Here is a 56896-nt window from a genome sequence, read left to right on the forward strand (position 1 = left end):
CTTGGGGTTATCGGTGCGCTGATCGCGACGAGCCTGCGCGGTCTGTCCAACGACGTGTTCTTCCAGGTAGGTCTCTTGGTGACGGTGGGTCTGGCGGCGAAAAACGCCATTCTGATCGTCGAGTTCGCCAAGGAGCTGCATGAGCAGGGCAAGGACATCGTCGACGCGACCATCGAAGCCTGCCGGATGCGTCTGCGGCCCATCGTGATGACGTCCATGGCGTTCATTCTCGGTGTGGTCCCGCTGGCGATTTCCTCGGGCGCCGGTGCCGGTAGCCAGCATTCGATCGGTACAGGCGTAATCGGCGGTATGATCACCGCGGTTATTCTGGCGATCTTCTGGGTACCGTTGTTCTTCGTTTCGATATCCTCGATGTTCAAAGGCAAACAGAAACACACTCCACACGATGAGGCTGGCCAATGAGCAAGTCCCTGATCTCGCTGGCGGTCACCGCGTTCATTCTCGGCGGCTGCTCGTTGATCCCCGATTACAAGCAGCCCGCCGCACCGGTGCCGGCTCAGTTCCCGCAAGGTCCGGCTTATTCGCCGGCCCAGGCGGCGAATCAGGCCGCGGCCGAACAGGGCTGGCGTCAGTTTTTCCATGACCCGGCGCTGCAGCAACTGATTCAGACGTCGCTGCAGAACAACCGTGACCTGCGCGTCGCCGCGCTGAACATTGATGCCTACCGCGCGCAGTACCGCATTCAACGTGCGGACCTGTTCCCGGCCGTGGCGGCATCGGGCACCGGCACGCGTCAGCGCGTGCCGGGCGACCTGTCGCAAACGGGCGAGTCCGGTATCACCAGTCAGTATTCGGTGGGTCTGGGCATCAGTTCCTATGAACTGGATCTATTCGGCCGGGTGCGCAGCCTGAGTGAGCAGGCGCTGCAAACCTACTTCGCTGGTGAAGAAGGCCGTCGCAGCACGCAGATCAGTCTGGTCGCCAACGTGGCCAACGCCTATCTGACGTGGGAAGCGGACAAAGAGCTGTTGAAGCTGACCCAGGACACGTTGGGCGCCTTCGAAGAAAGCCTGCGTCTGACCTCTCGCAGCAGCGAGGTGGGTGTGGCCTCGGCGCTGGATCTGGCGCAGTCGCGCACCTCCGTCGAGAGCGCCCGCGTCAAGCTGGCCCAGTATCAGCGGCTGGTCGCCCAGGACGAGAACAATCTGGTGCTGCTGTTGGGCACCAGTCTGCCGGCCAACCTGCCCGCCTCGAAACCGTTGAGCGCTGACATGCTCAACGAAATGCCAGCGGGTCTGCCGTCGGAATTGCTGCAGCGTCGTCCGGACATTCTTCAGGCTGAATACAGCCTGAAAGCGGCCAACGCCAACATCGGCGCGGCACGTGCCGCATTCTTCCCGAGCATCAGCCTCACGGCCAGTGCCGGTACGGCGAGCGGTGACCTGAGCGGCCTGTTCAAAGGCGGTTCGGGGACGTGGTTGTTCCAGCCGTCGATCAATCTGCCGATCTTCAACGCGGGCAGTCTGCGCGCGAGCCTCGACTACTCGAAGATCCAGAAAGACATTGGCGTCGCCAACTACGAGAAGGCGATTCAGACGGCGTTCCAAGAAGTCTCCGACGGCCTGGCCGCACGCAAGACCTACACCGATCAGCTCAAGGCGCAGACCGACTTCGTCAACGCCAACCAGGACTACTACCGTCTGGCCGAGCGACGCTATCGCATCGGGATCGACAGCAACCTGACCTTCCTCGACGCCCAGCGTCAGTTGTTCAGCGCGCAGCAGTCGTTGATCACCGATCGCCTGTCCCAGCTCAACAGCGAGGTCAATCTGTACCGCGCGCTGGGTGGCGGCTGGTACGAACAAACCCCGACCGGCGAGCGTCAGCCCACCGCGGGCGATGTGCCGTCTACCCGCTTGTTCTGATACAACGTGCATGAAAAAACCCACCGATTGGTGGGTTTTTTTTGACCGTTTTCCAGGCTGTTTCAAGCAAAGACCACGGCGGTTACGCCAACAAAAACTCCGTAACGCGCAGGGCAAAGACTTCACCCAGCTCGACGCTGGACAAATGCGCGGCGTAATAGTCGGAGAGTTCGCTGCCGTGGATGTGGTTCTGCAGATAATGCCCGTCCGCCACCGTGGTGACGGCGTCATGGCTGCCGCAGATGATCAGCGTGGGTACAGTGATCGAACTGACTTCCTTGCGCAGATCGGCGTCCCGGACAGCAGCGCAGCAGGCGGCGTAACCCAGCGGAGAAGTTGCCGCCAGCACGTCGGTGATCGGCGTGACCTTGTCGGCGTGCTGACTGGCAAAGTCAGGCGTGAACCAACGCCCAACTGCCCCGGCGCCCATTTCCTTCATGGCCCGCTCACCGCCCTTCTCCACCTGGGCGATGCGCGGCGCCCACGTTTCCGTGTCGCCGATCTTCGCGGCGGTGTTGCACAGAATCAGCTTGTGCAGCCGGTCGTTGGCATGGATGCCCAGCCACTGACCGATCAGGCCACCCATGGACAATCCGCAGAAATGCGCGCGTTCTATCTTCAACGCATCAAGCAGCGCCAGCACGTCTCGTCCCAGCTGCGAGAGGGTGTAAGGCCCTTGGGTGACGAGGGACTGACCGTGGCCGCGGGTGTCGTAACGCACGACGCGGAATGACTTGCTCAGCGCCGGGATTTGCGCATCCCACATGTGCAGGTCGGTGCCCAGGGAGTTGGACAGCACCAGCACCGGCGCATCCGCCGGGCCATCAATTTGATAATGCAGCTCACCGTCTTCGAGTTGTACGAACGCCATGGCAGTCGCTCCGTGAAACACGTGGAATAAGTGTGATGAAGATGGACAGCACGCGCCCGGCAAGGACGCGCGCTCCAAGATCCGGGATCAGTGGTCTTCGTGCAGGTAAGCCGGCTTCTTCGGCAGCCGCAGGCTGAACAGGAAAGCAACCGCCATCATCACGGTGACGTACCAGTAAAAGGTGTTTTCCATGCCCATGTTCTTAAGGCCCAGGGCCACGTACTCAGCCGAGCCGCCGAAAATCGCGTTGGCCACGGCATAGGCCAGACCGACGCCCAGCGCACGCACCTGCACCGGAAACATCTCTGCTTTCACCAGCCCGCTGATCGAGGTGTAGAAACTGACGATGGCCAATGCCAGGGTGATCAGCACGAACGCGATGACCGGGCTGGTAGTGGTTTTCAACGTCAGCAGCAGCGGCACCGTGCACAGGGTGCCCAGGCCGCCGAACCACAGCATCGAGGCGCGGCGGCCGATCTTGTCGGCCAGCATGCCGAACACCGGCTGCATGCACATGTACAGGAACAGCGCGCCGGTCATGATGTAGCTCGCAACCTTGGCATCCATGTGCACAGTGTTAACCAGGTATTTCTGCATGTACGTGGTGAAGGTGTAGAAAATCAGCGAGCCGCCGGCGGTGTAGCCCAGCACGGTGATGAACGCCGCTTTGTGATCGCGGAACAGCGCAGACATGCTGCCCGCGTCCTTGTTCTGGCGCACTTCGGCCGTGGTGGTCTCTTTCAGCGACCGGCGCAGCACCAGCGAGATCACCGCGGCGACCGCACCGACCACGAACGGAATCCGCCAGCCGTAGGCTTTCAGCTCATCGGCACTGAGAAACTGCTGCAGGATGACCACAGTCAGCACGGCCAACAGCTGGCCGCCAATCAGCGTCACGTACTGAAACGAAGCGAAAAACCCGCGCTGCCCCCGCAACGCGACTTCGCTCATGTACGTGGCGGTGGTGCCGTACTCACCACCCACCGACAGGCCTTGAAACAGGCGCGCCATCAACAACAGAAACGGCGCCCAGGCACCGATCGACGCGTAAGTGGGCAGGCAGGCAATGACCAGCGAGCCCGCGCACATCATCAGCACGGAAATCATCATCGAGTTCTTGCGGCCGTGCTTGTCGGCCACGCGACCGAACAGCCAGCCACCGATCGGCCGCATCAAAAAGCCTGCGGCGAAGACGCCCGCGGTGTTGAGCAACTGAACGGTCGGATCGTCAGAAGGAAAAAATGCCGGCGCGAAATAGATGGCGCAGAATGCGTAGACGTAGAAGTCGAACCATTCAACGAGGTTGCCCGATGAAGCGCCGACGATGGCGAAGATCCGCTTGCGCCGCTCTTCTCCGGTGTAGTGAGTCGTTGTCATTATTATCTCCCCAGGTGTTAGTAAGGTCAGCCAGTCTAAGACATAACCTGCAACAGTTAGACTTAAGCAGTAACGTTTCGACATCACAAGGACAACCACCCAAGTCAGCGAGCTGCCCCTTTCGTGGAGGCAACCGATGACTCGGGTGGGTGATTCGCAGAATGTCGTTTAGCGCTCTATTGCGAGGGCCAGCCCCTGCCCCACGCCGACGCACATTGTGGCGAGCGCTTTGCTGCCGCCGGTTTTTTCCAGTTGATGCAACGCCGTCAACACCAGCCGCGCGCCGCTCATGCCCAGGGGATGCCCCAGCGAAATCGAGCCGCCGTTCGGGTTCACCTTGGGTGAATCGTCAGCAATGCCCAGTTCACGCAAGACCGCGAGGCCTTGGCTGGCGAATGCCTCGTTAAGCTCGATGACGTCGAAGTCACTGACCGCCAAACCCAGCCGTGCCACCAGCTTGCGCACCGCCGGGACCGGGCCGATGCCCATGACGCGAGGCTCAACGCCGGCACTGGCCATACCCAGTACGCGAGCGCGCGGCGTGAGGCCGTGTTTCTTGACGGCTTCGGCGGACGCCAGAATCATCGCCGCCGCGCCGTCGTTCAGGCCTGCCGCGTTGCCGGCCGTGACGGTTTTGCCAGGCCCGTTGACGGGCTTGAGCTTGACGAGCGCTTCAAGGCTGGTGTCGGCACGGGGGTGTTCGTCGGTATCGACGACCGTCTCGCCCTTTTTGTGGGCGACGCGCACGGGCACGATTTCCTCGGCGAAGAAGCCCGAGGCCTGAGCCGCCGCCGTGCGCTGCTGGCTGCGCAGGGCAAACGCGTCCTGATCCTCCCGGGAGATGCCGAAATCCTCAGCGACGTTGTCGCCGGTCTGCGGCATGGTCTCAACGCCGTACTGGTCTTTCATGTGCGGATTGACGAAGCGCCAGCCCAGGGTGGTGTCTTCCAGCTTCTGGCCGCGGCCGAATGCCGTGTCGGCCTTGCCCATCACGAACGGCGCGCGGGACATGGACTCGACGCCGCCGGCAATGGCCAGCTCCATCTCACCGCAGGCAATGGCGCGGAACGCAGAACCCACCGCGTCCAGGCCGGAAGCACACAAACGATTGAGGGTCACGCCCGGCACGCTGGCCGGCAGACCCGCCAACAGCGCGGCCATGCGCGCGACGTTGCGGTTGTCCTCCCCGGCCTGATTGGCGCAGCCAAGGAACACTTCGTCCAGCTCATTCCAGTTGACCGACGGGTTGCGCGCCATCAGGGCCTTGATCGGCAGCGCTGCCAGATCATCCGCCCGAACGGTCGCCAGGGCGCCGCCAAAGCGGCCAATGGGGGTGCGAATCGCGTCGCAGATAAAGACGTCACGCATCATGCTTCTCCCGGCGCCTGGCCATGGGCCGCAGCGGTCCGCGCTTCCAGATCACGCAGCGCGATCAGTTCGTACTCGCTCGGTGCGTCGGATTGCACGACCGTGTCGGCAAAACGCACGTCCCAACCGGTGGCGGCGATCACCTGCTCGCGGGTTACGCCGGGGTGCAGGGTCGTTACGACGAATTCGTGGGTGCCCGCTTCCGGCTCCATGATGCACAGGTCAGTGATGATGCCGACCGGCCCGGCGCCTGGCAGGCCGAGGCGCTTGCGGGAGTCGCCGCCTTCGCCGTGGCCAACCGAGGTCAGGAAGTCCAGCTTGTTGACGAAGGTCCGAGGCGACTGCTTGAGGATGATCAGCACTTCTTTGGCCGACCCGGCAATTTCCGGCGCGCCTCCGGCACCCGGCAGGCGTACTTTCGGCTGGTGATAATCGCCGACCACCGTGGTGTTGATGTTGCCGAACCGGTCGACCTGAGCCGCGCCGAGAAACCCGACATCGACACGCCCGCCCTGCAGCCAGTAACGGAAGATCTCACTGGTGGACACCACGGTGTCAGCGGTTTCCGCCAGTTCGCCGTCACCGATGGACAGCGGCAGCACGTCAGGCTTGGCGCCGATGGGCCCTGATTCGTAAATCAGCACCACGTCGGGCGAGGAAGTGAGGCGCGCCAGATTGGCCGCTTTCGAGGGCAAACCGATGCCGACAAAGCACACGGCGCCGTTTTTCAACCGGCGCGCGGCGGCGACGGTCATCATTTCGCTGGTGGAATAAGTCATTGGTGAGCCTCCGCCGCGTGGGCCAGCTTGTGCTTGAATTCACTGAAGTCACGGGTGCCATGGATGTATTCGTCAATCCAGGCGGTAAACGCCTCACGGTCGCGGGCGATGGCGTCCCACGCCTGATAGAAACGGTTGTCGCGCTCGTAATAGCCGTGGGCATAGGAAGGATGAGCGCCGCCCGGCACAACGCAAACTGCACTGAGCGCCCAGGTTGGCAGCACGCAGGCGTTCATCGGCGCCTTGAGGTCATCGACAATTTCCTCGACCGTGACGATGCAGCGCTTGGCCGCCAACGCCGCCTCTTTCTGAACCCCGAGAATGCCCCACAGCAGCACGTTGCCTTTGCGGTCAGCCTTCTGCGCATGAATGACCGTAACGTCGGGGCGTACCGCCGGCACCGCCGCCAGCACTTCTCCGGTGAACGGGCAAGTGACCGACTTGATCAGCGGGTTGACCTTGGGCAGGTCCGAACCGGCATACGCCCTCAGCACCGCGAACGGCAGCCCGGATGCGCCCGCCACATAAGCATTGGCGAGGTCGGCGTGGCTGTGTTCTTCAATCTCCATGGACTGCGGCCATTGCCGTTCGACGGCATCGCGAAGCCTGTGCAGAGAGCCGACGCCGGGATTACCGCCCCACGAGAAAATCAGCCGCTTTGCACAGCCTGCGCCGATCAATTGGTCATAGATCAAGTCAGGGGTCATGCGCACCAGGGTCAGGTCTTTCTTCTTCTGACGAATGAGCTCATGTCCCGCCGCGGTAGGAATCAGGTGAGTAAAGCCTTCCAGTGCAACGATGTCGCCGTCGTTGACCAACTGCTTCACGGCCTCGTGAAGGGAAAGAATTGCAGCCATGGGGTGCTCCAGGTTCACACTCGGTTGACTTGCCATCTAAGGCGTGGCGTTGAGAATGAGGTTAGGCCTGGGCACGGGCTGGAACAATCCGATAACCGACTAAGTGTTCGGTCACCGAACGGAGAGTGACGGGCAGCTCATGGGTTCAACAGGGTGAGTCAGGTAAACAGCTGCGTGCTCAGGTCACGGCTGGCATTCAGCATGATTGGCAGAAACTTCTGCTCCAGGTCATTGCGCGCCACCCTACCCGCACTGGTGCTGACATTCAGCGCCGCGAGCACCTGACCCGATGCGTCGTAGACCGGCACGGCGATTGAACGCAAACCCTGCTCCAGTTCCTGATCGACAATGCACCAGCCCTGTTGCCGCACTTGCTGCAGGCATTCGAGCAAGGCTTCCGGGGTGCGCAAGGTGCGGCTGGTTTTGGGTTGCAGATCGACGTGGTCGAGGTATTCCCGCAACGACACATCGTCCAGCGCTGCCAGCAGGATTCTGCCCATGGACGTGCAATACGCCGGCAAACGCCCGCCCACCGCCAGATCCACGGAGATCAATCGCTGAGTCGTGGCGGAGCGGGCTATGTAAAGAATGTCGTCGCCTTCCAGTGTGGCCATGTTGCAGGCCTCGTGCAGCTGGTCGCTCATGCGGTCGAGATAGGGCTGTGACGAAACCGCCAGGGGTGTCGAGGACAAATAAGCGTGGCCAAGCGTCAGCACTTTAGGCAGCAGCGAGTATGTGCGCCCGTCAGTAGTGGCGTAACCCAACTTGATCAATGTATGCAGGCAACGACGAACCGCCGCCCTTGGGATTTCGGTGCGATGGCTGATCTGCGCGATGGTCAGGTGCCGCTTGCGCTCCTGGAACGCGTGAATGACGGCCAACCCTCGCGCCAGAGAGGTCATGAAGTCAGGATCACCGGTGAGCGCCTGAATCCTTTTAGCAGGGGACGCAACAATCGGCGGCGCAAGTGACGTGAAAGAATTACGCAATTGGTCGTTCATGCTGGCACCGTTCGTCGTGGCCGCGAAAGCCTTGTAGAACGCCACTCTCGCCTGTTTTCAAACCCACGGCAAGCCAGCTTTGGGCGATTATCGAACGAGTGGGCGATAATCGCAATTGACCGGCCGTACGGTTGCTTATACCTTTCACATGCCATATGAGGCTTCTTTGGATTACTGGTCAGGTACCCACTGAGAAGTCCCGGGCACGGTCTTGCTAACCCAAGGCCGTTTTTGTCTCTGCCCTCCGCATTTATGTGCAACCTTTTAAATACACATCATTGTCCACACGGTCATAAGCCGAAAATTTTACGTCGCCAGAAAACTGCCTGTGGCGTTAAACATTTGACTCGCCAAGTTGCGTCATAAATCAGACTGTCCAACTTAGGAACCTTCGTACATAAAAAAGGTATAAATCCTCAGTTGTCCGGCTGCGACAGTCTCGGCAGTTGACTCGCCTGCGCATCTTCGCGATAGTGGCCGTCATTGAAGCCCAATAACGCTATCGCGTGTTTAAATCCTCGCCCCATCTGGCATGGATCCAAACACACGCAGACATTGTTCGACTCGATCGCAATGTTCAGCGACGGCAGGCCAATACCTTGGTCATCTGCCATCCTGCAGGCAATCAATAAAGAATGTTGCTACGACAGTTTTGTCATTCCGGTGCACGTAGCCGCCCTTGGTTGAAGTGTGAATCGTCCTGGCGCAGCGTCCCTGCCCGATGGTTATTCCTGATCCGATACATTGCGATCGTCAGGTCCGACACTTTCAGACTCGGCGTCATCACCGGGATTAAACTCGACCCGATCAGGTATTAACGTGACCAAAGATGAACTGCGCGCAGAATTAGAGCGCCAGGAACAACGTTACAAGGAAGTTTACGGCGGCGAAGTGACAACATACGCCGCCCAGCCCGAACCAGAGCGCAAGCCATGGCGCAAACGGGCCAGCCTGCTCGACCAGGCGTTCAAGCAAGAGCTGCAAAAGATGGAAGAAGAACTCAAGGAAGAGCCATGAGCCGCCGCTTGCCTGTCGCTGACTCAAACAGCTGACGGCAAGCGTAATCATCGCGTTGAAGGCCAGGTTTTACAGACTCCTCCAGGGTTCAGGGGTGCTTCGCACTTTCTTTTCCGGCAGGCAGTCGACAGGCAGGCGGGACAGAAATTTCGTTGCAGGCTGCTACCAATGAGCGGCGCGCCTATCGCGCAGTTTTTTTTCTGTCATAATCCCGCCCCCTTAAGACCGGGTCAGAAAACCTTCCATGATCGATCTATTCAGCGGACTGGATGCTTGGGTAATTGTGAGCTTGTTGCTCGCCCTTGCGTTTGTCCTCACCTTCGAGTTCATCAACGGCTTTCATGACACCGCCAACGCGGTGGCGACAGTCATTTACACCAAGGCCATGCCGCCCCATCTGGCAGTATTTTTCTCGGGCGTGTTCAATTTCCTCGGGGTGCTCCTGGGTGGAGTCGGCGTGGCGTATGCCATCGTCCATCTGCTGCCGGTCGAGTTGTTGATCAACGTCAACACCGGTCATGGTCTGGCGATGGTGTTCTCGCTGTTGGCTGCGGCCATCACCTGGAACCTCGGCACCTGGTATTTCGGCATCCCGGCGTCCAGCTCCCATACATTGATCGGTTCGATTCTGGGCGTAGGTCTGGCCAACGCGCTGATCAATAACATTCCGTTGGCCGAAGGCGTGAACTGGCAAAAAGCGATCGATATCGGCGCCTCGCTGGTGTTCTCGCCACTGGCCGGTTTCATCGTGGCAGGCCTGGTCCTGTTGGCGCTGAAAGCCTGGCGCCCCCTCTCCAAAATGCACAAGACCCCGGAACAACGCCGCAAGCTCGATGACAAAAAACACCCTCCTTTCTGGAATCGCCTGGTTCTGGTGATTTCGGCGATGGCAGTGAGTTTTGTACACGGCTCCAACGATGGTCAGAAAGGCATCGGCCTGATCATGCTGGTGCTCATCGGTATCGTCCCGGCGCAGTTCGTGCTGGACCTGAGCACCACGACTTACCAGATCGAACGCACCCGCGACGCGACCCAGCACCTGAGCCAGTTTTACCAGCGCAACAACGCGACGCTGGGCGAGTACCTGGCACTGGGCAAATCGGCGGCGGGCGACTTGCCCGAGCGTTTCAGCTGCAACCCCGAGCAGACCGAGCCGACCATTGATGCTCTGCTGAACAACCTCAAAGGCGTCAACGACTACCACACTCTCGCACCGGAGCGTCGCATCGAAGTGCGTCGCTACCTGCTGTGCCTGGACGACACGGCACGCAAAGTCGGCAAGCTGCCAGCCCTTGATGCCCGTGAAAAATCGGATCTGGAGAAGCTGCGCAAGGACCTGACCGCGACCACTGAGTACGCGCCGTTCTGGGTCATCTTCGCCGTTGCACTGGCGCTGGGTATTGGCACCATGGTCGGCTGGAAACGCGTCGTGCTGACCATCGGTGAGAAGATCGGGAAGCAAGGCATGACCTACGCTCAGGGCATGTCCGCGCAGATCACCACCGCGAGCGCCATTGCGCTGGCCAACGTGTTCAGCCTGCCGGTTTCGACCACTCACATCCTGTCGTCCGGCGTGGCCGGGACCATGGTGGCGAACAAGAGCGGCCTGCAGGGCGGCACGGTTCGCAACATTCTGCTGGCATGGGTGTTGACCCTGCCCGCCACGGTCGCGCTGTCGGCAGGGTTGTTCTGGTTGGCGTCCAAAGCGCTGGCCTGACCTGACTGCACCGGCTGACCTGAAAAGCCCATTCATTGAATGGGCTTTTTTGTGGGTGCTCTAGCGGCGTTTCTTGCTGCCGCCCAGCAACGATCCCATCAACCCGCGCACCAGTTCGCGACCGATCTGGGTGGCGGCCTGGCGCATCGCACTTTTGACCGCCTGCCCTGCCAGTCCGCCCAAAAACCCACCGGCCATGTCGGCAAAGCCGCCTTCTGACTTCTCCTCAGCGGCGGGCTTCTGCGCAGGATCCGCCGGTGCGCCCTTGCGCGCCAGCAGCATTTCGTAAGCCGATTCGCGATCCACGGGTTTGTCGTAGCGACCGGCCAGTGGCGACCGTGCAATCAGCGCGGCGCGCTCAGCCTGGGTCAACGGCCCGATGCGCGATTGCGGCGGCGCGACCAAAACACGCTGGACGATTTCAGGCGTGCCCTTGTCCTGCAGCGTGCCCACCAGCGCCTCGCCGATGCCCAACTCGGTCAGCACCGAGAGCGCGTCGAACTCGGGATTGGGGCGAAACCCGTCCGCAACGGCCTTCAGCGATCGTTGCTCCTTGCTGGTGAACGCGCGCAGGCCATGTTGAATGCGCAAACCGAGCTGCGCCAAAACGGAATCCGGCAGATCCCCCGGCGACTGGGTGACGAAATACACGCCGACGCCTTTCGAGCGAATCAGCCGCACCACTTGCTCCAGCCGCTCCTGCAGCGCTTTCGGCGTATCCGCGAACAGCAAATGCGCTTCGTCGAAGAACAGCGCCAGCAACGGTTTATCGGCATCGCCGCGCTCAGGCAATTGCTCGAACAGCTCGGCCAGCAGCCACAGCAGGAAGGTGGCGTAGACCTTCGGCGACTCGTGCACCAACCGGCTGGCGTCCAGCAGATGAATCTGCCCGCGGCCATCGCTCGCGGGCTGCAAGATGTCTTCCAGTTGCAGCGCTGGCTCGCCGAACAAGGCCTCGGCGCCTTGCTGTTCAAGGACCGCCAGCCGACGCAGCAGCGCCTGACTCGACCCTTTGGTCATCAACGCGCTGTCGTCGCCGAGGACTTCGGGGTTGTCGCGCAAATGATTGAGCAGCGCCTTGAGGTCCTTGATGTCCAGCAACAACAGCCCTTCCCGATCCGCCACCTTGAACGCGGCGTACAGCGCCGATTGTTGGCTGTCCGTCAATTCCAGCAAACTTCCCAGCAGCAGCGGGCCCATTTCCGAAAGGGTTGTGCGCAACGGATGGCCCGTTTCACCGTGCACATCCCACAGTGTCACCGGATAGCCCTGAGGTTTATGGTGCAACCAGGGCATGCCGGCGATGCGCTCGGCGATCTTGCCTTGCGGGTTGCCCGGGGCGCCGAGCCCGCAAAGATCACCCTTGATGTCCGCCGCGAACACGGCCACGCCGGCGTCGCTGAACACTTCCGCCAGGCGCTGCAAGGTGACGGTTTTCCCGGTGCCCGTCGCGCCGGCCACCAGCCCGTGACGGTTGGCCAGACGCATCGCCTGCCCGATCGGCTGGCCCTTCAGGTCAGCGCCAATAAGAATCTGTTGTGAGTCAGGCATCCGTTCACCCAAGCGTTGCATTTGATATTCCCGAGGGGACTGCGGCGACAGCCCGGTTGGACCGGCACCGCTGAGCGCCCTCAGGCCACCTCGCTACTCTAGCGCAAGACGCTAGCGCAAGCGGCGTAACGCTAGTTCATGGGCGTGGGTGCGACGATCTGCAACCGAACATCTGTATCTGTGGATGGTCAACCCCAGAAGGACCGAATCAATGGACGAAGGCATCCCATGCACATTGCTGACATGACCATGTTCTACGCCCCTGCCAGCGGTGGCGTGCGTACGTATCTGGATGCCAAACACCGTCGCCTCGCGCTTTATCCGGGCGTGCGACACAGCCTGCTGATCCCGGGCCCGCAAAGCAGTCATGAAGATGGCGTGTACCGGGTTCCGGCGCCGCCCGTACCGTTTGGCAACGGCTATCGTTTTCCACTGCGCGTCGGTCCCTGGCGAGAGGCCCTGCGAAGTCTGCGGCCAGACCTCATTGAAGTCGGCGATCCTTATCTGACCGCCTGGGCTGCACTGGATGCCCGACGCCAACTGGACGTGCCAGTGATTGGCTTTTACCACTCCGACCTGCCGCTGCTGGTGAGCAACCGGATTGGCACCTGGCTGGGGGCCAACGTCGAGAATTACGTCAGCAAGCTCTACGGCAACTTTGACCGAGTGCTGGCGCCGAGCGCGGCGATGGCGGACAAGCTGATCCGCCTGGGTGTGAAGAATGTTCATGTGCAGCCGTTGGGGGTTGATCTGCAGACGTTCCATCCCTCTCGGCGAGATCCTGGTCTCAAGGCCGAACTGGGCCTGCCAGCTGAAACCCATCTGCTCATCTTTGCGGGCCGCGGCTCGAAAGAGAAAAACCTGACCGTTCTGCTCGACTGCATGAAGGCGCTGGGCGCGGGTTATCACCTGTTGCTGGTGGGCTCCCATATGCCGACCGGCGTGCCGGCCAACGTCACGGTTGTGGATAAATTTCGTCCTGCCGCCGAAGTCGCGCGCCTATTGGCGGGTGCGGATGCGCTGGTGCATGCAGGGGATCAGGAAACCTTCGGCCTGGTGGTGATTGAAGCCATGGCCAGCGGGATTCCGGTGGTCGCGGTGGATGCCGGGGCTTTCCGCGAAATCGTCCCCGAGCACTGCGGCCTGTTGTGCGAACCCAATCAACCACTGGCCATGGCGGCAGCGGTGCGTCAGCTGTTTGCCGAGAACGCGCCATCCCGAGGCGCAGAGGCGCGGCGTCATGTCGAGGCACATTATGCGTGGGACGCCGTGGTCGCCGGCTTGCTCGGCCATTACCAGGCAGTACTCGGCGCCCGTCAGCCGGTCTATGCCCATGGCTAAGATTCCCGCAATCACGCAACGCAGCCTGATGCTGGTGCTCCACGACGTGGCCCCGCAAACCTGGCCGGATTATCGACCCTTCGTTGAGGCGGTCGACAAGCTAGGGAACATTCCCATTACCTGGCTGGTGGTGCCGGACTTCCACAAGCATGACCCGATCGACGCCAACCCGGAGTTCCAGCGGTTGATGCACGACCGCCTCGCACGGGGCGACGAACTGGCGCTGCACGGCTATTACCATTGCGACGACAGCCCTGCCCCGCGCACGCCGCAGGATTTTTTCATGCGGCGCATTTACACCTGGGAGGGCGAGTTCTACACACTTGACGAGCATCAGGCGTTGCAACGGCTGGAAGCGGGCATGGAGGTGTTCCGCCGCAACGAATGGCCGCTTCATGGATTCGTCGCTCCGGCCTGGCTGATGAGCGAAGGCACACACAATGCCCTGCGAAAATTGCCGTTGGACTACACAAGTGATGCCCAACACTTGTATCGTCTGCCGGACTTTTCCGAGATCGATGCGCCCGGCATCGTCTGGAGCGCTCGCAGCGCCTGGCGCCGGGGCGTATCGAAAATCGTCAGCAACCACCGTGAGGCTCAATTGCATAACGCCGCAACCATCCGTCTGGGTCTGCACCCCGTAGACATGCGCCACGACTTTTCCCGCCGTTACTGGCTGCAAGCCCTTGAGCGCTTGTTGAACGACGGCCGTACGCCGATGAGCAAATTTGCCTGGTTACAGGGCCTGAATGCCGCCAGGTCTGCGGCGTGAGGCGACTTGGCTGGCTCGCAGCAGCGCTGATACTCGCCCTGCTGATTCCGTTCTTCATGGGCGGCGCGGACATGTTTCATCGCCTGCGCAACTTCCCGGTGATGCTCCTGATCGGCATGTTCGTCATGGTGCTGGTGGGCTGGTGCATGAACACGATGCGCCTGCGCCTGTTGCTCGGCGACGCCGCCAGCGGGATCGGCATGCGCAAAAGTCTCGCTGTGGTGATGGCTACGGAGTTTGCCTACTGCGCGACGCCCGGGGGCAGCGGCGCGCCCTTGACGCTTGTCGCACTGCTCTCGCGCAGCGGTATTGGTCCGGCGAAAAGCACAGCCGCCTTCGCCACTGACCAACTGATGGATCTGGTGTTTTTTCTCCTCGCACTGATCGGCATCCTGATTTACGCAGTGTTCCACCGGCTCAGCGAAAACCTTGAATGGATGCTCATTGCCAGCGCCCTGCTGATCGGCGCCGGACTTTGTGCCTGTGCCGGTTTCGCGCGGTACCACCGACGCATCATTCTGTTCAACGGTCGGGTGCTCAAGCGCCTGAAACGCAAGAACACCACGCGTATTCGCTGGGCGCGCAAACTGCTGCATTTCCGCGACGCGCTGGCTGAAACCTGGAAAATGCCCCATCGCATTCTGTTGCAGGTGTTTGCGCTGACCTGCGTGCACTGGAGTCTGCGTTACAGCGTGCTGTACCTGGCGCTGCAAGGGTTGGGCGTGAACATCGACTGGGCGTGGACGTTTCTGGTGCAGATGCTGTCGCTGAGCGCTGGGCAGTTCAGCCTGTCGCCGGGCGGCGCGGGAGCTGCGGAGTTGACGTCGGCGGCCTTGTTGGCGCCCATGGTGGGCAAGTCGACGGCAGCGGCGGCGATCCTCATCTGGCGGATCGTCACCTATTACTTCTATCTGGTCGCGGGGGGGCCGGTGTTTCTTTTGATGGTCGGGCGCCCCCTTTTGAACAAGCTACTGCGGATCAAGACGGTCTGATTCGTCTTCCTGTCTGGCAGACGTCAGTTCTTTCCATAACGCTTCGGCCCCCTCGAAGTCCGTGCCGTCTTCCGGCGACAGTGCGTCGACGTCGTAACGGCTCAGGCATCCCTCGCCAAGGGTCGGCGGGGCTTTGGATGTGGCTTTGTCGAGGGGGTCGGTCATGGTGATTCCGCCTGTCGTGCCGGAGAAGCTTCACTGTTCGCAAACAATCGAGTTGCAGTAAGCCGCCGAACTTAAGCGGCTCACCCAAACCGCTTAATCACTGCTTAATCAAAGACGACTGTTTTGTTGTCATGCACCAGCACGCGGTCTTCCAGATGTGCGCGCAAGCCGCGAGCAAGCACCATCTTTTCCACGTCGCGACCGAAACGCACCATGTTTTCGATGCTGTCGCGATGGCTGACGCGCACCACGTCCTGCTCAATGATCGGACCGGCGTCCAGTTCTTCGGTGACGTAGTGGCAAGTAGCGCCGATCAGTTTCACGCCACGCAGCGACGCCTGGTGGTACGGCTTGGCGCCGACAAACGAAGGCAGGAAGCTGTGGTGAATGTTGATGACCTGATGCGCGTATTCCCGGCACAGTTGCGGCGGCAGGATCTGCATGTAACGCGCCAGCACAACAACGTCGGCTTCGTGGTGTTTGACCAGACGCGAGACTTCGGCGAACGCCGGCTCTTTGTCTTTCGGATCAACCGGCACGTGGTAATAAGGAATGTTGTGCCACTCGACCATACTGCGCAGGTCCTGGTGGTTGGAAATCACGCAGGCAATTTCGCAGTCCAGTTCGTCGCTGTGCCAACGGTGCAACAGGTCGGCCAGACAATGGGACTCCCGGCTTGCCATGAGCACGACGCGCTTTTTCTGCGCGGAGTCGGTAATGCGCCAGTCCATCGAAAACTCTTCGGCGATGGGCGCAAAAGCTTCACGGAAACCTTCGAGGTCGAAAGGCAGGGTATCGGCACGCATTTCATGACGCATGAAAAACCAGCCGCTGAGGTTGTCAGAGTGATGGCTCGCTTCGGTAATCCAGCCGTTGTACGAGGCCAGAAAGTTACTGACCTTGGCAACGATACCGACACGGTCCGGGCAAGCAATCACCAGACGAAAAGTGCGCATGTGAAAAACTCCAGAACTTCGCAAAGGCCGCCATTCTAGCGATTACCTGACGACTGTGCAGTACCCGGATGCCGCTGATTTCAGGCGGCAAAAAAGCGCACCCTTCGGGGATAAATGCATTAGTGCCGTACCGGTTCATCGGCGACGGAAATTCGACGCCAGACACTTCGCAGAAAACAGCAAGGTGATGGGCGTTCTATAACGCTACATGTGTATCTAAATCGGAGGTATGTCTGCGGCTATTTCAAAATGCTACGGATAAAACTTTTCTTAAATGTTTACTTGCGCAAACACTCTGATTATTATGCGCCCATCGCATCATGCCCATCACAACATAGGTATCCCCCATGTCACTGATCAACGAATACCGCGCAACAGAAGAAGCCATCAAAGAACTGCAAGCCCGCCTGCAAAATCTGCAACAAGACGACAAACTGCAGAAAGAACTTGAGTTCGAAGGCAAACTGCGCACGTTGATGGGCGAATATCAGAAATCCCTGCGCGACATCATCGCGCTGCTGGATCCAGACTCCAAAATGAAGGCTCCACGTGGCGCTGTTGTGAAGCCGGTCGGCACCAAACGCGCTCGCAAGGTCAAGCAATACAAAAACCCGCACAACGGTGAAATCATCGAAACCAAAGGCGGTAACCACAAGACGCTGAAAGAGTGGAAAGCCAAATGGGGCGGCGACGAGGTTGAAGGCTGGGCAACTCTGCTGGGCTAATTGCCGGTTTTAGAGTCAGCCGTCGCGCAGAGATGTTCGACTCAAAAAGACGCCAGCCATGCTGGCGTTTTTTATTGCCTGCCATTTACCCCTGTGGGCTTAAAGTCCCAGACGCTGTTTCAACATCAGCGAGTATTCCTGCCACTGAGCGAGCACTTTGAGTTGCTCGGGCGTGGCGTTCAGCGAGAGTTCGACCAGCGCACGGCTGAATGCCTTGAGCGTATTGGGGGCGCCGGCCTGAGGATCGCTCAGGCGCAACTGACAAAACGCCAACCAGCGCTGTTGCTCTACAACGCTCAGGGTTTCGGCAAAGTTGCGGGCGCGGTAGCGGAATAACAATTCAGGCAATCGGGGATCATCGAACGGCCAGCCATCGGTAGCCAGTTGCTGGGGCTCGGCAATGCGCACCTGCTCGCAGAGACGACGATCCCGATCATTGATAAAGCCGTCGTACAACTGCTGTTCCGGATCCTCACTGACCGCGAAGTTGTCGTTGGCATAGACGCTTTTCAACTTGTCCTGCCAGATCGTCTGCCCTTCATTCAAGGCGGCCACGCGCGTTTTATAAACACTCATGTCCAGTTGCAGACGCTGACGGTCCTCCTCGCGAAGCACGCTCAGCGGGGCAATGACCGGGCATTTATTAACATGCAGCAATTTCAGCGGAACCGGTAACTGGCCTTCGAGCAGATCTTCGCGGCGGGTATATAGCCGCTGACGCAAGGTCTCGCCGTCTTCGTCCAGCAACGGGCTGTGGTCATGGAACAGGTCACAGACAATCAACGCATTTCGGTTCACCGGATGCCAGGCCAGCGGAAGTACGACGCTGACATAACTTCGAGCTGCGGAAAAACGACCCGATATATGCACAAGTGGCTGCATCAATCGAATCTGATCCTGCACCTTGTGCTTGAAGCGCAAGCCAAAAAGATAATCGTAAAGTTTGGGTTGCTTATCGCGGACCAGGCGCGCCAGCGCGATGGTCGCGCGGACATCGGAGAGCGCGTCATGGGCATGACCATGATCGATCCCGTTGGCCGCCGTCAGCCGCTCAAGTTTCAGCGTAACCCGGCCCTCTTCTTCCGGCCAGACAATGCCCTCCGGACGCAGCGCGTAAGCCGTGCGCACCACATCGATCAAATCCCAGCGGCTGTTGCCGCCCTGCCATTCGCGTGCGTAGGGATCGAAGAAGTTGCGATAAAGACTGTAGCGGGTCATCTCATCGTCAAAACGGAGCGTGTTGTAACCCGCGCTGCAGGTGCCGGGCAGAGACATCTCCGCGTGCAGTCGGGTCATGAAGTCTGCTTCACACAAGCCTTTTTCCGCGAGCCGGTCAGGCGTGATGCCTGTCACCAGGCACGCCGCCGGATGGGGCAGGATGTCATCGCTGGGCTGGCAATACAGGTTGATCGGCTCGCTGATCTCGTTGAGCTGATCGTCCGTACGAATACCCGCCACTTGCAGCGGCCGGTCGTTGCGTGGATTGATCCCGGTGGTTTCGTAGTCGTACCAGAAGATGCTGGAAGTCACGGGCTGATCCTGAACAAAAGACCGGGCGAGTTTAACAGATGCCCCTCCTCGCCTGACGCCAGCAATTGCACCCTGCGGCCCGGGATACTGCGACACAGTTTGTACGAAAGTGGCGGCTGTCGAAGGCCAATAAGTTGTAACAGGCTCTTTCCCACACATTGTCCAGAATCATCCTGTTGCTTAGCCACTCCGGCGTGGCTAGCATCAAACCTCTTTCACCGGCGTACCTTTCTCTATGTCCCTTTCCCATGCAGAGCCAGGATTTACTGTACCGCTTGCCCTGCTGGACACCCGTGTTCGCATGGAAACGCCCGAGGGCATAGACCTCATCCTGCGCCCTGCCGGGTTGCTGTCCCGGTCAATTGCTTTCGCCATCGATCTGATGATTCGCGGCGTTCTGCTGGGTGCGCTGTTTTTCGTGCTGGGAACACTGGGCGACTTCGGCACCGGGCTGTTCATGCTCGCGCTGTTTATCGGGACCTGGGGCTATATGGTGCTCTTCGAAGTGCTGCATCAAGGGCGCACGCCGGGCAAGCAGATCATGGGGCTGCGGGTCATTCACGATGACGGCACCCCGATTGGATGGTCGGCCTCAGTGCTGCGCAATCTGCTGCGCTTCGTCGACATGCTGCCCTTCGGCTACTGCGTTGGCGCGTTCACCTGTTTGCAGCACCCACTGTTCAAACGCCTTGGGGATCTGGCGGCCGGCACACTGGTCATCTATCGGGACTTGCCCCCGAAACGGCCGCCACTGGCTGAAGCCACCGCGCTGATTCCGCCGCTGCCCCTCTTGCTGGAGGAACAGCGCGCCATACAAGCCTTTGCCGAGCGGCAGAGCACACTTTCTTCGGCGAGGGCTCAAGAGCTTGCTGCCATCGTCACGCAACCCTTGCAGTTGTCTAGCTCGCGAGATCCTCACTACCCGGTCCAGCAATTGAATGGCATTGCCCGCAGCCTGGCCGGCTTGTCATGAAGCAGAGCCTGTTCGAACAACGCCATGCAGAAGACTGGCAGCGTTTTGCAACACGCCTTGAGGCGCTGGAAGGGAGTCGCCGCAAAAGCGGGTCCGGTGCTGGCTTCAGCCGCGAATACCGTCAGATCTGCCAACAGCTTGCGCTGGCGATTGACCGTGGCTACGCCAGTCATCTGGTCGAGCAACTCCAGCAGCTTGCGATGCGCGGCCACCAGCAGTTGTACCGCCACCGAAGCCAGTTCAGTGCGCAGTTGCTGAGCTTTGTGCTGGCGAACTTTCCACGTCTGGTGCGTGCCGAATGGCGATGGGTCGCCCTCGCCGGCCTGCTGTTTTTTGGCAGCCTGACGCTCATGGCGCTGCTGGTCTACGGCTATCCGGATCTGGTCTACAGCGTCGTCAGCCCCGCCGATGTCGCCGGAATGCACGCCATGTACGAGCCCGCCGCACGGCGTATCGGGCAAACGGCCGAGCGCGCGTCGAGCACTGACTGGCTGATGTTCGGTTACTACGTGATGCACAACGTCGGCATTGCTTTCCAGACCTTTGCCAGTGGCCTGCTGTTAGGCGTCGGCAGTCTGTTTTTTCTGTTTTTCAACGGGCTGATGATTGGCGCGGTGGCGGGCCATCTCACCGACGCAGGCATGGGCACAACCTTCTGGCCGTTCGTGGTCGGACACAGCGCCTTCGAACTGACCGGCATCATGCTGGCGGGTGCTGCGGGGCTGAAACTCGGATGGGCCCTGGTCGCTCCCGGCCGACTGCGCCGAGGCGAGGCACTGCGCCGCGCTGCCCGGATCAGCGTGCGACTGATTGGCGGGGTGATGATATTCCTGCTCATCGCTGCATTCATTGAAGCGTACTGGTCGTCGATGAGCTGGCCGTCAGCGACAGCCAAATATGGGGTGGGCGCTTCCTTGTGGGTGCTGGTCGGCGCCTACCTGACCCTTGCCGGACGCACGCCCCATGCGCCTGACTGACGCCAGCGTTGTCATACGCCCACGCACGCCGTGGGAGGCCCTCGATCTTGGCGTTCTCCTGGCGCAACGGCACCGCGCCTTGCTGATGACCAGTTGGGCCATCGTCACCGTGCCGATCTTCGCGCTGCTGACCCTGCTGTTGTGGGATTACCCGTCGGTGGCAGTGCTCGTGTTCTGGTGGCTGAAGCCAGCCTACGAACGGCTGCCGCTGCTGATTCTGTCCCAGGCGCTGTTCGGCCCGCCACCGTCACTCAGGCAGGCGCTGAAAAGCTTTCCGTCGGCACTCAAACCGCAGTTGATCGCGAGCCTGACCTGGCGGCGTCTGAGCCTCAGCCGCAGTTTCTATCAGCCGGTGCAGCAACTGGAGGGACTCGACGGGTTGTCCCGGGCGCAGCGCATTACCGCGCTTGGCCAGAAGGATTCCCGGGCGGCGCGTCTGCTGACCGCCCTGGGCAGTACCCTTGAAATGACCTTCTGGATCGGCCTGATGGTGCTCTTCTACGCCATGATTCCGCCGCAGATCGAAGCCGACTGGTCGTGGCGCAGCCTGCTCGACATAGAGGGTGAATGGAACTGGCTTGAGCATCTGACCAACGGGTTTTATGCCTTGGTCCTGATTGTCTGGGGGCCGGTGTATGTGTCCTGCGGATTTGCGCTGTACCTCAATCGCCGAACCGCATTGGAGGCGTGGGACATCGAACTGGACTTCCGCAAACTGCGTCAGCGTGTTTTGGGGAACGCACTGGCGTTGCTACTGGGCGGGTTCCTCGCGCTGACATTGCTGCCGACCCCGGTCATGGCAGAGTCTGCGTCAAATCAATCGATGGCAGATCAGTCAATGGCGGACGAAATCCCCAGCGAGTCGGGCAATAGCTGCCCACTGCCGCCACTGGACAACCCGCAGACTGACGAAGACGTTGCACCACCCGATTCACCTCGCCTGCTCAATCAGCCGCTGACCAGCCAGGCGTCACAGAACGCCATCCATGCCGTGCTTGAACAACCGCCGTTCAAGAATCCCAAACCGGTGTCCGGATGGCGCATCGCCCAGCCCGCTTACGATGCCAAGCATGATGCCAAGTCAGCCGAGACACCCAACTGGCTGGCGCGACTGGTCGTCGGCACGCTCAACGTAGGCAAGACCCTGTCGGCGGTATTCGGCGCGCTGCTGTGGACGCTGCTTGGCCTCACGGTCGCGTGGGTGATCTGGCGCTATCGGACCTGGTTCGCCACCTTCGTGGGTAAAAGCCCACGCAAGGCAACGGCTCCACGAGACATCCCTCACCAACTCTTTGGCCTGCAGGTTCGCGCTGAAAGCCTGCCGACGGACGTTGCCGATGCAGCGGAAAGACTCTGGCAACAGTCACCGCGCGAGGCATTGAGCCTTCTTTATCGCGCACTGCTGAGCCGCCTGTTGACCGATTACCAACTGCCGCTGAAAAGTGCCGACACCGAGGGCCAGATACTGGCACGCATTGCCGAGCTCAAGCAGCCATCCCTTGATCACTTCAGCCATGAACTGACGCGCCACTGGCAGAATCTCGCCTACGGACATCAGGTGCCGCCGGATCAAGCCCGACAGACGCTGTGTTCAGGCTGGCGGAAGTTGTTCGCACAGGGAGCAGGCGCATGAGCCGGCGCTGGATCATCGGGCTGGTCGCCGCGCTGATGCTGGTGAGCCTCGTCATCGCCGGCGTCCCCGCGCTGAAGCGGCTCGAGCGTTATGAGGAAACCGTCGACCAGGGACCCTCGCCTGAGGCGCTGGCCAACCCTTACCTCGCCGCGCAGACGTTCCTGCGTCAGCGAAACATTCAGGTGAAAACGGTTGAAACGCTCACCGCTCTCCCTGACATCCGCGACCAGCCACAAACGCTCATGCTGCTGGACTTCCGCGAAAGGATGACGCCGTCGGAGGTCAAGCGCTTGCTGGCCTGGACCCGATCAGGCGGCCGTCTTCTGTTTGTTGCCGAACAGCTGTGGGACCCGACCAAGGGAAGCAGCGGCGACCTGTTGCTGGATCAACTGCAGATTCACCAATTCCTCACCCAGGACCTGCAAGAGCAGGACCGCGAACGGCAGCGCGAACAGCTCAAGCCGGTCATCCCGCTGAGCACGCTGGACATTCAAGGCCCGGAAACGCCGTGGCCCGAGCTGACCCGGCTGTTCGTGCAAAACGAAAACGACCCGGCCTACATGAGCTTCGACCCGGCCTTCCATCTGGATGACCCCGAGGACCATGCACAGTCATGGGCCAACAGCGCTGACGCCACGCACCTGCTGCAAATGGTGTACGGCTCTGGATTAATCACGGTTGTCACCGACACCGATCTGTGGAAAACGCAGGCCATCGGCGAATACGATAACGCCTGGCTGCTCTGGTACCTGAGCCAGGACAGCACCGTCACGATGGTGCTGCGTACTGAACACGACAACCTGTTCGGGCTGCTCTGGAAATACTTCCCCCAGGCGCTGCTCGCCCTGACGCTGTGCCTCGTTGCCACGCTGTGGCATGCGGGCATGCGCCATGGCCCGATGTTGCCGATCCTTGCGCGCGGCCGTCGTCAGCTCAGCGAACACCTGCGTGCAAGCGCCGACTTCATGCTCCGCCGCGAAGGCCAGCACGCCGCATTGCGCGCCTTGCAGCAAGACATCCTGCGTCGCGCCCGGCAACGGCATCCTGGCTTTGAGACCCTGGCCGTCACCGAACAATGGCAAACGCTGGCACGCATGACGCGTCAGTCCACCAGCCACATCGGCCAGGCGTTGCGTCCGCGGCCGGAGCAGCGCTTGTCCAGCAGCGAATTCACCCGCCAGGTTGCGTACCTGCAAACCCTCAGGAATGCATTGAATGCGTAAGCGGACAATCCGCAGCGTCATATCGCTGCGCTGGCGAGTGGTAATGCCGAATCAGTCTTCGGCTGCGCCCAGAACTTTGTCGACATAGTTCTCGACGAACCAATCGGGCAGACCGATCAACTTCGCCTGTACCTGCCTGTTGAATCTGACGAGCAGCGAATGCTGGTCGATAATGAATGCAATATTTGGGGCGTGGTGTGAATTTTGTAGAGGGAGAGGTCCAGAAAGCCGGTCGCTTTGACATCGTGTTCGATGTCATCGGCGTTCACGTAGATTCCAATGAGGTTCGCCGGAACAAAGTCTTTCATCGTGGATTTGCCGCTGCCATTAGGCCCCGCCCAGCAGCGCGCCCTAGGCACCGGCTTTCAGCCGGCGAACCTTGTGCACCTTGCCCAACAGGTGTCACAGGATCCGACCGGGTCCTCTCAGGGTTCTCGACATACACTCAAGATCGGACACACATGGATTCGGCTTTTTCCTATCAAACCTCGACGCAGCACCGCCTCTGACCTTTGAGGCTCGATACATTCGCATGATGCGGCGAGCCAGGCAGTTCGTTAAGCGGTGCATTGGCAAAATCCCCAAAGTCAAATCAGGTAAGCACTCGATTTATGGACGATAAAACGGACTTGAACATTAGCAAAACGCCCGAGCATGTGAGCGATCAACCGACCGAGCCAAGCCACGCGTCTAATCACCTCCCCATCCCTGAAACCGCAGCCGTGGACCACAAGCACCCCGAGCCGGCCACCTCTTCAGGCAGCCATCTGGCGCAGCAGCGCCAGCGCGCGATCCATCTGGCGCAGGCGGTGCGGCATGAGTTGCAAAAAGCAGTCATCGGCCAGGACGCCGTTATCGATGATGTGCTGACCGCGCTGATTGGCGGCGGTCATGTGTTGCTCGAAGGCGTGCCGGGTCTGGGCAAGACGCTGCTGGTGCGGGCGCTGGCCCGGTGTTTCGGCGGCGAGTTCGCGCGCATTCAGTTCACCCCTGACCTGATGCCCAGCGACGTGACCGGCCATGCCGTGTACGACATGCAGAGCGAGCAGTTCAAGCTGCGCAAGGGGCCGCTGTTCACCCATCTGCTCCTTGCGGACGAGATCAACCGCGCACCGGCAAAGACTCAGGCCGCGCTGCTTGAGGCGATGCAGGAACGGCAGGTCACACTGGAAGGCCGCGCCCTGCCGGTGCCCCAACCCTTCATGGTGCTGGCGACGCAGAACCCGATCGAGCAGGAAGGCACTTACCCGCTGCCCGAAGCCGAGCTCGACCGCTTCATGCTCAAGGTGCGCATGGATTATCCCCAGGCCGATCAGGAGCTGGAGATGGTCCGCCAGGTCACCCGTTCGACGCGCTCCGACATGCTCGATGTCCAGCCCCTGCGCACCTTGATGCAGGCAAAGGATGTGCTGGCGCTGCAACGCATCGCCGGCGATCTGCCGGTGGATGAACAGGTCCTCGATTACGCCGTGCGGCTTGCTCGCGCCACTCGCACGTGGCCGGGCCTGACACTCGGCGCAGGGCCGCGGGCGTCCATCGCACTGATTCGGGGAGCGCGCGCGCGGGCGCTGTTGCGCGGCGGCGAGTTCGTCATACCTGACGACGTCAAAGGCTGCGCGCTGGCGGTGCTGCGTCATCGAGTGAGGCTAGCGCCGGAGCTGGACATCGAAGGCTTGTCAGTGGATCACGTGCTCAAGCAATTGCTGGATCAGGTGGCGGCGCCGCGCCGATGAAGCAACTGCTCAAGCCGTCGAAACGCATGCTTTGGTGGCTGGTCGTGCTCCTCGGCGTCTCGGTGCTGCTCGGCATTCTGCAGGCATTGGGGCGCGGCCCGGTTGCCCGGCTGGACGGCTTTTTCTGGACCCTGCTGTGGGTGATGACTGCCGTCGCTGCGTTGGATGCCGCGTGGCTGTGGCGTCTGCCCTCCCCTCGGGCCAAGCGGCACTTGGCCGGCAGCCTGGGGATGGGACGCTGGAGCGAGGTGCGGGTCGAGCTGGAACACGATTCAACCCGCGCGCTGCACATGACCTTCTTTGATCATGGCCCCTCCGAGCCGGACGCCCGCTACGAAACCGAAAATCTGCCCCAGGACGTCGTGCTGCGTCCACAGCGCACGGCGCAGCTCACGTATCGGCTGCGCCCGGCCAGTCGCGGGGATTTCACCTTCGAAAGGACCGAGATCCTTATCCGCAGCCCGCTGCGCCTGTGGTCATCCCGGCGTTTTGTGTTCAACCATGACGCTGTCCGGGTGTACCCGGATTTCGCCCGGTTGCACAACGGGCAACTGCTGGGCGTCGAGAACTGGCTCAGGCAGATCGGCATCCGCCAACAGCCGCGCCGGGGGCTGGGCCGGGAATTTCATCAACTGCGCGAATTTCGTGAAGGCGACAGCCTGCGTCAGATCGACTGGAAGGCCACGGCCCGGCATCGCGCGCCCATTGCGCGGGAATATCAGGATGAGCGCGATCAGCAAATCCTGTTCATGCTCGACTGCGGCCGACGCATGCGCAGCCAGGACGGGGAGCTGACGCATTTCGACCATGGGCTGAACGCCTGCCTGCTGCTGAGCTACGTGGCGTTGCGTCAGGGCGACGCGGTCGGTCTTTCAACCTTTGCGGGCGAACAGGACCGGTACCTGCCCCCCGTCAAAGGCGCCAGCCAGCTGAACGTGCTGTTGAATCACCTCTACAACGTCAACGCGACCCAGCGCCCCGCCGATTACGCGGTAGCAATGCGAAATATCCTCGCGCGGCAGAAACGCCGGGCGTTGGTGGTGTTGATCACCAACGTGCGGGACGAGGATGACGAGCAGCTACTGGAATCGGTCAAACAGCTGAGTCGACATCATCGCGTGCTGATCGCCAGTTTGCGCGAGGCCGTGCTCGACGATCTGCGTCAAGCGCCGGTGCAGACCTGGCAAGAAGCCGTGGACTATTGCGGGACGGTCGATCTGCTCAACGCACGCAGCGGGCTGCATGAGCGTTTGGTCGCCCATGGCATCCCGCTGCTGGATGTGCGCCCCAGTGAGCTGGGGCCGGAGCTGGTCAGCCGATACATGAGCTGGAAAAAGGCAGGGGCTTTGTAGGGCGCCTGCCCTCAGGCGGACGCCTCCAGCGGGTAGAAACTGAAGTAGTGCTGCAAGGCCTGAATGAGGACAAAGTATTCCGCCGGCGCCGCTTGCAGGCGGAAGCCGGAATCGAACACGCGCGGGGTTTCGTCTTCATGACACCACAGGCAGCTGGCGTCGATATCGATGTTGTACAGGCCGCTCTTGCCGTCGGGCACCTTCAGGCGCAGCTGAAAATCAGCCCCCACCAGAATGGGCAGATCGCTGATCAGCATCAAGCCCTGCTCAGACACGTTACCCAGGCAACCCAACGGTTTATCGGTATACCGGTTGAACACTTGCAGGTAGTAAGGCAGTTGGTGACGTTCGATTCGTCTTTCATTAAGCATTCGGACACTCGCCCTGAGATGACCATTGAGCATGGCCGCGCTAGTGCTTTGGGATTCGGCTGCACGAAACTGCCAGACCCGTGACGCCAGAATCCATCAGTTGAAAAACCGATCACGACATCTGACTCATTCGGCACTGGCAAAAGTCACTGACCCGAATGGCCGATGAGCGATAACCCCGCTTATCACCCTGCTTTCAGATCAGTGGCGCTGCCGCCTTCGTCAAAACACTTAGGTCCCTACTCATCGCAGCCTAGCTCAGGTTTTCCCGATATCCACCCGAAAACGCGACCGTATATCCACTCGGGTGTAACTAGCGTGAAGCAGCACGTGGTGTGGCAGGCGGCGCAAGGTTGTCATGCCCCAACTGGTGCAGGGTGTCCAGGCGGGCCTTGGCGCGGAACGCGTACTCGCTTTCCGGGAACTGGGTGATGATGTACTGGTACGTCTGCACGGCATCCATGTAGAACTTCTGGCGTTCCAGGCACTGGCCCCGCAACATCGACACTTCGGGCTGGACATAGCGACGCGAACGGCTCTCGCGATCGACTTTCGACAGGTTGTACATCACCGCGTCACAGTCGCCCTGGGCGTAGGCACGGTTGGCGTTGTTCAAATGGCTGTTCATTGCCCAGCGGGTGCAGCCACCCAAGGCAAGCAGCGCCACTAATATCATCACGATTCGCATGAGAGTCTCCTGTGCTCAGCCCTTGTATCGGCGTATTCCGGGATTTCTTCAAGGTCGATTTGACGGCCGCCGACCTGCCGATTGCCCAGCGATCCGGGGGGCAGGTAGTGCAAAGGAACAATGACTACAGAGCAATACAGTAGTAGCCTCTCGCTGCGCTTCATTTAAGGAGTTTGTGCATGACCGTTCGCCGCACCAAAATCGTAGCCACACTGGGCCCTGCCAGTAATTCGCCAGAAGTCATCGAGAAGCTGATTCTTGCTGGCCTGGACGTCGCCCGCCTGAACTTCTCCCACGGCACGCCCGACGAGCATAAGGCTCGCGCGAAGCTGATCCGCGACATCGCCGCCAAGAACGGCCGGTTCGTCGCGCTGCTGGGTGACCTTCAAGGCCCGAAAATCCGCATCGCCAAATTCGTCAACAAGAAGATCGAGCTGAAGGTAGGTGACAAGTTCATCTTCTCCACCAGCCATCCTCTGACCGACGGCAACCAGGACATCGTCGGTATCGATTACCCCGATCTGGTCAAGGACTGCGGCGTCGGCGACGAGCTGCTGCTGGACGATGGGCGCGTGGTCATGCGCGTTGACACCCAAACCGCCGACGCACTGCATTGCACCGTGACCATCGGCGGCCCGCTGTCGGATCACAAAGGCATCAACCGTCGCGGCGGCGGTCTCACGGCTCCGGCGCTGACCGAGAAAGACAAGCAGGACATCAAGCTCGCTGCCGAAATGGACCTGGATTACCTGGCCGTTTCGTTCCCGCGTGATGCAGCCGACATGGAATACGCGCGCAAGCTGCGTGACGAATCCGGCGGCACGGCCTGGCTGGTGGCGAAGATCGAACGCGCCGAAGCCGTTGCCGACGACGAAACCCTCGATGCGCTGATCCGCGCCAGTGACGCGGTCATGGTTGCCCGTGGCGACCTGGGCGTGGAAATCGGCGACGCGGAGCTTGTGGGCGTCCAGAAGAAAATCATCCTGCACGCACGTCGCCACAACAAGGCGGTGATCGTTGCCACGCAGATGATGGAATCGATGATTTCCAGCCCGATGCCAACCCGCGCCGAAGTGTCCGACGTGGCCAACGCCGTGCTCGACTACACCGACGCCGTGATGCTGTCCGCTGAAAGTGCCGCCGGCTCGTATCCGGTCGAAGCCGTGGAAGCGATGGCGCGTATTTGCGTCGGCGCCGAGCGTCATCCGACCGGCAAGACCTCCAGCCACCGCGTCGGTCACTCGTTCACCCGTTGTGACGAAAGCATCGCGTTGGCGGCTATGTACACCGCCAACCACTTCCCTGGCGTGAAAGCGATCATCGCGTTGACCGAAAGCGGCTACACCCCGCTGATCATGTCGCGCATTCGCTCCTCGGTGCCGATCTACGCGTTCTCACCGCACCGCGGCACCCAGGCGCGCGCGGCGATGTTCCGTGGCGTTTACACCATTCCGTTCGACCCGGCGGCACTGCCGGCCGGTCAGGTCAGCCAGTCGGCTGTGGACGAACTGGTCAAGCGTGGTCTGGTTGAGCAAGGCGACTGGGTCATCCTGACCAAGGGCGACAGCTACCACACCATCGGCGGCACCAACGGCATGAAGATCCTGCACGTCGGCGACCCAATGGTTTAAGCGACACCGCCACACGAAAAAGCCCCGCCTCGTGAGAGTGCGGGGCTTTTTTATGTCTTTGAACGCATGGACTGTCAGCCCTTCTCCACAAACACGTCCGCCAGTAACTGACCACGGGGCAATCCGGCAATGAACAACCGCTTCGAGAACGACTCGACGCGGGTGGGCGCCCCGCAGACCAGCGCGATGGTCTGACGAGACGTCACGCGCAACGCACTTAGCACGGCCGAGAAGTCCGCCAGCTCGATCAACTCCACGTGCAGGTTCGGATGCTGGATCGCCAGCTCGCCGAGAGCCTCCGCCAGATAATGTTCTTGAGGCTCGCGCGCCAGATGTATCAGGCGAATTTGACCCTGATGGGCCTGCAACGCCTCGCGCAGCACAGCCCAGAGCGGGGCCAGTCCGGTGCCTGCCGCCAGCAGCCATAACGGCCGGTCCTGCCAGTCGGGGTCGTAGCGCAGCGCACCGCCCTGGAGTTCGCCGAGGCGGATCGGATCGCCCGGTTGCAGCGTGCGGGCGACATCAGCGAAAGCGCCCGGACGCTGGCAGTCGATGTGAAATTCCAGAAAGGGATCGTGCCCCGGCACGCTCGCCAACGAATAAGGACGCGCCACGCCGGTTGCCGTCCACAGCACCAGGTGCTGGCCGACGCGATAGCGCAACGGGCGTTCGGGATTCAGTCGCAGGCGCAACACCGACGGGCTCAGCCAGTCAGCACCCACGACGGTCGACGGCAAGCCATCGCGCAAGGGGTCGAAGATTTCAACGGTCAGGTCGCTCGTCACCCGGCACTGGCAGGACAGCCGCCAGCCCTGGGCGCGCTTGTCGGCATCCAGCGCATCGGGCGCGGCATCCGCCGGGTCGCCACTGACGCAACGGACCATGCACGCGTGGCAACTGCCGGCGCGGCAGCTGTAGGGGACGGACAATCCGGCGTCGTTCAAGGCGTCCAGCAAATTGGCCGCAGGCGCCACCGACCAGTGCCGGTCGCCCACTCGCAATTCAGGCATCGGCGTAATCCCAGGCGCCGTGGCAACGGTTGCGGCCCTGATGCTTGGCCCGATACAGCGACTGGTCGGCCCGTTGCAGTGCACGGTCCATGTGATCGCCGCGCTCGATAACCGTCATGCCGATCGACAGGCTCAGGTCCAGCTCCGGGAACTCGGGCAGCGTGACATGGGTGAAAGCGAGCCGGATGCGCTCACAGCAGTCGACCAGTTGCGCACGGGTACAGCGCGGGATCAGCAAGACGAATTCCTCACCGCCATAGCGCGCAAGAATGTCATCGGAGCGAAGGCACTGGGCCGCGGTTTTGCCGAACATCTGCAGCACCCGGTCACCCGCCGCGTGGCCATGGATATCGTTGACGCGCTTGAAGTGATCAAGATCGATGAGCGCCAGTCCGGCGGTGTAATTGCCGTCCATGTGTTCGAGTTCGCGGGTGGCAATACGCAGGAAGTGACGGCGGTTACAGAGGTTGGTCAGTTCGTCGGTGGACGCCAGCTCTTCGAGCTGGAGCATCATGCCGCGCAGGGTTTCCTGATGCGCCTGCAAGGTGATGCGGCGCTGATGCATGCGGTTGCGCGAGTTCTGCACGAAGCGCGCGAACAGGCACAGCCAGGAGAAAACGATGAACAACGCGCAGGTCTGAATCGCCGCCAGCCCCGGATCCGCGAGCCGTCCACGACTGGCGTCCCACAGGTTGATCCCGGCGAATCCCAGCAAGGCAAACAGGGCGCAGCGGGCGAAAATACTGGGCCGCAGGTGAAACAATCCGAACATCAGCACCAGCACGTAAATGATCAGAAAGGTGCCGCGGGAGGCTTCCATATGGCTGATGAGAAACGTCTGCCAGGCCAAGCCAAGGAGCACCTGAAACTCGGTCAGGCTGGGGTCTTTGAAGCGTCGGTTGTAGCCACCGAAAAACACCAGGCTCAAGGCTGCCTGACAGAAAAGCACCAGCACGCTGGTGCACCAGATCCCGAAGAAGGTGGCTTGATAGTAGCCGGTAAAATACGCCATCCATACGAGCATCAGCCCCAGCACATAGGTGCCGGTAGCGAGCGCGAAACGTTTCAGCAGCAAACGCTGGATAGTTTGGGCAGTCACTCGTTGACTCATCATGGGTATTAAGGGTCCGTCCCGTACCGGCAAGATGACCTGTGACACTTTTCAGGCACCAGATCAAAACCTTCCTGCGCCATGCGCGGTAATGCAGGCAGCTTGCCACTGTAGTGCTTGCGTAAAAAAATGACTATTCAAATCCCTGTCTTTCCAGACAGCCGTAGCAATCTGTTTCATGCATGATTCAGTGCGGGCGCTGTACGGCGTTTTCGACGACGGTTTGGCCTTTGACAGATGTACCTTAATCGACCTCGGGTTATACTGCCGCGCCTTTTTTACCCTGACCACGCCGAGGTGTTGCCCGGCTGTCTGACGCCTGATCAAGATGCTTTCGTCCGGCCCAAGCGGTCCCGTCGCCACCCGCAATTCGAATGTTCCCGCCAAATCAGAGGAGCGCGCCCAATGACCGTGATCAAGCAAGATGACCTGATCCAGAGTGTCGCTGACGCCTTGCAGTTCATTTCTTATTACCACCCCGTTGACTTCATCCAGGCCATGCACGAGGCCTACCTGCGTGAAGAGTCCCCTGCCGCACGGGATTCCATGGCCCAGATTCTGATCAATTCGCGCATGTGCGCCACCGGTCATCGGCCGATCTGCCAGGACACCGGCATCGTCACCGTGTTCGTCCGTGTCGGCATGGACGTGCGCTGGGATGGCGCCACCATGGGCCTGGACGACATGATCAACGAAGGTGTGCGTCGCGCCTACAACCTGCCGGAAAACGTCCTGCGCGCCTCGATCCTCGCCGATCCGGCCGGCGCCCGCAAGAACACCAAGGACAACACACCTGCCGTCATTCATTACTCCATCGTCCCGGGTAACACCGTGGAAGTGGACGTGGCGGCCAAGGGCGGCGGTTCTGAGAACAAATCGAAGATGGCGATGCTCAACCCGTCCGATTCGATCGTCGACTGGGTGCTGAAAACCGTGCCGACCATGGGCGCTGGCTGGTGCCCGCCGGGCATGCTCGGCATCGGCATCGGCGGTACGGCCGAGAAAGCTGCGGTGATGGCCAAGGAAGTCCTGATGGAATCCATCGACATCCACGAGCTCAAGGCACGCGGCCCGTCGAACCGTCTGGAAGAAATGCGTCTGGAGCTGTTCGAGAAGGTCAACCAGCTGGGCATCGGCGCCCAGGGCCTCGGCGGTCTGACCACCGTGCTGGACGTCAAGATCATGGATTACCCGACCCACGCCGCGTCCCTGCCGGTGTGCATGATCCCCAACTGCGCCGCCACCCGTCATGCCCACTTTGTGCTCGACGGCTCCGGTCCGGCTTCGCTGGAAGCGCCGCCGCTGGACGCCTACCCGGAGATCGTCTGGGAAGCCGGCCCGTCGGCTCGCCGCGTCAACCTCGACACGCTGACGCCGGAAGACGTGCAGAGCTGGAAACCGGGCGAAACCGTCCTGCTCAACGGCAAGATGCTCACCGGTCGCGACGCAGCGCACAAGCGCATGGTCGAGATGCTGAACAAGGGCGAGACCCTGCCGGTGGACCTGAAAGGTCGCTTCATCTATTACGTCGGCCCGGTTGATCCAGTGGGTGACGAAGTGGTGGGCCCTGCCGGTCCGACCACGGCGACGCGGATGGACAAGTTCACCCGCCAGATCCTTGAGCAGACCGGCCTGTTGGGCATGATCGGCAAATCCGAGCGCGGCCCGACCGCCATCGAAGCGATCAAGGACAATAAAGCGGTTTACCTGATGGCCGTTGGCGGCGCCGCTTACCTCGTCGCTCAGGCGATCAAGAAGTCGCAAGTGCTGGCATTCCCGGAACTGGGCATGGAAGCGATCTACGAGTTCGAGGTCAAGGACATGCCGGTCACTGTGGCGGTCGACAGCAAGGGCGAGTCGGTCCACATCACAGGTCCCGCCATCTGGCAGAAGAAGATCAGTGAAAGCCTGGCGGTCGAAGTGCAATAAGCGTTTCGATCGCTAAAACAAAGAAGCCCGACCTGCGTGTCGGGCTTTTTTGTGGGCGACATCGGCGCGTTACCGGGCGCTTAGCCGCGCCGATCCAGCACATTCACCACCAATCGATCCAGCCATCCCCAGACCCGCTCCTGAACCCGTCGCCACAGCGGTCTGGATTTCCAGCCGTCCAGGGTGATTTCGCTGCTCACGGCGAAATCCTTGGTGAAGCTGGCGGCCACAGCGTGGGTCAGCCCAGGGTCGATCGCTTCGAGGTTGGCTTCCAGGTTGAAGCGCAGGTTCCAGTGATCGAAGTTGCAGGAGCCCACGCTGACCCAGTCGTCGATCAGCACCATTTTCAGGTGCAGGAAGCACGGCTGGTATTCGAAGATTTTCACCCCGGCCTTGAGCAGACGCGGGTAATAACGATGGCCGGCGTAGCGAACCGACGGATGATCGGTGCGCGGTCCGGTCAGCAACAAGCGCACGTCGACGCCCCGAGAAGCCGCACGACGCAACGCGCGGCGGACCTTCCAGGTCGGCAGAAAATACGGCGTCGCCAGCCAGATGCGCGTCTTGCTGGTGTTCAGCGCGCGCACCAGAGACTGCACGATATCCCGATGCTGACGGGAATCGGCATACGCCACGCGCCCCAGTCCATGCCCACCGACGGGCGCTTTGGGCAAGCGCGGCAGGCCGAAGTTTTCCGCCGGCCGCCACGCTCGCCGCCGAGGGTTGGCGTGGAACTGGCGGTCGAACAGCGCTTGCCAGTCGATCACCAGCGGGCCGCGAATCTCGACCATCACCTCATGCCATTCGCTGCTGTTCAGGTCCGGGCGCCAGAATTCATCGGTGACCCCCGTCCCGCCCACGACCGCCAGCTCTTTGTCGACCAGTAGCAATTTGCGGTGGTCACGGTAGAGGTTGCGCAAGCCACGCCGCCAATGCACAGGATTGTAGAAACGCAGGATCACGCCGGCGTCGGTCAATCGCTTGCGCAAGCCGATCGTGAAAGCCGCAGAGCCGAAACCATCGAACAGACAGCGCACGATGACCCCGCGACTCGCCGCACCCACCAGCGCCTGCACGATCGCTTCGGCACAGGCGCCCGCTTCGACCAAGTACAGTTCGAGCTCGATCTGCTGCTGCGCGCCTTCGATCGCGGCGATCATGCGCGGAAAAAACGCCGGGCCGTCGATCAGCAGGTTGAACTGGTTTTCTTCGCGCCACGGGAAAATCGCGCCCCTCATGGGCGGCTCGGCGTGGCGGTCAGCAGGCAGGCTTTGGCAGCGCTTGCCGTGCGGGCAAGCGAGGACGGAATGCGAATGGACATGCAGACTCCAGAGGGTGCGATACGCAACCCTATCCGCCTGTCTGACCGCAGGCAAACTTCAACGTTCTACGGCACCGGCGATGACAGCCGACAGCCGACAGCCCTGGCGCTGGCCTTCCCAGCGCGCTTCGCTTTCGCGGCCCAGCCCTGTCGCGGTGATGCGTTTGTTCAGAGCGTCTTCGTTGATGGTGCTCGGCAGCCACTGCTTCACGTAGCTCTGGCAATAGTACGCCGGGTTGTTCATGACAAAGCGGCACGAACAATATTCCTTGGCGGTGTAGGCGCTAATGATGCTGGGGAATACCTGCAGTTGAACGCGCCAGTTCCAGATCAGGCCGGCGATGATCAGCAGCACCAGTAGGCCAAGACTGCTGAACGGGCGGCGTCGGATGAATGCGCTGCGAGCGATCATTTGCCACCCTCCCCGGCCACCGCGTTCAGCGCCAGTTTGAGCAACTGGTTGTGGTCGTAGCTGCCGTCGCGATCGTCGGCGTACCGCACGATCACCAGCTTCGCGCTGGGGATCACGTACAGCGCCTGCCCCCAATGCCCGAGGGCGGCAAAGGTGTCGGGAGGTGCGTCGGGCCACGGGCCGGGCTTGCCATCGGCGGTTTTATTCAACCACCAGTGACCGCCGGGGGCTTCGTCGGTCGGGGTAGGCGTCAGGGATTTGAACGGCGTCAGGTTGAAATCAACCCACGCCCTGGGCAGCACCTGGCGGTCTTGCCAGCGCCCGCCGCGTGCCATCAGCAGGCCGATTCGCGCCAGGTCGCGTGCCGTCATGTACGCGTAGGACGATCCGACGAAAGTGCCAGTGGCATCGCGCTCCCACACGGCACTGTTGATGCCCAGCGGCTCGAACAAGGCGGTCCAGGGGTAATCGGCGTAGGCGCTCTCACCGACCATGCTTTTCAGCGCGGCAGCGAGAACGGTGCTGTCGCCGCTGGAATACCGGTATGAAGTGCCCGGCGCACTGGCGACGGCATGTTCGGCGGTGTACCGCCCCATGTCGCCGCGCCCTCGGGTGTAGAGCATCGCCACGACAGACGAGTTGAGCGGCGCGTATTCGTAATCCTCCTGCCAGTCCAGCCCCGAAGCCCAGTGCAGCAGGTCCTGAACCTTGATGTCGGGATGCGCGCCGAACGGCGGATAGAACCTGGCGACGGGGTCTTCAAGCTTGAAACGGCCTTCAGCAAAAGCGACGCCCAACACGCTCGCCAGAATGCTTTTGCTGATGGACCAGGTCAGGTGCGGGGTGTCTGCCAGGGTCACGCCGCCATAGCGTTCATACACCACTTCGCCGTCGTGAATGATCAGCAGCGCATCTGTGCGCACGCCTTTGCGTTCGACCTCGTCCCGGGGCGGGAAAGCGTAGGCGTCGAGGGCCGCTAAGGCAGCGTTTTCAAGGAGCGGCCGCTCGGACCAGTCCGGCGCCGGCCAGGTTTCGGCAACGGCCGAACAGCTGATAAGGAACAGCGCGAGGGTGAACAGCAGACGGGTCATGAAGGGGACTCGGGCTCGGATGCAGGCAACCCTAGCAGGCAAAAATGACAGCACAGGGAATCCAAACCCCTGTCACGCAACCATCACCAAAGCTTAATGGTCGTGACACGGCCTCTCCCTAGCCTGAATTCGTACAGCAATGCTCGAACAATCAGTCGACCCGCCTGGACGAAGGCGGGATTACGGAGACGCCGCATGACTCAGATCGCCAGCATTCGAGACACCCGAACCGAACGTCGCCTGCAGGCTGAACGCCTGATCGGTGAGAAGGCCCTGCAGGAAGCACAGGCTTTGCGCTTCAGTGTGTTCAGCGGCGAGTTCAACGCCAGGCTCAAGGGCGCCGAGCTGGGCCTGGACATTGATGATTACGACGTTCACTGCGTGCACATCGGCGTGCGGGACCTGAGCAGTGGTCGCCTGGTCGCCACCACCCGTTTGCTGGATCACAAGGCCGCCAACACCCTGGGGCGGTTCTACAGCGAAGAAGAATTCAGCCTCCATGGCCTGCGCCATTTGCAGGGCCCGATCCTGGAACTGGGTCGGACCTGTGTCGATCCTTCCTACCGCAACGGCGGCACCATCGCTGTGCTGTGGAGCGAATTGGCCGAGATCCTCAACGAAGGCGGCTACAGCTACCTGATGGGCTGCGCCAGCATTCCGATGCAGGACGGCGGCATTCAGGCCCACGCGATCATGCAGCGCCTGCGCGAACGTTATCTGTGCACCGAGCACCTGCGCGCCGAACCGAAGAATCCACTGCCGACGCTGGACCTGCCCAACAACGTGATCTGCGAGATGCCGCCGCTGCTCAAGGCCTACATGCGTCTGGGTGCGAAGATCTGCGGCGAACCGTGCTGGGACGAAGATTTCCAGGTCGCCGACGTTTTCATCCTGCTCAAACGTGACGACTTGTGCCCCCGCTACGCCCGCCACTTCAAGGCAGCGGTGTGATGAGCACCTGGCGCAGTCATGCGCGCGTGGTGCGGGTGCTCTGGGTCATCGCGCTGGGCCTGAGCATCGCCGGCACCTTTGCCCTGATGGAACGCCTGCATATCGGTAATTCCATGGCCCGTCGCCAGCGCTGGACCGCCTGGTTCATGGCGCGCCTGAGTGCGGCGCTGCCGTTTCGCGTGAACGTCAGCGGCAAGCTGCCGAGCGAGCCGATGTTGTGGGTGAGCAATCACGTGTCGTGGACCGACATCCCGCTGCTGGGGATGCTGGCGCCGCTGTCGTTCCTGTCCAAAGCCGAAGTGCGCACCTGGCCGGTGGCGGGCTGGCTGGCGTTGAAAGCCGGGACACTGTTCATCCGCCGGGGCTCGGGCGACAGCAAGCTGATTCAGAAGCAGATGGGCCAGCACTTGCTCGGCGAGCATTCGCTGGTGATCTTCCCGGAAGGCACCACCACCGACGGCCGCAGCTTGCGCACCTTCCACGGCCGCCTGCTGTCCAGCGCGATCGAAACCGGCGTGCCGGTGCAGCCTGTGGCCATTCAATATGTGCGTGACGGCCAGCCGGATCAGATCGCGCCGTTCATTGGCGACGACGACCTGCTCTCGCACCTGCGTCGACTGTTTGCCAATGAGGTGAGTGAGGTGCACATCCAGCTGCTCTCGCCGATCGCTTCCCAGGGGAAAGAACGCGCAGCGCTGGCGTTCGAAGCGCAGCAGGCGGTGCAGATCGCGTTGTTCGGCGAAGCGGTTCAACCGGCAATGGTACGTTCCGCCGCCAAAGCCGCTTGAGCAAACGCCTGAAGCTCAGGGTAAAACGCGCTGAAATCGTCACTCAGCGGTCGATACAGCGCGTGCAGTTCCTGATAGACGCCGGCCAGCCCTTCCGGCCGTGACAGGCGTCGCGAGATGCCGGCCAGCGCATCGCCCACCACCGAAAATTCCCGGTACGAACCCAACCAGTCCTGTGCTGCCATGCGCGGGGCAATCAGCGCCAGCCGCTCCGGCAACGCGGGCTCATCGGCCAGCACGCGGTAGACCTTGCGGGTGAAGGCGTCCAGCGGCTCGTCTGAATACTCATGCCAATCCCGCGCCAGGCAGTGGTCGAAAAACACATCCAGCGCGATGCCGGCATAGCGCCGACGCCCATCGGGAAAACGCCCCAGCGCTTGTTTGATCAGCGGGTGCGAATCGGTGAACGCATCGATGCGCCGATGCAGACGAATCGCGCTTTCGATGTCCGCCGGGAAACGTCCGGACAGCAGCCCTTTGACGAAGTCGCCGTACAGGCTGCCCAGCAATTGCGCCGGGGCCTGCCCGCCGAGGTGCAGGTGTGCGAGGTAATTCATGGATGCTGCCTATTGCTGCGAGCCTTTTTTCTGCGCCTGATTCCGCCAAATGTACGGGGACTCATTCGCAATGCCGGTCTTACAGTCGTCACATTCCCTGCGCCTGTAAAGCGGGATCGCCCTCGAACGCTCTACCAAACGATCGGGCCAGCACCATATCGTTATAACCCGATATAACGATTGAGCCTGTGCTAAGCACCGATTCATATTTGTATATCGCGATTTATAGATATAAGGTTCGCCCCATCGCGATACAGCGCACCCGCACTGAGAACGACATGCCCACTGACATCGACATCGACGAAATCATCAAAGCCCTGGCTCATCCGGTTCGCCGGCAGATTCTGGACTGGCTAAAAGACCCGGTTGCGACCTTTCCCGATCAGCGTCACACGATTGATGGCGGTGTCTGTGCCGGCCAGATCGATCAGCGCGCCGGGCTGTCGCAATCGACCGTTTCGGCCCATCTGGCAACGCTGCAGCGGGCCGGACTGATCACCAATCAGAAGCACGGCCAATGGCATTTTTTCAAGCGCAACGAAGACGTCATTCAGGCGTTCTTGCAGCAACTGACGCAGCGGCTCTGAGCCCTTCGCCACACACCCGCCTTTCAGGAGACGCAACGTGCCCCTTTCATTACTCATTCTGGCCCTGAGCGCCTTCGCCATCGGGACGACCGAGTTCGTCATCATGGGCCTGCTCCCCGACGTCGCCAGCGACCTGGGCGTCAGCATTCCCGGCGCCGGCTGGCTGGTCACCGGTTACGCCCTGGGCGTCGCGATCGGCGCGCCGTTCATGGCGATGGCCACCGCCAGGCTGCCGCGCAAGGGTGCGCTGGTCACGCTGATGGGCATCTTCATTATCGGCAACCTGCTCTGCGCACTGGCGGCGGACTACAACATCCTGATGTTCGCCCGCGTGGTCACCGCGCTCTGCCACGGCGCGTTCTTCGGCATCGGATCGGTGGTGGCGGCCGGACTGGTTCCGGCCAATCGCCGCGCTTCGGCCGTCGCGCTGATGTTCACCGGCTTGACCCTGGCCAACGTCCTCGGCGTGCCGCTGGGCACCGCGTTGGGACAACAGGCCGGCTGGCGCTCGACCTTCTTCGCGGTGACGGTGATTGGGGTCATCGCGTTCATTGGCCTGATTCGCTTCCTGCCGAGCAAACGCGACGAAGAGAAACTCGACATGCGCGCCGAGCTGGCTGCGCTCAAGGGCGTAGGCATCTGGCTGTCGCTGAGCATGACAGCGCTGTTCGCTGCGTCCGTATTCGCGCTGTTCACCTACGTCGCGCCGCTGTTGGGCGAAGTCACTGGCGTCTCGCCTTTGGGCGTGACCTGGACGCTGATGCTCATCGGCCTCGGTCTGACGCTGGGCAACATCATTGGCGGCAAACTCGCCGACCGCCGACTGGCCGCCACGCTCATCGGCGTGTTCATCGCCATGGCAGTGATCTCCACGGTGCTGAGCTGGACCAGCACGGCGCTGATCCCGGCCGAGATCACCCTGTTCCTCTGGGCCACTGCCGCGTTCGCTGCCGTGCCTGCCCTGCAGATCAATGTGGTGACCTTCGGCAAGGCCGCGCCCAATCTGGTGTCCACCCTGAACATCGGCGCTTTCAACGTCGGCAATGCGCTGGGCGCCTGGGTTGGCGGCAGCGTCATCGCCCATGGTTTCGGCCTGACCACCGTGCCGCTGGCAGCCGGCGCCCTGGCGGTCCTTGCCCTGGTGGTCACGTTGATCAATTTCCGTGAGCCCAACGATGCTGAACTGGCTGCCGTGACGAGCTGATTGACCGAATTTTGAAAGCTGCGGATCCACCCTTTACCGACTGCACAAAGGATTTCACGATGACCACGATTTTTGACCCGATCAAGATGGGCGACCTGGAATTGGCCAACCGCATCGTCATGGCGCCGCTGACCCGCTGCCGCGCCGACGAAGGCCGCGTGCCCAACGCGATGATGGCCGAGTATTACGTACAGCGCGCCTCGGCCGGCCTGATCATCAGCGAAGCCACGTCGGTGATGCCGATGGGCGTGGGCTACCCTGACACCCCGGGCATCTGGTCCAACGATCACGTGCGCGGCTGGGCCAACATCACCAAAGCTGTGCACGCGGCGGGCGGCAAGATCGTGCTGCAACTGTGGCACGTGGGTCGCGTTTCGCACCCGACCTACCTCAATGGCGAAACCCCGGTCGCACCGAGCGCGATCCAGCCAAAAGGCCACGTGAGCCTGGTGCGTCCGCTGTCTGACTTCGTCACCCCGCGCGCGCTGGAACTGGCGGAAATCGAAGACATCGTCGACGCCTACCGCGTCGGTGCCGAAAACGCCAAGGCGGCCGGCTTCGACGGCGTCGAGATCCATGGCGCCAACGGTTACCTGCTCGACCAGTTCCTGCAAACCAGCACCAACACCCGCACCGATGCCTACGGTGGCTCGCTGGAAAACCGCGCCCGCCTGCTGCTGGAAGTGACCGACGCCGCCGTTGAAGTCTGGGGCGCTGGCCGGGTCGGCGTGCACCTTGCACCCCGCGCTGATGCGCATGACATGGGCGACGCCAACCTGGCCGAGACCTTCACTTACGTCGCCAGCGAACTGGGCAAACGCGGCATCGCCTTCATCTGCGCCCGCGAACGCGAACTCGACGACAGCCTGGGCCCACGCCTGAAAGAAGCCTTCGGTGGGGTGTTCATTGCCAACGAGAAATTCACCAAGGACAGCGCCAACGAGTGGCTGGCGACGGGCAAGGCGGATGCCGTGGCGTTTGGTGTGCCGTTCATTGCCAACCCTGACCTGCCGGCACGCTTGGCCAAGGATGCTCCGCTGAACGAGCCGCATCCTGAAACCTTCTACGGCAAAGGCGCCGAAGGCTATCTGGACTACCCTACGCTGTAAGCAGAAAGGACGCGGAGCGCCCCGGGCTGCATTCCCACGCAGAGCGTGGGAACGATCAAAATCTGCTTTTGATCTGCTTTTGATCTTCCTGCGCAAAAAGCCCAGTCACCTCAAATCGCAAGTTGGGTGCAGGCTGAACGCAGGTTTCGCGGAATGGGCCGAGCCGCATGGATGCGGCGAGCGCGCGCCGCCATCCAGAACTACCCGGACTATTGCCCCCGCGCATTAATCTGCTGCGACAACGTCTGAATCTGACTCTGCAACGTATTGATCGTCCGCGTCATCTGCCCACGGAACGCATCGAACTCCTGCAGACTCGCCCCCGACGAAGCAGCCGCCGCCGGGCGATTCTCCAACTCACTCTTCACCACCACCATATCCTGCTCAAGCTGCTCGATCGCCTGATTGCCGTTCGCCTTTTTCAGGTTCGCCACATCCGCAGTCAAACCCTTCAACTGCGATTCCAGCCGCTCCTGCTCAGCCTGAATCGACTTGCCATCCGGCACCGCCGCCTTCAGCGCCGCCAACTCCGTCGCCACCGCCTTCAACTGATCCTGGAACTGCTGATTCACCGCCTGCTGCTGAGCACTCTGCGTGCCGATCTGCTCCAGCCGCTTGTCCAGCCCGCCCTGCAGACCCGCCACACCCTGCTGCTGCTTGCTCTGATCGGCCAACTGATCCTGCAACTGCTTGATCTGCGCTTTCAACGCCTCACTGCTGCTCGCCATCGACTCAGTGGCGACCACCTTGCCGGAAATATCCTGCAAGCGCCCCGCCGCCTCCTCACTGATGCGCGCGAAACTTTCCTGCGTCGCCACCAGCTGCTGCTCCATCAACGACACCTGCTGAAAACTCCACCAGCCCAGGCCACAAAACGCGATAAACAGCACACAGATCAGCGCCCACAACGCACCGGTACCGGGGGCCTTCACCTTCACCACCGGCGTGTCGCGGGAATACACCGTGGTGCGTTCGCGGGCACCCGGCGGCGGCAGAAAATCATCGTCATCGTCTTTGGCGCTGAGGCTCGGGACGTCATCGACGTCGTCATAGGGATCTTTGCGCATGGGTTTACCTTTGAAAAACCGCTGAATCTGAATGGCTCGCAGTATAACCGCGGATGTTGACGCCTTTTACAACGGGCCGCCGTGCTGGGCTTTCCACCAGCCGCAGAACTCGTCGAGGGCGGTCCACACGCTCACGTCAGGCTGGTAATCCAGATAATGCCTGGCGCGACTGATATCAAGCGTGAAATCCCGGCTCATCACCTGCATCCCGATGCGCGACAGCGTCGGTTCAGGTTGCCCCGGCCAGATCAGGCACGCCGCCTCGTTCACGGCTGCGGCGGTGTAGGCCAGGCCGTAGGACCGATAACGCCTTACCGGCGGCAATTCCATCTGGCGCATGACGTAATTGACCACGTCCCAGAGCGGAACTGGCGCGCCATTGCTGATGTTATAGGCCTTGCCCAGCGCAGAGCCGGCCGCCAGCAAACTGCTGAGCAGCGCCTCATTGAGGTTCTGAATGCTGGTGAAATCAACCTTGTTCAAGCCGTTGCCAATGATCGACAGGCGATTCTTGCGCTGCATCTGCAGCAGTCGCGGGAAAATGCTGGTGTCACCCGCCCCGGTGACGAAGCGCGGGCGCAAGGCGATGACTTCCAGACCAAACTCTTCGGCACCAAACACCTTTTGTTCGGCCATGTATTTGGTCGCGGCATAGTGATTGCCGAAGCGCTTGGGCACTTGCTCCTCGCGGATATCGAAGTGCGATCGGCCATCAAAATAGATCGACGGCGACGACAGGTGCACCAGCCGCCGGACCCGTTGTTTCAGGCACGCTTCGACGACATTCTCAGTGACCTGAACATTGCCCTGATGGAAGTCCTGACGCCGTCCCCATGTGCCGACCGCGCCCGCACAATGGACCACGGCTTCGACGTCGTCACACAGCGCGTGAACAAGCTCTGGATCAGAAAGATCGCCCTGAATGAACTCGGCGCCGCGCCGCACCAGATGCTCGACACCCTCAGCGCGGCGGCCGCTGACCCGGACGCTCAAGCCTTGCTCCAACGCGAAACGCGCGAAGCGTCCGCCGATGAAGCCGCCTGCGCCGGTGACCAGAATTTTCATTACCTGCTCCATTTAATCTTTTTTTGCCTGTGATCGCCGCGGCTGTTCCGCGAACGATCTCACACTCTGCTGCGTCGCCTGTTGACGTTCACTGCGCGTCCAACGGCACCAGCCACTGCCCTGCTTTTTTTGCCAGATGGTCCGTCAGCTCCGTCAGCAACCGACCGCCGTTGCGCCAATGATGCCAGTACAAGGGCACATCAATGCAGTGATCGGCCAGTAACTCGACCAATTGGCCGCTCGCCAATTGCCCACGGACCTGCAACTCCGGCACCAGTCCCCAGCCCATTCCGGCTTCGACCATGCGCGTAAAACCTTCGGACGACGGACATAAATGATGCTCGAAACCGCCTTCGACACCCAGTGAAGCGAGGTAGCGATGCTGCAGGAAATCATCCGGGCCGAACACCAGCGCGGGCGACCGGGCCACTGCCTGCGGCGTCACGCCCTGTGGGAAATGCCGGCCAATGAAGTCAGGACTGGCCAACGCCCGATATCGCATGGCGCCGAGCAATAAACTCCGCGCCCCCGCCACCGGCCGTTCACTGCCGCATAGACATGCGGCCACTTCACCGGCGCGCATGCGTTTGAGGCCGACGTCCTGGTCCTCGACCACCAGGTCGGTGAGCAGTCGATGCTCGGCACAGAAGTCCCCGACCGCAAGCGCCCACCAGGTCGCCAGGCTGTCGGCGTTCAGTGCGATGCGCAAACGTTCGGGCATGCCGCCCTCGTCCAGAGCAGGCACCACGCTTTGCAGGTCACGCTCCAGCAAACGCACCTGCTGGACATGGTTGAGCAGACGCCGACCGATTTCTGTCGGTGTGGGCGGCGTCGCCCGGACCAGCACCGGCTGGCCGACCCGCGCTTCCAGCAGCTTGATGCGCTGGGACACCGCCGACTGCGAAAGGCCGAGCACCTGAGCGGCGCGCTCGAAGCCGGCCTGCTCGATCACCGCTGCCAGCGCTGATAGCAGCTTGTAGTCAAACATCAGTTTTCCTAATGAGTGATGAGGTTTATTGGTTTTTCTTATACCCGCTACCCACTGACAATCGCCACCACTGATTTAATTGAACTCTCTCTTTGACGAGCGAATGCAAATGACCGGCGAAACCTCTCTCAGCGCATTGCTGCGCAGCATGAACCCTGACCTGAACGACGGCGACTACGTGTTCTGCACCGTGGCGGACAGCAAATGCTTGGAGGGGATCGATGTGGTCGGCAGCTTCCGCGAGCGTGAGGGCCTGACTGTCATCCTCGAGCGCAATCAGGCGCAGCAACTGGGCCTGGACTGCGACTACGTCATGGCCTGGATCACCCTCACCGTTCATTCCTCACTCGCAGCGGTCGGGCTAACGGCAGCGTTCGCCAGCGCACTGGGCCAGGCGGGCATCAGCTGCAACGTGGTCGCCGGCTTTTACCACGACCATCTGTTCGTGGGTAAAGACGACGCGCAGCAGGCCATGACGACCTTGCGCGCACTGGCGACGAACGCCTGATCCCGCCAACTCCTGAACTCATCGAGGCTCGACATCATGTGGCAAAGCTACCTCAACGGCCTGTTGGTTTCCCTCGGGCTGATCATGGCCATCGGCACCCAGAACGCCTACGTGCTGGCGCAAAGCCTGCGTCGCGAACACCACCTTTCCGTGGCCCTGCTGTGCATCGTGTGCGATGCGGTATTGGTGGCCGCCGGCGTGTTCGGGCTGGCCAATGTGCTGGCCCACAACCCCACGCTTCTGGCGGTGGCGCGCTGGGGCGGGGTGGTATTTCTGCTGTGGTACGGCGCCATGGCTTTGCGCCGCGCGTTGTCGCCGCAAAGCCTCGCCCAGGGCGATGCCGACGGCCAGCGTTCACGCCGCGCGGTATTGCTGACCGCCTTGGCGGTGACCTTGCTGAACCCGCACGTTTACCTCGATACCGTGTTGCTGATCGGCTCGCTCGGTGCGCAGCAAGCGGTGCCCGGCGCCTATGTGGCCGGGGCAGCAAGCGCATCCGTATTGTGGTTTTCGACGCTGGCGATCGGCGCCGCCTGGCTGGCCCCGTGGCTGGCACGCCCAACGACCTGGCGCCTGCTGGACCTGATGGTGGCGGTGATGATGTTCAGCGTGGCGGTGCAATTGATCAGAACGGCGTGAACATTCGTCTCGCCGACGCGCATTTCAGCGCAACGCTCTGGAACCTCTATCCCACACAGTTGTTGCGTGGTTAAGGTCATGGGCCGGTGCTATGATCCAGCCCCTGCGCTGCAAAGAGTACAAACTCGCCAGCGTAAGTTCTGTCTGGCCGCCCGTGATCGGCCTTGCGCAAACCGCAACTGACCTGATTAGGAGAATTACCATGGCTTTTGAATTGCCTCCGCTGCCGTACGCACATGATGCTCTGGCACCGCACATCTCCAAGGAAACTCTGGAATACCACCACGACAAGCACCACAACACCTATGTCGTGAACCTGAACAACCTGGTGCCAGGCACCGAGTTCGAAGGCAAGACTCTGGAAGAAATCGTCAAGACCTCTTCGGGCGGTATCTTCAACAACGCCGCTCAAGTCTGGAACCACACCTTCTACTGGAACTGCCTGGCGCCAAACGCCGGTGGCCAACCGACCGGCGCTCTGGCTGATGCGATCAACGCTGCGTTCGGCTCCTTCGACAAGTTCAAGGAAGAATTCAGCAAGACCTCCATCGGTACCTTCGGCTCCGGCTGGGGCTGGCTGGTGAAGAAAGCTGACGGTTCCCTGGCACTGGCCAGCACCATCGGCGCCGGCAACCCGATCACCAGCGGCGATACCCCGCTGCTGACCTGCGATGTCTGGGAACATGCTTACTACATCGACTACCGTAACCTGCGTCCAAAATACGTCGAGGCGTTCTGGAACCTGGTCAACTGGAAGTTCGTTGCCGAGCAGTTCGAAGGCAAAAGCTTCACCGCTTGATGAATGCTTGAATGCTCGAAATAAAAAAAGCCCGGCACGTCCGGGTTTTTTTTCGCCTTCTGTTTGTCGTTTATGTATTGTCTGGAAGCGATAGCGGACTAATATCAAATTTCGTGCTGATTCAAACGGCTGGGCTCAAGTTTTCCCCGCGTACGACCGACACAGTACGGATAGCCTGAGTGGTCTGCCTATTAACTGTTTTCCCGATTGATGGGGTCATGCGCACGCCAGAAGCGCCTGATCCGAATGCCTGCATTGCCAGTGCTTGCATGCAGGCAGCCCGCTATCAGCATGGATAAAGGAATGGCCATTTGAAGCTGGAACTCAAAGACAGCTTGTCGGTGAAGCTGCTCCGCGTTGTGCTGCTTTCAGCGCTGATCGTGGGGGTCGTGCTCAGTTGCGCACAGATCGTCTACGACGCATACAAAACCCGCCAGGCCGTTGCCACGGACGCAGCGCGTATCCTCGACATGTTCCGCGACCCGTCGACGCAGGCTGTCTATAGCCTGGACCGGGAAATGGGCATGCAGGTCATCGAAGGGCTGTTTCAGGACAAAGCCGTGCGCCAGGCGTCCATCGGTCATCCCAACGAGACGGTGCTCGCCGAAAAATCCCGAGACCTCGAAGCCACCCCCACCCGCTGGCTGACCGATCTGATCCTTGGCCAGGAACGGAGCTTCACCACGCAACTGGTGGGCCGCAGCCCATACAGCGAATATTACGGCGACCTGCGCATCACCCTGGACACCGCCACCTACGGAGAAACCTTCCTCACCAACTCGATGATCATCTTCATTTCCGGCGTTTTGCGCGCGCTGGCGATGGGTCTGGTGCTGTACTTGGTTTATCACTGGTTGCTGACCAAACCGCTGTCGAGAATCATCGAGCACCTGACCAGCATCAACCCCGACCGCCCCAGCGAACACCAATTGCCCTTGCTCAAAGGCCACGAAAAAAACGAGCTGGGGGTCTGGGTCAATACCGCCAACCAACTGCTGGCGTCCATCGAGCGCAACACCACCCTGCGCCACGAAGCTGAATCCAGCCTGTTGCGGATGGCCCAATACGACTTCCTGACCGGTCTGCCGAATCGGCTGCAGCTGCAGAAGCAACTGGACAAAATCCTCGTTGATTCCGGAAAAGTGCAGCACCGTGTCGCGGTGTTGTGCGTCGGACTGGATGACTTCAAAGGCATTAACGAACAATTCAGTTATCAGGCCGGCGATCAGTTGCTGCTGGCCCTCGCCGATCGCCTGCGCAGTCACAGCGGCCGCCTCGGCGCCCTTGCCCGGCTGGGCGGCGACCAGTTCGCGCTGGTTCAGGCCGATATCGAACAGCCTTACGAGGCCGCCGAGCTGGCGCAGAACATCCTCGACGACCTGGAAGCGCCCTTCGCCGTCGATCAGCAAGAGATTCGTCTGCGCGCCACCATCGGCATCACGCTGTTCCCCGAAGATGGCGACAGCACGGAGAAGCTGCTGCAGAAAGCCGAACAGACCATGACGCTGGCCAAGACCCGCTCGCGCAATCGCTACCAGTTTTATATCGCCAGCGTCGACAGCGAGATGCGTCGCCGTCGCGAGCTGGAAAAAGACTTGCGCGAAGCCATGGCCCGCGAGCAGTTTCATCTGGTCTATCAGCCGCAGATCAGCTATCGCGATCACAGTGTGGTCGGTGTCGAAGCGTTGATCCGCTGGATTCACCCGGAACACGGCTTCGTGCCGCCTGACCTGTTCATCCCGCTCGCCGAGCAGAACGGCACCATTATCGCCATCGGCGAGTGGGTGCTGGATCAGGCCTGCAAACAGCTGCGCGAATGGCACGATCAGGGCTTCAGTGACCTGCGCATGGCGGTGAACCTGTCCACGGTGCAGCTGCACCACGCCGAATTGCCGCGGGTGGTGAACAATCTGTTGCAGATCTACCGCTTGCCGCCCCGCAGTCTGGAGCTGGAAGTCACGGAAACCGGCCTGATGGAAGACATCACCACCGCCGCGCAGCACCTGTTGAGCCTGCGTCGCTCCGGGGCGTTGATCGCCATCGATGACTTCGGCACCGGTTATTCATCGCTGAGCTATCTGAAAAGCCTGCCGCTGGACAAGATCAAGATCGACAAGAGCTTCGTGCAGGACCTGCTCGACGACGATGACGACGCGACGATCGTGCGCGCCATCATCCAGCTCGGCAAAAGCCTGGGCATGCAGGTGATCGCCGAAGGCGTGGAGACCGCCGAGCAAGAGGCGTACATCATTTCCGAGGGTTGCCATGAAGGTCAGGGATATTTCTACAGCAAGCCGCTGCCGGCGCGGGAGCTGCTGGCTTATCTGAAGCAGGCTCAGCGCACCCACAGCGAGGCGCTCTGACACAACGGGCTTTCGACGCAAGTCCCATCTTTGGAAACACCGCCGCGCCCGCGCACATCCTGAATCACCCCCTGAAACAGCTTGAAATATCTCCCTCCGCCGGCTTGGGCAAATGGCCTTTACACAGAATGCAAATCTTTCGCATTATGTCGCAGCATTTTTTGGCGTTCGCCACCGTTCACACCTCTTCTCGATGCAGGATTCCGTCATGATTCGTATGCCCCTGGCAACCGCAAGTCTGCTGGCTGTCGCTATTGCTCTGGCCGGTTGTGATCAAGGCAAGGACAAGCCCGCCGCCGCAGCGCCTGCCCCTGAACCGGCAGCAGCCGCCGCGCCGGCTCCAGCGCCGACCTCGGCCGCCGCGCCTGCCCAGCACAACGAAACGGCCACCCGGGCAGTGGTCGCCAACTACGCCAATATGGTATTCGCCGTTTTCAGCGACGCCGAATCCACTGCCAAAAAGCTCAGCACGGCAGTCGACGCTTTCCTCGCCACACCCAATGACCAGACCCTGAAAGCAGCGCGAGACGCCTGGGTAGCGGCGCGGGTGCCGTACATGCAGAGCGAAGTGTTCCGCTTCGGCAACACCATCATCGACGACTGGGAAGGTCAGGTGAACGCATGGCCGCTGGACGAAGGCCTGATCGATTACGTCGCCAAGGATTACCAGCACGCACTGGGCAATCCGGGCGCCACTGCCAACATCATCGCCAACACGTCGGTGCAAGTGGGCGAGGACAAAGTCGACGTCACAGAAATCACCCCTGAAAAACTGGCCAGCCTGAACGAGCTCGGCGGTGCGGAAGCCAACGTGGCGACCGGTTACCACGCCATCGAATTCCTGCTCTGGGGCCAGGACCTGCACGGCACCGGCCCGGGCGCCGGCGAGCGTCCGGCCAGCGACTACATCGAAGGCCAGGGCGGCACCGGCGGCCACAATGATCGCCGCCGCGCCTACCTGAAAGCCGCCACCGACCTGTTGGTCAGCGACCTCGAAGAAATGGTCAACAACTGGAAACCGGGCGTCGCCGACAACTACCGCGCCACGCTGGAAGCTGAGTCCGCCGAGAGCGGGCTGCGCAAAATGCTGTTCGGCATGGGCAGCCTGTCGCTGGGTGAACTGGCGGGCGAACGCATGAAAGTCGCGCTGGAGGCCAATTCCAGCGAGGACGAGCACGATTGCTTCAGCGACAACACCCACAACTCGCATTTCTATAACGGCCTGGGCATCCGCAACGTTTACCTGGGTGAATACACCCGCGTCGACGGCAGCAAAGTGAGCGGCGCGAGCCTGTCCTCGCTGGTCGCCACCGCCGACGCCGCCACCGACCAGACCGTGCGCGCCGATCTCGATGCGACCCAGGCGAAGCTGCAGGTCATCGTCGACCACGCCAACAAGGGCGAGCATTTCGACCAACTCATCGCCGCGGGCAATACAGCGGGCAACCAGGTCGTGCGCGACGCCATTGCCGCGCTGGTCAAGCAGACCGGCGCGATCGAGCAAGCCGCTGGCAAGCTGGGCATCACTGACCTGAACCCGGACAACGCCGACCACGAGTTCTGATCCGCTTCACGTCCGCTTCAAACCGGTAAGGCCGCGCCTTCCCGACTGAAGTCGGTCCCGCTGCAAACAAATGCCGACCCGACCACGGGCCGGCATTTTTTTCGTCAATCGACGCCTGAAAGGCCCACCAAAACGGCCTTACCTGGGGACCGGTCTGTAAGCGTTGTAGGGCATTTCCTGTTCGCTCCTTGTCGGATTGAACAGGCCTCCCCCGCCACCGATCATGCGCACTTCCTTGACCCCACCCTATCCAGGAGGAGACAGAAAGTGCCCAAGAGAAACAATAAAAGGCGCCGCGTCAGTAAGCTCAAAGCCAACGATTACGGTATTCACCTGCTGGTCGGCGTCAAGGGCCCGCGTGCCTGGAAGGTGACGATCTACCGCGATGGCAGGACCTTCAACCGGCTGTTTTCGTTCTCCCGCTACGGTGGCCGTGATCCGGCACGACAAGCCGCTGACGCGTGCCGTGACCAACTGCTGCTGGCCCACCTGCCCAAGCTCAGCCGCGACATCCGTCAACGCATCATCGCCACCAACACCAGCGGTTATCCGGGGGTGCATTACCGCTGTTACACCGGCATCGCCTATTGGGTGGCGCGGACCACGTTGCGCAACGGCAGCAGTGTCACCAAGTCGTTCAGGGTCGAACATTACGGCTACGAAAGGGCCAAGGAGCTGGCGATCCGCGAACGCGAACGGCAGCTCGACGGTATTGGCGATTACCGGTCATTCAAGGTGGTCGAGGGCGAGCGGCGTCTCATGCAACTGCTGGTGGAAAACCCGGCGCTGGAGATCGCCGGCGCATGAGTTTTGCGGGCCCGTCACTCGCGGATGATTTGGTAACAACACGTTACGAGAGGGCCTGCAAACGCTAATCCCTCTTATTCATCAAACTCGGGGCTGGTAAGCTTGCTCGCCCCGATTTCCCCCCTTTGCAGGACCTGTATGACTGCGTGGTTCCGTCCTTCGTTTCTCCTGCTGATGGCGCTCGCCATGAGTGGGTGCGATGACGCCCCGCGTTTCACCGCCGCCGAACCGGGCGAGTCGCGCTCCGGCGGCGCCACCACTGTCAACAAAAGCGACCGCAATGCGTTTTCCCTGCCTTCAGCCAACCTGTCGCCTGTCCGGCGGCTGGACTTCAGCGTCGGCAACAGCTTCTTCCGCAACCCCTGGGTGATTGCCCCGTCGACTACCACTGCCCGCGACGGCCTGGGTCCGTTGTTCAACACCAACGCCTGCCAGAACTGCCACATCAAGGACGGCCGCGGCCATCCGCCCGAGCCCGGCGCCGACAACGCCGTTTCAATGCTGGTGCGCCTGTCGATTCCCGACGATCCCGCGTTCGCCGAACACATCAAGCAGTTGGGCCTGACGCCCGAGCCTGTGTACGGCAAGCAGCTCCAGGACATGGCCATTCCCGGCGTCACGCCTGAGGGCAAGGTTCGGGTCGATTACGATTCGATGACCGTGCATTTTCGCGACGGCACCCCGGTGCACCTGCGCCGCCCTACCCTGCAGATCACCCAAACCGGTTACGGCCCGATGCACCCGCAGACGCGAGCTTCCGCGCGCATTGCTCCGCCGATGATCGGCCTCGGGCTTCTGGAAGCCATTCCGCAGGCGGCGATTCTGGCCAACGCCAACCCCAACGATGAACAGGGTACCGGCATCACCGGCACACCCAACTGGGTCTGGGACGATGCGCAGCAGAAAACCGTCCTCGGCCGTTTCGGCTGGAAAGCCTCACAGCCGAGTATCAAGCAGCAGAATGCCCACGCGCTGGCGGGTGACATGGGCCTGACGTCCACCTTGATGCCGGTCGACGACTGCACGCCGTCGCAGACCGCATGCCTCGCCGCGCCCAACGGCAACGGCCCGAACGGCAAGCCGGAAGTCAGCGACAACATCCTGCGGCTGATCACCTTCTACACCCGCAACCTCGGCGTCCCGGCGCGCCGCGACGTGGCAGACCCGCAGGTGCTGGCGGGCAAGGGTCTGTTCTTCAAGGCCGGCTGCCAGCAATGCCACACGCCGGAATTCACCACTTCCGCCGACGCCGCCGAGCCCGAACTGGCGAATCAGGTCATCCGCCCTTACACCGATCTGTTGCTGCATGACATGGGCGAAGGCCTGGCCGACAATCTCAGCGAATTTCAGGCCAGCGGCCAGCAATGGCGAACCCCGCCTCTGTGGGGCATCGGCCTGACGCAGACCGTCAGTGGCCACACCCAGTTTCTGCACGACGGACGTGCCCGCGACCTGATGGAAGCCGTGCTCTGGCATGGCGGCGAGGCGCTGCCGGCGCAACGTCAGGTGCTCGCCTTTGACGCGGAGCAACGCGCGGCGCTGCTGGCGTTCTTGAATTCTCTCTAACGTATTTCTGAAGATAAGGAGTCGGGCATGTTCCGCCCCAAGTTGTTGCTCACCAGCCTCGCCGCTCTGGCTCTGGGCGCATGCGCGCCGTCGGACCCGCAAGCCGTGACGTCTGCCGCCATTGCCAGTCAGGTCATCCTGCCGACCTACAGCCGTTGGGTCGATGCCGACCGGCAACTGGCGATCAGTGCGCTGTCCTACTGCCAGGGTAAATCCGATCTGGATACCGCCCGCGCCGACTTCCTGCACGCGCAAAAAGCCTGGGCCGAGCTGCAACCGCTGCTGATCGGGCCGCTGGCCGAAGGCAATCGCGCCTGGCAGATTCAGTTCTGGCCGGACAAGAAAAACCTCGTCGGCCGTCAGGTGGAGCAACTGGTCACCGCTCAGCCGCAGATCAGTGCTGACACCCTGGCCAAATCCAGCGTCGTGGTTCAGGGCCTGTCGGCCTATGAGTACATCCTGTTCGACGCCGACATCGACATGGCCAACGCCGAGCAGAAAGCCCGCTACTGCCCGCTGCTGATGGCAATCGGCGAGCGTCAAAAAGCGCTGGCCGAAGACATCCTCAACAGCTGGAACAGCAACGACGGCATGCTCGCTCAACTGAGCAAGTTTCCCAACCAGCGTTACGCCGATTCCCACGAGGCCATTGCCGAGTTGCTGCGCGTGCAAGTGACCGCACTGGACTCGCTGAAGAAAAAACTCGGCACGCCGCTGGGCCGTGGCACCAAGGGTGTGCCGCAGCCGTTTCAGGCGGAAGCGTGGCGCAGCAAGGCTTCGCTCAGCAGCTTGCAGGCGAGTCTGGCCAGTGCCCAGACGGTCTGGGCCGGTGTTGATAACAAGGGTTTGCGCGGGCTGTTGCCCAAGGAACAGAAGCCTTTGGCCGACAAGATCGACGCCGCCTACGCTGAGAGCAATCGCCAACTGGCCGCGCTGAAACCTCCCCTCGGGGATCTGCTGGCCACCGAAGAAGGCCGCCACCAGCTCAACGCTTTCTATGACAGCCTCAACGTGGTCCATCGCCTGCACGAAGGCGAACTGGCCAAGGCGCTGGGCATTCAACTGGGTTTCAACGCCAATGATGGTGACTGATATGTTGCGACGTCAGGCTCTGGGTCTGGGCAGCCTGCTGCTCAGCGCCGTCACGTTTGGCGGCTGGACGCTGTTCGCGAAAAAAGGCGAAAGTCCACTGCTGTTGTCCGCCCGTGACGATGGCAACGGCCAGCACTTCGCCGTGGGTTATCGCGTCGACGGCACGCAGGTATTCGCCACACCCGTCGCCCAGCGCTGCCACGACATCATCAATCACCCGAACCTGCCGATTGCGCTGTTCGTGGCGCGCCGGCCGGGGACCGAAAGTTACCTGATCGACCTGCGCGACGGCCGTCTGCTACAGACCATCACCTCGCAACCCCACCGACACTTCTACGGCCACGCGGTCATTCACAAAGACGGCGAATGGCTGTACGCCACCGAAAACGACACCACGGAACCGGGCCGTGGACTGTTGGGCGTGTATCGATTCGTTGATGAGCGGCTTCAACGCACCGGGGAAATTTCCACCCACGGCGTCGGCCCCCATCAGGTGTCATGGATGCCGGATGGCGAAACCCTTGCAGTCGCCAACGGCGGCATTCGCACCGAGGCCGAGAGCCGCGTCGAAATGAACCTCGACGCCATGGAACCCAGTCTGGTGCTGATGCATCGCGATGGCACGCTGCTGAGCAAAGAAACGCTGTCGCAGCAGATGAACAGCGTGCGCCATATGGCGATCGCCAGCGACGGCACCATTGTCGCGGGCCAGCAGTTCATGGGCCCTTCCCACGAATCCGCCGAGCTGCTCGCCATCAAGCGGCCGGGCCAGCCCTTTCAAGCATTTCCGGTGGCCGATCAACAGCTGCAGGCGATGGCGCATTACACCGCCAGCGTCGCCATTCACAACGACCTGCGGCTGGTGGCACTGACCGCGCCGAGGGGTAACCGCTTCTTCATCTGGGACCTGGACAGCGGCGCGCTGAAGCTCGACGCACCGCTGCCTGACTGCGCAGGGGTCGGCGCGGTGGCAGACGGCTTCGTCGTGACCTCGGGCCAAGGGCGCTGCCGTTTCTATGATTGCCGCGAGGCAGTACTGGTCGCCAAGCCGCTGGAGCTGCCGGCGGGGTTGTGGGACAACCATTTGCATTTGGTTTGATCGAGGATAGGCGACGGCGCGGGCCCCTTCGAGTTGTCCAGACGCCGAACTGTCGCGCAGCCACATCACCTTGTAGGAGTGAGCTTGCTCGCGAAGAGGCCGGAACATCCGCTAGATTTTCAGCGCATGGAATACCGACTTCGCGAGCAAGCTCACGCCTACAGGTACCATTTTTGCTGGGCGACAGCGCAATGTCAGGGCGGCGGGCATGCCCAGCAATAAACCATGATTCCGGTAGGACGCCGATCCCAAAATCCATCAATGCCACTGGCAACTAAGACGCGACACGACTAACGTGCTCGCCTGATTCATCGGTTTTCCAAGGAAGTGGAATATGTTGCGTCGCCGCATGTTGATCATGTTGGGCATTGTCCTGATCGTGGTGCTGGCCTTGGGCGGGTACAAGGCGTTTTCGGTCTATCAGCAGATCCAGCAATTCACGGCGCCGAAGCCGCCGATCAATGTTGCGGTGGCCGTTGTTGCGGAGCGCCCGTGGCAGAATCGTCTGCCGGCCATCGGCACGCTCAAGGCATCCCAGGGCGTGGACCTGTCGCTGGAAATCGCGGGCACGGTCAAGGCCGTGCAGTTTGAATCCGGCCAGAAGGTCAAGGTCGGTCAGCCGCTGTTACAGCTCGACAGCGATGTGGAAAAGGCCCTGCTCGGCACTGCCGAAGCGGACCTTGGTCTGGCGCAGGTCGAGTACGGACGCGGCAGTAAACTGGTGGGCGAGTCCGCCATTTCCCGGGGCGACTTCGACAAGCTCGCCGCCACGCAGAAAAAGGCCGCTGCCACCGTCGCACAACTGAACGCCTCCCTGGCGAAGAAGCGCATCCTCGCGCCCTTCAGCGGCACCATCGGCATTCGTCAGGTGGACGTCGGCGACTACCTTGCCAGCGGCACGGTGATCGCTACCCTTCAGGACTTGACCAGCCTGTACGCCGACTTTTTCGTGCCGGAGCAGGCGCTGCCGAAACTGGCCCTCGGCCAACAGGTGCAGGTGAGCGTCGCGGCCTACCCGGACCGCGTATTCACCGCGCGCATCAGCGCCATCAACCCCAAGGTCGAAGACACCACCCGCAATGTGCTGATTCGCGCCACCCTGCCCAACCCCGATAGCCAACTGCTGCCCGGCATGTTCACCAGCCTGCAAGTGCTGCTCGGGCAGGACACGCCGCAACTGGTGCTGCCGGAAAGCACGATCACCTACACGCTGTACGGAAACTCAGTGTACGTCGTCGTGCCGAAGAAGAACGCCGACGGCCAACCGGAACACAACAGCAAGGGTGAGCCTCAATTCATGGTCGAGCGGCGCTTCGTCGAGACCGGTGAGCATCGCGGCGGGCTGGTCATCATCAGCAAAGGATTGAACACCGGCGAGCAGGTGGTCACCGGCGGCCAGCTGAAACTGGATAACGGCGCTGCCGTCGCCATCGTGGCCGACCCGGCAACACCGTCTGACGCCACCCCGGCGGCGCCGAACAGCCAGCCCAAAGCTGACTGATCAAGGAATCGATCATGGCCTTTACAGACCCGTTCATCCGTCGCCCGGTGCTCGCCAGCGTGATCAGCCTGCTGATCGTGCTGCTGGGTTTTCAGGCGTTCAGCAAGCTGACCATCCGCCAGTACCCGCAGATGGAAAACGCGCTGATCACCGTGACCACGGCCTACCCCGGCGCCAACGCCGAAACCATTCAGGGCTATATCACCCAGCCGCTGCAGCAGAGTCTGGCGAGCGCCGAAGGCATCGACTACATGACCTCGGTCAGTCGGCAGAACTTCTCGG

General features: G+C 61.4%; 54 protein-coding genes (2 of these 54 cut by a window edge). 32 read left to right on the forward strand and 22 right to left on the reverse strand.

The window, feature by feature from the left end:
• Positions 1–423, forward strand: partial view of an efflux RND transporter permease subunit gene (locus QWI20_RS10940; RefSeq protein WP_369305510.1) — the 3' portion only. It extends 2712 nt beyond the left edge of the window; only the last 423 of its 3135 coding nucleotides appear in the window; the start codon falls outside the window, past its left edge; it ends in the stop codon at positions 421–423.
• Positions 420–1886, forward strand: a complete 1467-nt coding sequence (locus tag QWI20_RS10945; RefSeq protein ID WP_369305511.1) for an AdeC/AdeK/OprM family multidrug efflux complex outer membrane factor — start codon at positions 420–422, stop codon at positions 1884–1886. The genes QWI20_RS10940 and QWI20_RS10945 overlap by 4 nt, the downstream gene beginning before the upstream one ends.
• Before the next feature lie 82 nt (positions 1887–1968).
• Here the strand turns inward: QWI20_RS10945 and pcaD are convergent, their stop codons facing one another.
• The 7 genes from pcaD to QWI20_RS10980 form a co-directional block, all read right to left on the reverse strand.
• Positions 1969–2757 carry a 3-oxoadipate enol-lactonase gene (pcaD, locus tag QWI20_RS10950; RefSeq protein ID WP_369305512.1) on the reverse strand — a complete coding sequence of 263 codons (789 nt, stop codon included), beginning with the start codon at positions 2755–2757 and terminating at the stop codon, positions 1969–1971.
• 87 nt (positions 2758–2844) lie between these two features.
• The gene (locus tag QWI20_RS10955; RefSeq protein WP_369305513.1) at positions 2845–4134 is read right to left on the reverse strand and encodes an MFS family transporter; all 1290 of its coding nucleotides are present in this window, start codon (positions 4132–4134) and stop codon (positions 2845–2847) included.
• A gap of 168 nt (positions 4135–4302) precedes the next feature.
• Entirely contained in the window at positions 4303–5505 is a 1203-nt protein-coding gene (gene pcaF / locus QWI20_RS10960; protein ID WP_369305514.1) for a 3-oxoadipyl-CoA thiolase, read from the reverse strand.
• A complete protein-coding gene (locus QWI20_RS10965; protein WP_369305515.1) occupies positions 5502–6281 on the reverse strand; it encodes a CoA-transferase subunit beta in 780 nt (259 codons plus the stop codon). The genes pcaF and QWI20_RS10965 overlap by 4 nt, the downstream gene beginning before the upstream one ends.
• Positions 6278–7138, reverse strand: a complete 861-nt coding sequence (locus tag QWI20_RS10970; protein WP_369305516.1) for a CoA transferase subunit A — start codon at positions 7136–7138, stop codon at positions 6278–6280. The genes QWI20_RS10965 and QWI20_RS10970 overlap by 4 nt, the downstream gene beginning before the upstream one ends.
• 158 nt (positions 7139–7296) lie before the next feature.
• Complete coding sequence (gene pcaR, locus QWI20_RS10975) at positions 7297–8139, reverse strand: pca regulon transcriptional regulator PcaR (protein ID WP_192171696.1); 843 nt, start codon at positions 8137–8139, stop codon at positions 7297–7299.
• Between the two features lie 416 nt (positions 8140–8555).
• Complete coding sequence (locus QWI20_RS10980) at positions 8556–8753, reverse strand: hypothetical protein (RefSeq protein ID WP_369305517.1); 198 nt, start codon at positions 8751–8753, stop codon at positions 8556–8558.
• A 205-nt stretch (positions 8754–8958) separates the two neighbouring features.
• On the opposite strand from QWI20_RS10980, the gene QWI20_RS10985 reads away from it, so the two are divergent.
• Both QWI20_RS10985 and QWI20_RS10990 read left to right on the forward strand, forming a co-directional pair.
• Positions 8959–9156: a hypothetical protein gene (locus QWI20_RS10985; protein WP_037014498.1), complete on the forward strand. Its 198-nt coding sequence runs from the start codon at positions 8959–8961 to the stop codon at positions 9154–9156.
• Between the two features lie 244 nt (positions 9157–9400).
• A complete protein-coding gene (locus QWI20_RS10990) occupies positions 9401–10873 on the forward strand; it encodes an inorganic phosphate transporter (protein ID WP_369305518.1) in 1473 nt (490 codons plus the stop codon).
• Between the two features lie 60 nt (positions 10874–10933).
• On the opposite strand, the gene QWI20_RS10995 is transcribed toward QWI20_RS10990, so the two are convergent.
• Positions 10934–12424: a helicase HerA-like domain-containing protein gene (locus QWI20_RS10995; protein WP_369305519.1), complete on the reverse strand. Its 1491-nt coding sequence runs from the start codon at positions 12422–12424 to the stop codon at positions 10934–10936.
• A 228-nt stretch (positions 12425–12652) separates the two neighbouring features.
• Here QWI20_RS10995 and QWI20_RS11000 point away from each other — a divergent pair, with 228 nt between their 5' ends.
• From QWI20_RS11000 to QWI20_RS11010, 3 genes are read left to right on the forward strand one after another with little or no spacing between them, the layout of a single operon-like run.
• Positions 12653–13765 (forward strand): glycosyltransferase family 4 protein, encoded by a 1113-nt coding sequence (locus tag QWI20_RS11000; protein WP_369305520.1) that lies wholly within the window; start codon positions 12653–12655, stop codon positions 13763–13765.
• 10 nt (positions 13766–13775) lie between these two features.
• Positions 13776–14537, forward strand: coding sequence for a DUF2334 domain-containing protein (locus QWI20_RS11005; RefSeq protein WP_369305606.1), 762 nt, complete (start codon positions 13776–13778; stop codon positions 14535–14537).
• Positions 14534–15529, forward strand: a complete 996-nt coding sequence (locus QWI20_RS11010) for a YbhN family protein (RefSeq protein ID WP_369305521.1) — start codon at positions 14534–14536, stop codon at positions 15527–15529. Before QWI20_RS11005 ends, QWI20_RS11010 begins: the two co-directional genes overlap by 4 nt.
• Here QWI20_RS11010 and QWI20_RS11015 read toward each other — a convergent pair.
• Together QWI20_RS11015 and purU are read right to left on the reverse strand one after the other, a co-directional pair.
• Positions 15506–15694: a hypothetical protein gene (locus QWI20_RS11015; protein WP_346627086.1), complete on the reverse strand. Its 189-nt coding sequence runs from the start codon at positions 15692–15694 to the stop codon at positions 15506–15508. The genes QWI20_RS11010 and QWI20_RS11015 overlap by 24 nt on opposite strands.
• A 104-nt stretch (positions 15695–15798) precedes the next feature.
• On the reverse strand, positions 15799–16650 hold the full coding sequence (gene purU, locus QWI20_RS11020; protein WP_074884652.1) for a formyltetrahydrofolate deformylase: 852 nt from the start codon (positions 16648–16650) through the stop codon (positions 15799–15801).
• Between the two features lie 347 nt (positions 16651–16997).
• On the opposite strand from purU, the gene mvaT reads away from it, so the two are divergent.
• Positions 16998–17375 carry a histone-like nucleoid-structuring protein MvaT gene (mvaT, locus tag QWI20_RS11025; RefSeq protein ID WP_192171704.1) on the forward strand — a complete coding sequence of 126 codons (378 nt, stop codon included), beginning with the start codon at positions 16998–17000 and terminating at the stop codon, positions 17373–17375.
• Between the two features lie 99 nt (positions 17376–17474).
• Here the strand turns inward: mvaT and sbcB are convergent, their stop codons facing one another.
• A complete protein-coding gene (gene sbcB, locus QWI20_RS11030; protein WP_369305522.1) occupies positions 17475–18905 on the reverse strand; it encodes an exodeoxyribonuclease I in 1431 nt (476 codons plus the stop codon).
• Positions 18906–19140: 235 nt separating this feature from the next.
• Between sbcB and QWI20_RS11035 the strand changes: the two genes are divergently transcribed.
• The 6 genes from QWI20_RS11035 (at position 19141) to QWI20_RS11060 (ending at position 26796) form a co-directional block, all read left to right on the forward strand.
• Positions 19141–19878, forward strand: coding sequence for an RDD family protein (locus QWI20_RS11035; RefSeq protein WP_369305523.1), 738 nt, complete (start codon positions 19141–19143; stop codon positions 19876–19878).
• On the forward strand, positions 19875–20855 hold the full coding sequence (locus tag QWI20_RS11040; RefSeq protein WP_369305524.1) for a stage II sporulation protein M: 981 nt from the start codon (positions 19875–19877) through the stop codon (positions 20853–20855). The genes QWI20_RS11035 and QWI20_RS11040 overlap by 4 nt, the downstream gene beginning before the upstream one ends.
• Entirely contained in the window at positions 20842–22488 is a 1647-nt protein-coding gene (locus tag QWI20_RS11045; protein ID WP_369305525.1) for a DUF4129 domain-containing protein, read from the forward strand. Before QWI20_RS11040 ends, QWI20_RS11045 begins: the two co-directional genes overlap by 14 nt.
• Positions 22485–23711, forward strand: coding sequence for a DUF4350 domain-containing protein (locus tag QWI20_RS11050; RefSeq protein WP_369305526.1), 1227 nt, complete (start codon positions 22485–22487; stop codon positions 23709–23711). The genes QWI20_RS11045 and QWI20_RS11050 overlap by 4 nt, the downstream gene beginning before the upstream one ends.
• Positions 23712–24322: 611 nt before the next feature.
• Positions 24323–25444, forward strand: a complete 1122-nt coding sequence (locus QWI20_RS11055) for an AAA family ATPase (RefSeq protein WP_369305527.1) — start codon at positions 24323–24325, stop codon at positions 25442–25444.
• Complete coding sequence (locus QWI20_RS11060) at positions 25441–26796, forward strand: DUF58 domain-containing protein (protein WP_369305528.1); 1356 nt, start codon at positions 25441–25443, stop codon at positions 26794–26796. The genes QWI20_RS11055 and QWI20_RS11060 overlap by 4 nt, the downstream gene beginning before the upstream one ends.
• 11 nt (positions 26797–26807) lie before the next feature.
• On the opposite strand, the gene QWI20_RS11065 is transcribed toward QWI20_RS11060, so the two are convergent.
• Together QWI20_RS11065 and QWI20_RS11070 are read right to left on the reverse strand one after the other, a co-directional pair.
• Positions 26808–27167, reverse strand: coding sequence for a PilZ domain-containing protein (locus QWI20_RS11065; protein WP_369305529.1), 360 nt, complete (start codon positions 27165–27167; stop codon positions 26808–26810).
• Between the two features lie 313 nt (positions 27168–27480).
• Positions 27481–27855 (reverse strand): tol-pal system YbgF family protein, encoded by a 375-nt coding sequence (locus tag QWI20_RS11070; protein ID WP_074884629.1) that lies wholly within the window; start codon positions 27853–27855, stop codon positions 27481–27483.
• Positions 27856–28034: 179 nt separating this feature from the next.
• On the opposite strand from QWI20_RS11070, the gene pyk reads away from it, so the two are divergent.
• Positions 28035–29486: a pyruvate kinase gene (pyk, locus tag QWI20_RS11075; RefSeq protein WP_133772322.1), complete on the forward strand. Its 1452-nt coding sequence runs from the start codon at positions 28035–28037 to the stop codon at positions 29484–29486.
• A gap of 74 nt (positions 29487–29560) precedes the next feature.
• Here the strand turns inward: pyk and QWI20_RS11080 are convergent, their stop codons facing one another.
• Together QWI20_RS11080 and QWI20_RS11085 are read right to left on the reverse strand one after the other, a co-directional pair.
• Positions 29561–30496 (reverse strand): iron-sulfur-binding ferredoxin reductase, encoded by a 936-nt coding sequence (locus QWI20_RS11080; RefSeq protein WP_369305531.1) that lies wholly within the window; start codon positions 30494–30496, stop codon positions 29561–29563.
• A complete protein-coding gene (locus QWI20_RS11085) occupies positions 30489–31595 on the reverse strand; it encodes a GGDEF domain-containing protein (protein WP_192171717.1) in 1107 nt (368 codons plus the stop codon). Before QWI20_RS11085 ends, QWI20_RS11080 begins: the two co-directional genes overlap by 8 nt.
• Positions 31596–32012: 417 nt before the next feature.
• Here QWI20_RS11085 and QWI20_RS11090 point away from each other — a divergent pair, with 417 nt between their 5' ends.
• Positions 32013–33536: a fumarate hydratase gene (locus QWI20_RS11090; RefSeq protein WP_081567934.1), complete on the forward strand. Its 1524-nt coding sequence runs from the start codon at positions 32013–32015 to the stop codon at positions 33534–33536.
• An 80-nt stretch (positions 33537–33616) separates the two neighbouring features.
• Here QWI20_RS11090 and QWI20_RS11095 read toward each other — a convergent pair whose 3' ends face one another.
• The 3 genes from QWI20_RS11095 to QWI20_RS11105 all read right to left on the reverse strand — a co-directional run bounded on the left by QWI20_RS11095 (position 33617) and on the right by QWI20_RS11105 (position 36360).
• Positions 33617–34774: a phosphatidylserine/phosphatidylglycerophosphate/cardiolipin synthase family protein gene (locus QWI20_RS11095; RefSeq protein ID WP_369305533.1), complete on the reverse strand. Its 1158-nt coding sequence runs from the start codon at positions 34772–34774 to the stop codon at positions 33617–33619.
• A gap of 141 nt (positions 34775–34915) precedes the next feature.
• Entirely contained in the window at positions 34916–35269 is a 354-nt protein-coding gene (locus QWI20_RS11100) for an amidase (RefSeq protein WP_369305535.1), read from the reverse strand.
• Entirely contained in the window at positions 35266–36360 is a 1095-nt protein-coding gene (locus QWI20_RS11105; protein WP_369305536.1) for a serine hydrolase domain-containing protein, read from the reverse strand. The genes QWI20_RS11100 and QWI20_RS11105 overlap by 4 nt, the downstream gene beginning before the upstream one ends.
• A gap of 195 nt (positions 36361–36555) precedes the next feature.
• Between QWI20_RS11105 and olsB the strand changes: the two genes are divergently transcribed.
• Together olsB and QWI20_RS11115 are read left to right on the forward strand one after the other, a co-directional pair.
• Entirely contained in the window at positions 36556–37311 is a 756-nt protein-coding gene (gene olsB, locus QWI20_RS11110) for an L-ornithine N(alpha)-acyltransferase (RefSeq protein ID WP_369305537.1), read from the forward strand.
• A complete protein-coding gene (locus tag QWI20_RS11115; RefSeq protein WP_369305539.1) occupies positions 37311–38099 on the forward strand; it encodes a lysophospholipid acyltransferase family protein in 789 nt (262 codons plus the stop codon). Before olsB ends, QWI20_RS11115 begins: the two co-directional genes overlap by 1 nt.
• On the opposite strand, the gene QWI20_RS11120 is transcribed toward QWI20_RS11115, so the two are convergent.
• Positions 38060–38656 (reverse strand): ACP phosphodiesterase, encoded by a 597-nt coding sequence (locus QWI20_RS11120; protein WP_369305540.1) that lies wholly within the window; start codon positions 38654–38656, stop codon positions 38060–38062. The genes QWI20_RS11115 and QWI20_RS11120 overlap by 40 nt on opposite strands.
• 278 nt (positions 38657–38934) lie before the next feature.
• Here QWI20_RS11120 and QWI20_RS11125 point away from each other — a divergent pair, with 278 nt between their 5' ends.
• Genes QWI20_RS11125 through QWI20_RS11135 form a run of 3 tightly spaced genes read left to right on the forward strand, consistent with a single transcriptional unit; the run spans position 38935 to position 41556 of the window.
• Complete coding sequence (locus tag QWI20_RS11125; protein WP_296310764.1) at positions 38935–39243, forward strand: helix-turn-helix transcriptional regulator; 309 nt, start codon at positions 38935–38937, stop codon at positions 39241–39243.
• A gap of 37 nt (positions 39244–39280) precedes the next feature.
• Positions 39281–40447: an MFS transporter gene (locus QWI20_RS11130; RefSeq protein WP_369305541.1), complete on the forward strand. Its 1167-nt coding sequence runs from the start codon at positions 39281–39283 to the stop codon at positions 40445–40447.
• 59 nt (positions 40448–40506) lie between these two features.
• A complete protein-coding gene (locus QWI20_RS11135) occupies positions 40507–41556 on the forward strand; it encodes an alkene reductase (protein WP_369305542.1) in 1050 nt (349 codons plus the stop codon).
• Between the two features lie 209 nt (positions 41557–41765).
• Here QWI20_RS11135 and QWI20_RS11140 read toward each other — a convergent pair whose 3' ends face one another.
• The 3 genes from QWI20_RS11140 to QWI20_RS11150 form a co-directional block, all read right to left on the reverse strand.
• A complete protein-coding gene (locus tag QWI20_RS11140; RefSeq protein ID WP_369305543.1) occupies positions 41766–42623 on the reverse strand; it encodes an ATPase in 858 nt (285 codons plus the stop codon).
• A 66-nt stretch (positions 42624–42689) separates the two neighbouring features.
• Positions 42690–43688 carry an NAD-dependent epimerase/dehydratase family protein gene (locus tag QWI20_RS11145; RefSeq protein ID WP_369305544.1) on the reverse strand — a complete coding sequence of 333 codons (999 nt, stop codon included), beginning with the start codon at positions 43686–43688 and terminating at the stop codon, positions 42690–42692.
• An 88-nt stretch (positions 43689–43776) separates the two neighbouring features.
• The gene (locus tag QWI20_RS11150) at positions 43777–44676 is read right to left on the reverse strand and encodes a LysR family transcriptional regulator ArgP (RefSeq protein ID WP_369305545.1); all 900 of its coding nucleotides are present in this window, start codon (positions 44674–44676) and stop codon (positions 43777–43779) included.
• Between the two features lie 109 nt (positions 44677–44785).
• Between QWI20_RS11150 and QWI20_RS11155 the strand changes: the two genes are divergently transcribed.
• The 11 genes from QWI20_RS11155 to QWI20_RS11205 form a co-directional block, all read left to right on the forward strand.
• On the forward strand, positions 44786–45184 hold the full coding sequence (locus tag QWI20_RS11155) for an ACT domain-containing protein (RefSeq protein WP_369305546.1): 399 nt from the start codon (positions 44786–44788) through the stop codon (positions 45182–45184).
• 36 nt (positions 45185–45220) lie between these two features.
• Positions 45221–45823: a LysE/ArgO family amino acid transporter gene (locus QWI20_RS11160; RefSeq protein ID WP_369305547.1), complete on the forward strand. Its 603-nt coding sequence runs from the start codon at positions 45221–45223 to the stop codon at positions 45821–45823.
• A gap of 202 nt (positions 45824–46025) precedes the next feature.
• Positions 46026–46622, forward strand: a complete 597-nt coding sequence (locus tag QWI20_RS11165) for a superoxide dismutase (protein ID WP_065992213.1) — start codon at positions 46026–46028, stop codon at positions 46620–46622.
• 311 nt (positions 46623–46933) lie between these two features.
• Positions 46934–48985: a putative bifunctional diguanylate cyclase/phosphodiesterase gene (locus QWI20_RS11170; protein ID WP_369305548.1), complete on the forward strand. Its 2052-nt coding sequence runs from the start codon at positions 46934–46936 to the stop codon at positions 48983–48985.
• 208 nt (positions 48986–49193) lie between these two features.
• Complete coding sequence (locus tag QWI20_RS11175; protein ID WP_369305549.1) at positions 49194–50549, forward strand: imelysin family protein; 1356 nt, start codon at positions 49194–49196, stop codon at positions 50547–50549.
• 267 nt (positions 50550–50816) lie between these two features.
• Positions 50817–51356 carry an AP2/ERF family transcription factor gene (locus tag QWI20_RS11180; RefSeq protein ID WP_065992198.1) on the forward strand — a complete coding sequence of 180 codons (540 nt, stop codon included), beginning with the start codon at positions 50817–50819 and terminating at the stop codon, positions 51354–51356.
• Positions 51357–51494: 138 nt separating this feature from the next.
• The gene (locus QWI20_RS11185; protein ID WP_369305550.1) at positions 51495–52922 is read left to right on the forward strand and encodes a di-heme oxidoredictase family protein; all 1428 of its coding nucleotides are present in this window, start codon (positions 51495–51497) and stop codon (positions 52920–52922) included.
• A gap of 27 nt (positions 52923–52949) precedes the next feature.
• On the forward strand, positions 52950–54014 hold the full coding sequence (locus QWI20_RS11190; protein ID WP_369305551.1) for an imelysin family protein: 1065 nt from the start codon (positions 52950–52952) through the stop codon (positions 54012–54014).
• 1 nt (position 54015) lies between these two features.
• Positions 54016–55113, forward strand: coding sequence for a DUF1513 domain-containing protein (locus QWI20_RS11195; protein ID WP_369305552.1), 1098 nt, complete (start codon positions 54016–54018; stop codon positions 55111–55113).
• Positions 55114–55447: 334 nt separating this feature from the next.
• Positions 55448–56614 carry an efflux RND transporter periplasmic adaptor subunit gene (locus QWI20_RS11200; RefSeq protein WP_369305553.1) on the forward strand — a complete coding sequence of 389 codons (1167 nt, stop codon included), beginning with the start codon at positions 55448–55450 and terminating at the stop codon, positions 56612–56614.
• A gap of 14 nt (positions 56615–56628) precedes the next feature.
• Positions 56629–56896, forward strand: partial view of a multidrug efflux RND transporter permease subunit gene (locus QWI20_RS11205; RefSeq protein ID WP_369305554.1) — the 5' end (the start) only. Its footprint extends 2807 nt past the window's final position; only the first 268 of its 3075 coding nucleotides appear in the window; its start codon is at positions 56629–56631; its stop codon lies beyond the right edge, outside the window.

Source organism: Pseudomonas sp. W2-17 (assembly GCF_041060445.1).
GTDB lineage: Bacteria > Pseudomonadota > Gammaproteobacteria > Pseudomonadales > Pseudomonadaceae > Aquipseudomonas.

What these genes read in the sequence shown, in the direction of transcription:
- QWI20_RS11040 (WP_369305524.1), top strand. Translation starts at nt 19,875, where the DNA reads ATGAAGCAGAGCCTGTTCGAACAACGCCATGCAGAAGACTGGCAGCGT.
- QWI20_RS11065 (WP_369305529.1), bottom strand. Translation starts at nt 27,167, where the DNA reads ATGCTTAATGAAAGACGAATCGAACGTCACCAACTGCCTTACTACCTG.
- QWI20_RS11105 (WP_369305536.1), bottom strand. Translation starts at nt 36,360, where the DNA reads ATGACCCGTCTGCTGTTCACCCTCGCGCTGTTCCTTATCAGCTGTTCG.
- QWI20_RS11045 (WP_369305525.1), top strand. Translation starts at nt 20,842, where the DNA reads ATGCGCCTGACTGACGCCAGCGTTGTCATACGCCCACGCACGCCGTGG.
- QWI20_RS11050 (WP_369305526.1), top strand. Translation starts at nt 22,485, where the DNA reads ATGAGCCGGCGCTGGATCATCGGGCTGGTCGCCGCGCTGATGCTGGTG.
- QWI20_RS10970 (WP_369305516.1), bottom strand. Translation starts at nt 7,138, where the DNA reads ATGGCTGCAATTCTTTCCCTTCACGAGGCCGTGAAGCAGTTGGTCAAC.
- olsB (WP_369305537.1), top strand. Translation starts at nt 36,556, where the DNA reads ATGACTCAGATCGCCAGCATTCGAGACACCCGAACCGAACGTCGCCTG.
- QWI20_RS11165 (WP_065992213.1), top strand. Translation starts at nt 46,026, where the DNA reads ATGGCTTTTGAATTGCCTCCGCTGCCGTACGCACATGATGCTCTGGCA.
- QWI20_RS11200 (WP_369305553.1), top strand. Translation starts at nt 55,448, where the DNA reads ATGTTGCGTCGCCGCATGTTGATCATGTTGGGCATTGTCCTGATCGTG.
- QWI20_RS11195 (WP_369305552.1), top strand. Translation starts at nt 54,016, where the DNA reads ATGTTGCGACGTCAGGCTCTGGGTCTGGGCAGCCTGCTGCTCAGCGCC.
- QWI20_RS11070 (WP_074884629.1), bottom strand. Translation starts at nt 27,855, where the DNA reads ATGCGAATCGTGATGATATTAGTGGCGCTGCTTGCCTTGGGTGGCTGC.
- pcaF (WP_369305514.1), bottom strand. Translation starts at nt 5,505, where the DNA reads ATGATGCGTGACGTCTTTATCTGCGACGCGATTCGCACCCCCATTGGC.
- QWI20_RS11120 (WP_369305540.1), bottom strand. Translation starts at nt 38,656, where the DNA reads ATGAATTACCTCGCACACCTGCACCTCGGCGGGCAGGCCCCGGCGCAA.
- QWI20_RS11140 (WP_369305543.1), bottom strand. Translation starts at nt 42,623, where the DNA reads ATGCGCAAAGATCCCTATGACGACGTCGATGACGTCCCGAGCCTCAGC.
- QWI20_RS11080 (WP_369305531.1), bottom strand. Translation starts at nt 30,496, where the DNA reads ATGCCTGAATTGCGAGTGGGCGACCGGCACTGGTCGGTGGCGCCTGCG.
- QWI20_RS10955 (WP_369305513.1), bottom strand. Translation starts at nt 4,134, where the DNA reads ATGACAACGACTCACTACACCGGAGAAGAGCGGCGCAAGCGGATCTTC.
- QWI20_RS11135 (WP_369305542.1), top strand. Translation starts at nt 40,507, where the DNA reads ATGACCACGATTTTTGACCCGATCAAGATGGGCGACCTGGAATTGGCC.
- mvaT (WP_192171704.1), top strand. Translation starts at nt 16,998, where the DNA reads ATGTCACTGATCAACGAATACCGCGCAACAGAAGAAGCCATCAAAGAA.
- QWI20_RS10995 (WP_369305519.1), bottom strand. Translation starts at nt 12,424, where the DNA reads ATGCCTGACTCACAACAGATTCTTATTGGCGCTGACCTGAAGGGCCAG.
- QWI20_RS10990 (WP_369305518.1), top strand. Translation starts at nt 9,401, where the DNA reads ATGATCGATCTATTCAGCGGACTGGATGCTTGGGTAATTGTGAGCTTG.
- QWI20_RS11185 (WP_369305550.1), top strand. Translation starts at nt 51,495, where the DNA reads ATGACTGCGTGGTTCCGTCCTTCGTTTCTCCTGCTGATGGCGCTCGCC.
- pyk (WP_133772322.1), top strand. Translation starts at nt 28,035, where the DNA reads ATGACCGTTCGCCGCACCAAAATCGTAGCCACACTGGGCCCTGCCAGT.
- QWI20_RS11015 (WP_346627086.1), bottom strand. Translation starts at nt 15,694, where the DNA reads ATGACCGACCCCCTCGACAAAGCCACATCCAAAGCCCCGCCGACCCTT.
- QWI20_RS10980 (WP_369305517.1), bottom strand. Translation starts at nt 8,753, where the DNA reads ATGGCAGATGACCAAGGTATTGGCCTGCCGTCGCTGAACATTGCGATC.
- QWI20_RS11125 (WP_296310764.1), top strand. Translation starts at nt 38,935, where the DNA reads ATGCCCACTGACATCGACATCGACGAAATCATCAAAGCCCTGGCTCAT.
- QWI20_RS11095 (WP_369305533.1), bottom strand. Translation starts at nt 34,774, where the DNA reads ATGAGGGGCGCGATTTTCCCGTGGCGCGAAGAAAACCAGTTCAACCTG.
- QWI20_RS11055 (WP_369305527.1), top strand. Translation starts at nt 24,323, where the DNA reads ATGGACGATAAAACGGACTTGAACATTAGCAAAACGCCCGAGCATGTG.
- purU (WP_074884652.1), bottom strand. Translation starts at nt 16,650, where the DNA reads ATGCGCACTTTTCGTCTGGTGATTGCTTGCCCGGACCGTGTCGGTATC.
- QWI20_RS11000 (WP_369305520.1), top strand. Translation starts at nt 12,653, where the DNA reads ATGCACATTGCTGACATGACCATGTTCTACGCCCCTGCCAGCGGTGGC.
- QWI20_RS11090 (WP_081567934.1), top strand. Translation starts at nt 32,013, where the DNA reads ATGACCGTGATCAAGCAAGATGACCTGATCCAGAGTGTCGCTGACGCC.
- QWI20_RS11175 (WP_369305549.1), top strand. Translation starts at nt 49,194, where the DNA reads ATGATTCGTATGCCCCTGGCAACCGCAAGTCTGCTGGCTGTCGCTATT.
- pcaR (WP_192171696.1), bottom strand. Translation starts at nt 8,139, where the DNA reads ATGAACGACCAATTGCGTAATTCTTTCACGTCACTTGCGCCGCCGATT.
- QWI20_RS11145 (WP_369305544.1), bottom strand. Translation starts at nt 43,688, where the DNA reads ATGAAAATTCTGGTCACCGGCGCAGGCGGCTTCATCGGCGGACGCTTC.
- QWI20_RS11150 (WP_369305545.1), bottom strand. Translation starts at nt 44,676, where the DNA reads ATGTTTGACTACAAGCTGCTATCAGCGCTGGCAGCGGTGATCGAGCAG.
- QWI20_RS10945 (WP_369305511.1), top strand. Translation starts at nt 420, where the DNA reads ATGAGCAAGTCCCTGATCTCGCTGGCGGTCACCGCGTTCATTCTCGGC.
- QWI20_RS10965 (WP_369305515.1), bottom strand. Translation starts at nt 6,281, where the DNA reads ATGACTTATTCCACCAGCGAAATGATGACCGTCGCCGCCGCGCGCCGG.
- QWI20_RS11160 (WP_369305547.1), top strand. Translation starts at nt 45,221, where the DNA reads ATGTGGCAAAGCTACCTCAACGGCCTGTTGGTTTCCCTCGGGCTGATC.
- QWI20_RS11035 (WP_369305523.1), top strand. Translation starts at nt 19,141, where the DNA reads ATGTCCCTTTCCCATGCAGAGCCAGGATTTACTGTACCGCTTGCCCTG.
- QWI20_RS11115 (WP_369305539.1), top strand. Translation starts at nt 37,311, where the DNA reads ATGAGCACCTGGCGCAGTCATGCGCGCGTGGTGCGGGTGCTCTGGGTC.
- QWI20_RS11100 (WP_369305535.1), bottom strand. Translation starts at nt 35,269, where the DNA reads ATGATCGCTCGCAGCGCATTCATCCGACGCCGCCCGTTCAGCAGTCTT.
- QWI20_RS11155 (WP_369305546.1), top strand. Translation starts at nt 44,786, where the DNA reads ATGACCGGCGAAACCTCTCTCAGCGCATTGCTGCGCAGCATGAACCCT.
- pcaD (WP_369305512.1), bottom strand. Translation starts at nt 2,757, where the DNA reads ATGGCGTTCGTACAACTCGAAGACGGTGAGCTGCATTATCAAATTGAT.
- QWI20_RS11190 (WP_369305551.1), top strand. Translation starts at nt 52,950, where the DNA reads ATGTTCCGCCCCAAGTTGTTGCTCACCAGCCTCGCCGCTCTGGCTCTG.
- QWI20_RS11060 (WP_369305528.1), top strand. Translation starts at nt 25,441, where the DNA reads ATGAAGCAACTGCTCAAGCCGTCGAAACGCATGCTTTGGTGGCTGGTC.